This is a genomic window from Bergeyella cardium, assembly GCF_003614945.1.
Taxonomy (GTDB): Bacteria; Bacteroidota; Bacteroidia; order Flavobacteriales; family Weeksellaceae; genus Bergeyella_A; species Bergeyella_A cardium.
This window is the reverse complement of record NZ_QYCZ01000001.1, coordinates 137416-195086: the sequence shown is the minus strand read 5'-3', so window position 1 is coordinate 195086 and position 57671 is coordinate 137416. Positions and strand designations below refer to the sequence as shown.

Here is a 57671-nt window from a genome sequence, read left to right as displayed (position 1 = left end):
GACCTTTTAATAATCTATCGGAATACGCTGTGATGCGCATAGACCACTGCATCATTTTCTTTTGGAATACGGGATAGCCTCCTCGTTCGGACTTACCATCTTTCACCTCATCATTTGCGAGTACAGTACCGAGCGCAGGGCACCAATTAACAGTAGTCTCGGCACGATACGCCATACGATAATTGAGTAGGATTTCCTGCTTTGTGGTTTCGGTGTAGGCTTTCCACTGCTCGGCAGAGAAATCAAGTGCCTCAGATTGTGCTGCGAAAAGCCCCTCAGTACCGTGCTTCTCCAAGTGCTGAACGAGCGTGCTGATGCACTCCGCCCTATCATTCGCCTTATTGTACCAAGAGTGGAAGAGCTGAATAAATATCCATTGCGTCCATTGATAATACGAAGCATCTGATGTGCGAAGCTCCCTGCTCCAATCAAAGGAAAAGCCTATCTTACGGAGCTGCTGCTCGTATCGGTTGATATTCTCTTTAGTGGTAATGGCTGGGTGCTGCCCTGTCTGTATCGCATACTGCTCGGCAGGGAGACCAAAGCTGTCGTACCCCACAGGATGCAGCACATTATAGCCCTGATGCCTTTTAAACCTCGCATAAATATCACTCGCAATATACCCCAACGGATGCCCCACATGCAGCCCTGCACCCGACGGATAGGGGAACATATCCAGCACATAGTACTTGGGTTTCTCGCTGTTGGTGGGTTGGCTGGCATTAAAGGTCTGGTGCTCCTGCCAATACTTCTGCCATTTTTTCTCTATCTCTTGGTGATTGTAAAACATTTTTTGGTTATTTAAGATACAAATTTAATATTTTAGAATAATATTGAAAGCCATCATAAAAGCTGTACGGCCTTAATCTCCATTTTCCTTGACCCAACACCGTAGCCGGTGGGGCACTTATTCATTTTCATTGACCTAAGGTTCATTTTCCTTGACCTAGGGCTCACTTATATTAAGTACAAACTTACCGAAGTGCCCACCTTTGTCGAGCATTGGGAAGAGATCTACTTCTGGAGCTTTGCCTTGCATCACGCCTATTTGAACGATGGTTCCGTACATTGCCGCTACATCATAATTTCGCTGTACATAAGTCCCCGCTATCAAGTCGAGCACATAATCTACCCCTCTACCTTCGGTATGCTGTTTCACTACCTGCACAAAATCCTCTTCTCGGTAATTAATGGCTATATCGGCTCCTAATTCAATGCTACGGATTTGGTTTTCTTTATTCGATACAGTAGTAAAAATCTGACTAGCACCAAAAGCCTTTGCAAGCATCGTAGCCGTAGTACCAATCCCCGATGCACCCCCGTGGATAAGGATAGATTTACCCTCCGTAAAGCCCGCAAATTGAAAGAGGTGTGCCCAGACCGTCATAAAAGTTTCTAAGAAACCTCCAGCTTCCGTGAGAGACAAGCCCGTAGGAATGGGAACCGTATTTTCTGCTTTGGCAACGGCATATTCGGCATAGCCTCCGCCTTGTATAAGGGCGCAAACCTCCTGCCCTACAGCAAAAGTCCCAGCACTATCGGACTGCACCACCGTACCCGAAACCTCAAGCCCTGGGATTTCGGTTACCCCCTTCGGAGGGGCATAAAGCCCTTTTCTTTGCATTACATCTGGACCATTAATCCCCGCCGTATGCACCTTGATAAGGAGCTCATCGTGCTGAGGAGTAGGTATAGGTACCTCTACAAGCGCTATAACCTCTGCACCACCTGCTCCATTAAAGTGTATTGCTTTCATTGTTTCAACTTATTAAAACAGGTGCAAATATAGAGCATCATAGCTGGTGAGACAATTATCCTGTGGCTACTGGCTTTTGGCTCATACCCGATAGTTCTAATAATGGACAGTAACTTTTAGGCATATACATATCCTTTTTGAAGGAGGATATTCTACTCATTGAAGGAGGTTTATTACTTTTTTTCTCATCGGAGGCATTGATTAGAGGCATTGCCTCTTTTATTATTTCATCGGAGGAAGAATACAGCATTTCTAGCTTCATCCAACCCACTGCGTGGGGAATACTTACACCGTAGCCGGTGGGGCAATTAAAAACAATTGCCTCACCTGCAAGATGTGATCCCCACACAGTGGGCTAGTGGCAGGTGGGTTGGGTATGGGGGGAGGCATTAGGCTGGTGGATGTGTAGCACTTCGGATTTTGGGGAAAGGTAGGGAATGCCAAGCTGCAAGCCCCGAAGGATGAATAACGCTCCCATAATGAGCATTAGGATAGGGATGAGCTTGAGGATTTTAATCCTCAATGCTTGTGTCATTAGATTGCCGAGGAACACGATGACAAACATAAAAGGTAAGGTGCCAAGACCAAAGAGCGCCATAAAGACGGCACCCTCCTTCACTCCGCCGTAGGCAAGCGATGCGGTAAGCGCCATATAGACCATTCCGCAGGGCAGGAGACCGTTGAGCACCCCTGTGAGGTATCGAGAGGAGTAGCCCGAGCGATGCATCATTTTACCTAAATTGATTTTAATCCTTAGAAGAAGGCGATGCAGAAGCGGTATTTTGGCTGAGAAATCGGCACTGCCGAAGGAGAAAATCGCCATAAGGATAAGCGCTACGCCAGCAAAGAGGCTGAGGTACTGCTGAAGCCCTACGATGCTGAGCCCCTCGCCGAGGATACCGAAGACCGCTCCGAGTAGGGCATAGGTCGTGATACGCCCAAGCTGATAACTGAGGTTTTGCAGGTAGAAACCGAGCGCTCGCCTACCCGTAAGACCAAGCGAAAGCGCTATGGGACCACACATACCAATGCAGTGAAAGCCCGACGCAAAGCCGAGCCCTAATGCTGATATGATAAGCCCTATTTCCATTGTATATCGTAATCTACTTGATAGCTTTCTCCGTCTTTATTCCAGCTGAGCTTTAAGGTATAGCTCCCTCTCTTCAATACAGCAGAGGGTATGGTGTAGCGATGGGCATTGAGCTTAAAATGCTGCTGTACATCGAGGTTTTTGTCATCGGTTCTGTACAGATAGAAGCTAAAATGGGCGTTATCATTATTAATATCCTCTGGAAAGGAGATTTCTATACCACTGCTCTGGAGCTGTACGGAAGGAATCTCTTCCAATGCTGCTGCACGGTTTTTAGCATCGATTACTTGCTGGTACATTAGCTCTTCCTGATAGTAGTTATCCGTGATAAGTTCTGAATTTTGCATCGTTTGGGTGAAATAGACCACAAGCCCCACGATGAAGATGATGAACGAAGTCAATGCTACCAATATGCCGTGCCCCCAATTGAATTTCATACTTATAATTTCTATTAATGATTTTGTTTTGTACTCTATGGGCAGCTAGAACTGCATCTTAAATGGCCCTTCGTAATAGGTTTCGTAAGAATCTATCATCTCGCCATTAGCATCAAATACCCCAATTAGAATGCTTTGCTTGGCGAGGCTAATCTCTTTCTCTGGGAACTGAATATTGATAGTTCCTTTTAATATGGCGTCTCGTTTTACGGTGATTTTATCGCTACCGCTGTAGAGCACAGTACCATTAGCTGGCGAGAGCACCTTGAATGATACGGTAATATCTCGGTTGGATTTATTCAGCAAGGTATAATCATAAGTATTATTTACCTTACCGTCTCTGATGACATAGGTGCTGCCCGCAGGTTTGATGAACTTCGCCTCCATAATGCCTCTGTCATAAAGAAGATAGCCGAGGAAAGCGATAAGCCCCACAAGGACGAGGGCATAGAGTTTCATCCTAAGGGTAAAATGGAATTTGGTTTCGGATTCTATCTCTGCCTCTGTAGCATAACGGATGAGCCCTTTGGGGAAGCCGACTTTCTCCATCACCTCATCGCAGGCGTCGATACAAGCAGTGCAATTCACACACTCGAGCTGCTGACCATTGCGAATGTCTATCCCCGTAGGGCATACCACTACACACTGGTTGCAGTCTATACAGTCTCCTTTACCGAGTGCTTGGCGGTCTTCATTCTTTTTCCACTTAGCGCGCCCAGCGGTACCTTCTCCTCTCTTGAAGTCGTAATATACATTGATGGTTTCTTTATCAATGAGCACTCCCTGCAATCTTCCGTAAGGGCAAACGAGGGTGCACGCCTGCTCTCTGAACCACGCAAAAACGAAGTAGAAAGTAGCAGTGAATAGAACCATTACCACAAAGTTGGTCGTGCGTACGAAAGGACCTTCTTTCATTATTCGGAAGACTTCCGCGTAGCCCACTACATACATAAACATAAAGTGGGTGATGATAAGAGAGATGGTGATATAGATGCTCCATTTAAGCCCTCGCTTACGGATTTTCTCCCAGTCCCACTTCTGTTTATCGAGCTTTATTTGCTTGTTTCTGTCGCCCTCTATCCAGTATTCTATCTTGCGGAATACCATTTCCATAAATATGGTTTGAGGACAAATCCAGCCACAGAATATCCTTCCGTACGCTACCGTAAATAAGATAATGAATACCAGAGAAGCGATAGCTCCTAATGCTAAGATGAAAAAGTCCTGCGGATAGAAAGGCTGACCGAAGATGTAAAACTGCCTGTCGAGTATGTTAATCATCAGGAAAGGGTTGCCGCTAATCCGAATAAATGGAGTAACGAAAAACACCGTAAGCAATCCTATTGCGACTATGGTTCTGTAATCGGTATACTTCCCTTTCGGTTTCCTTGGGTATACCCATTTCCTCTTTCCAGATTGCTCCATAGTACCTACGGAATCTCTGAAAGTTTCGGGGTTGAGTACTTGCCCTTGTCCGCCTTTTATTTCTGATTCTTCCATTGTTAATCTTGTTAATCATTAGCCTGAAACATCTGTTTGAGGCTAAGAAATTAGATTTGATTTATTGTGAAAGCAAACGGGCTTAATGCGCTACGCTTTAAGCCCATTGCATAAGTTATGCGCTCTGCTGAGAGCGGCAGTACGCGGATGAGCTACTACTGCCAGTGAGCTTCCTTACCTTGTGGTGCAGCACCGCCTTTATCCTGAGTAACGGGAGGCTGCTCTTGGTTGATGTGATAGACATAGGCTGCTACATTCTGAATGTCTTTACCCGTGAGCACGCCATTCTTACCAAAAGCCTGCATAGAAGGGTTGTTGGGCGAGCCATTCTCTACCACATTAAAGATATTCTTAAAGAGGGTTTTCTCTGGTTGGTTTATCCAGTAGTTATCGGTAAGGTTAGGTCCTATACCTCCCTTGCCTCCTTCCAAGTGGCAGGATACACAGTTGGCTTTAAAAAGCTCTTCACCAGCGCTAATGTTGTCCTGAGAATAGGTAGCATTATCTATGGTAATGATGTTTTTAGGGTCTGCTTCATACGCAGCGATACTTGCAAGCTGATGTTTATATTCTTGCTCATATTCTTTATCTGCATTGGCAAAATCTCCTACACCTCCAAAGTAGAATATAATATAGACTACGCAGTATACTACTCCTATCCAGAATAGCCCGAGCCACCATTTCGGGAGCTGATTATCGAGTTCCATAATACCGTCAAAGCCGTGGTCTATAAGGATATCTTTTTCCTCCGCAGCAGATTGCTGTTTAAATGCACTTCTGTACATTCTTACGAAGTAAGGAATCTTTTTCTCTGCGAGGTAAGCCTGCTTTTCTGCATCGGAGAGTCTGCTTAGCCTCTCTTTTTCCATTTTATTGCCAATAGAGTGGCTGATAAGCGCCATCAAGATACCGAATACCGCAGTACCGATAAAGTAAGGCGAGAGTAGAAACGATAAGTTCTGAATAATCATATAGAACAACATAAATAGCAATGAAAGCACTACTAAAATATTGATGATAAGGGGTGTTCTTTGTTTCATTTTCGTTATAATTTAGTTAAACCAATATCTGTATTCTCTTCCTGTTTTTCGTCTTCCAAAGGGATATTCTGCTCCTCTTGGTAGTATTTCTTCGGTCGGCTGATAACATACCACACCAGCGCCATAAACACAAGGATGAAAAGTATCATTGCCAAAGTCTGAAACAGACCTGAATACTCACCACCAGCGACAATATCTTTAAAACTTTGAGGAATCATTGTATATATTGGTTAAGTGAAAGGGAAGAGCTGAGGAAAGTACTGCCACAGCCCTTTGCCTTATAATTAGTTATTACTTGCTGTTTTTATTTCAGTTGTTTTAATATCTGTACCAAGCCTTTGGAGGTAAGCGATAAGAGCGGTGATTTCTCTTTCCTCTAATGGGATAAAGTCTGCACCTTTTTTAGCCTTTTCTTTTTCTATTGCTTCCTTGATATCTGGCGCTTCTTTGTAAATATCTCTTACAATACCTGCTGCTTGATTATTAGCCCAAGTGTTTGCAGAGTCTATCTCGGCTTGAGTATAAGGTATATCATAAACATCTTTCATAAACTGGATTTTATCTTGGGTAAGCGACCTGTCCAGCTTGTGAGCTATCAGCCAAGGGTATCTCGGCATAATAGAACGAGGAGATGTTAATCTTGGGTTATACATATGCTTGAAGTGCCAAGAACTTGGGTTCTTACCTCCTTGTCTGTGTAAGTCTGGCCCTGTTCTTTTAGAGCCCCAAAGGAATGGTCGGTCATAGACGAATTCACCTGCTTTGGAATATTGTCCGTTTTTACCATTAAATCTTACCACTTCATCACGGAATGGACGAATCATCTGAGAGTGGCAAGAATTACAACCCTCACGGATGTAGAGGTCTCTGCCTTCCAGCTCGAGAGGAGTATAAGGCTTCACCGCTGTGATGGTAGGCACATTTTCCTTTACGAGCAAAGTAGGAACAATCTCTAAGAAACCACCAATAGCCAATGCAACAAATGAAAGAATACTGAAAAGAAAAGGCGTTCTCTCTAACCAAAGGTGATAGCCTTCGCTTTGTTTTCTGTTTTTACTGATTCGAGCCAATGCAGGAGCTTCCGCAGGAACTTCTTTCTGGAAAGAGCCCGCTCTTACAGTAGCAATGACATTAACTACCATTAGAATAGACCCTGAGAGATAAAGTACTCCACCTAAGAATCTCATCTTATAATAAGGGAGAATTGCAGAGACTGTATCTAACCAGTTTTTCCATACAAGGGTACCATCGTCATTAAACTCTTTCCACATCAAGCCCTGAGTAAATCCAGCGATATAAAGCGGAATAGCATAGAATATAATCCCCAATGTACCTAACCAGAAATGCCAGTTTGCCAGTTTAGTAGACCAGAGTTTGGTTCTCCACATAATAGGAATGAGGTAGTAAATCATACCGAATGCTATAAAGCCATTCCAGCCGAGTGCACCAAGATGCACATGCCCGATAACCCAGTCCGTATAGTGCCCAATCTTATTTAAAGTTTTAGTTGCCAGAATAGGTCCTTCAAATGTAGCCATACCATAGCAGGTAATCGCCACTACAAAGAATTTAAGAATAGGATTATCCCTCACCTTATCCCAAGCGCCTCTCAGGGTAAGGAGACCATTAAGCATACCTCCCCAAGAAGGAGCGATAAGCATTACTGAAAAACCTGTTCCCAATGCTTGAGCCCAGCCTGGTAAAGCCGTATACTGAAGGTGGTGAGGCCCTGCCCAGATATATACGAATATTAATGACCAGAAGTGGATGATAGATAATTTATAAGAGAATACAGGTCTATTGGCTGCCTTTGGAACAAAGTAGTACATCAGCCCCAAGATAGGCGTAGTAAGGAAGAATGCCACAGCATTATGCCCATACCACCATTGTACCAAGGCATCTTTTACCCCTGCGTATGCAGAATAGGATTTCCAGCCAGTAAAGGATAATGGAACTTCCAAATTATTAAAAATATGAAGCATTGCTACAGCAATCCAAGTACCTATGTAGAACCAGATAGCAACATACAAGTGGCGAACCCTCCTCTTGGCAATGGTTCCAAACATATTGATACCGAAAAGAACCCAGGATATAGTGATGAGAATATCGATAGGCCATTCGTGCTCAGCATATTCCTTAGAGGTATTAATCCCCATTAAGAAAGTAATCACCACAGCAACAATCATAATTTGCCAGCTCCAGAAATGTACCCAAGAAAGCGTATCACTAAACATTCTTGTTTTGAGCAGCCTCTGCATTGAGTAATAAGCCCCTGCAAAAATGCAGTTCCCAACGAATGCAAAAATCACTGCCGAAGTATGCAGCATTCGAATTCTTCCAAAGCCAAATGCACCGTGAGTGTCAATTAATCCTTGAAGCCCTCCTGAGCCGATTTCCCTTAAACTCTTAATCGTAGGGTCATCAGTACCAAAAATAAACTCTGGTAATTCAGGATAGAAAAGCATAAGTGCAGCCGTGAGTCCTAACAAGAAGCCTACAACCCCAAAAATGATTGTAGCATAGAGGAAAGCTCGCACAATGCTGTTGTCGTAACTAAACTTTTGTACTTCCATATAAATCTATTTTATTTTTTCTCGTTGTTTAATTCTTGGTTTTCATTTTGTTTTGATTCATCATCAAATAAAATTCTCACAGCAGGAGATTCATCATCTTCAAACTGCCCTTTTTTCACATTTATAATAAATACGATAAGGAAGATTAAAGCTAATGACACGCTACACAATATCATTAAGTATAGAATATCCATCTGTTTCAGAGTATTTCGTGGCAAAATTAATGAAAGAATTGATTTTATTAAAGGTAATAAAACCTTGATTAATTGATATAAACTATAACGAAAATAGGGATAATCTATATGAATTATTAATTATTTTTAGTCTATTTTATGATTAATGAAATCGATAAATTTAAAATAATGATATACTGCTAATTATATTATAATAAAGGAAAAATCGAATGAAAATACAGCTTCATAAAAAAAGCATATCACTTCTCTCTTAGAGGGAAGTGATATGCTAAATATCATCATTTTTTATTATGCTATACTCTACATAAATAAAAGATATTTAAGTCTTTATATCTTTATTTTACAGGTTCAGGATTACCTAATGAAAGCATTAAGGCCTTGTCTATTTTCTTCTGTGAAGCATATTGAGCACCGCATACCAAACTTGTGAATAAATAGCTCCCTTTTTCTACTACTATAGAGTTTTCTTTTTTAGTAGGGACAGGAAGGCTGTATTTCTTACCTCCAGCTCCTTCCATACGCACAATAATATTACAGTCGGAAGTGTTTTCTATCATAACAACCGCTTCTTTAGAAGATGGGTCATTATCAAATAGGGAGTTAAGTAGGTTCACAGATTTTTTCTTCTGCTCTGCAGGAGATATGGAGATAAGCTTATTAAACTCTGCTTCTTCTGGATTTACATAATTTGCTGTACCTGCTGCCATAGCTGCTGCTGAACCAGAGTTTCCGTGCTGATATTGCTTATAGATATTCTTAGCATCATCTTCGGTCATATTACTACTGTTAATGAGGTCTTCTTTTATCTTGGCAACTTGTCTTTCACGGATTTTTGCACTGAATTCCTGAAAAGTCATCTTGGTAGATGGATGCTTTTTTAGTGTAGCAAGCATATCCTGCATTTGTGAAACCCTTTGGTCAAAAGGAAAAGCATTCTGTATGTACTCCTCAAGGAGTTGCATGAGTCTTGGTTTTAATACAGCTCTCCTTTGGTCGTTAGGTGCTGCATCTCTTAAAAAGGCATCTAGTTCATAAATATTATAGCTCTTCATAATATTACGATAGTTTTTCTTTTGGCTCTGAGCACCCATAAACACAAAAGAGAATATACCTAAAATTAATAATAACTGTCTCATATCATTTGTTTTTTAATTACTTTCTTTAAAAACTCTATAATAATATTTTTATTTTACTTGAATACTCAATTCATCCAATTGTTCTTTATGTACAGGCGACGGAGCGTCTATCATCACATCTCTTCCTGAATTGTTTTTCGGGAAAGCGATATAATCACGAATCACCTCATTTCCATCTAAAATAGCAACCAATCTATCAAAACCAAAGGCCAAGCCACCGTGTGGAGGCGCTCCGTATTTAAAGGCATTCATCAGGAAGCCAAACTGAGCTTCAGCATCTTCTTTGGTAAAACCTAATAAATCAAACATTTTGGATTGAAGCTCTTGATTAAAGATTCTGATTGAGCCACCACCGATTTCATTTCCGTTGAGAACCAAATCATAAGCATTGGCTCTAACTTTCCCGGGCTCTGTTTCCAAAAGACGAATATCCTCCTCTTTTGGTGAGGTAAATGGATGGTGCATAGCGTGGTACCTTCCTGTTTCTTCATCCCATTCGAGAAGAGGGAAATCCACAACCCAAAGCGGAGCGAATTCATTGTCCTTTCTCAATCCCAATCTGTTCCCAAGCTCCATTCTAAGAGCCGAAAGCTGAGCACGAACCTTATTGGTTTCTCCACTCATTACGAGAATTAAATCTCCTTTTTTAGCATTAAACTTATCCGCTATACCCTTTAAATCCTCCTCGTTATAGAATTTATTCACAGAGGAAGTGAGGGTTCCATCTTCTTGATACTTAACCCAAACCATTCCGCTTGCGCCGATTTGTGGGCGCTTTACCCAGTCGATAAGCTCATCTATTTGCTTCCTTGTGTAGTCCGCTTTTCCTTCTACATTGATACCTACTACGAGTTCTGCTTCATCAAATATTTTGAAATCTTTACCTTTTACAACTTCATTGAGCTCAATGAATTCCATTCCAAAACGAATGTCTGGTTTGTCATTACCATATCTTTTCATTGCCTCATCAAAGGTCATTCTTGGAAAGTCACCAATGGTGTTGCCTGTAATTTCTTCTAAAAGTTTTTTAGCCAAACCTTCAAAGACTTTCATAATATCTTCCTGCTCCACAAATGCCATTTCGCAGTCTATCTGTGTAAATTCGGGCTGGCGATCGGCACGCAAATCCTCATCTCGGAAGCATTTCACAATCTGAAAATACTTATCCATCCCTCCTACCATAAGCAGCTGCTTAAAGGTCTGCGGAGACTGTGGCAAGGCGTAGAACTGCCCCTGATTCATCCTACTCGGTACGATAAAATCCCTTGCTCCTTCGGGAGTAGATTTAATTAATACGGGAGTTTCAACTTCTATGAAACCCTGCTCTGAAAGGTAATTTCTAACTTTTTGAGCGATTTGATGTCTGAAAATTAATTTATCCTTTACGGGATTTCTCCTGATGTCCAGATATCTGTATTTCATTCGGAGCTCCTCACCGCCATCGGTTTCGTCTTCTATGGTAAAAGGTGGAAGCTGAGATTCATTAAGAATATGTAGATTTTCAACTAATATTTCAATTTCCCCCGTTGGGATTTTAGGGTTTTTAGAAGTTCTTTCTATTACTTTACCTTCTACTTGAATAACAAACTCGCGCCCGAGTTTTTTTGCTTTTTCGAGTAAGTCTTTGGACGACCTTTCTTCATCTAAAACAAGCTGAGTGATGCCATATCGGTCTCTCAAATCTACCCAAATCATAAAGCCTTTGTCTCTGATGGTCTGCACCCAACCAGCAAGGCTAACGGTCTGATTTAGATTTTTTAGAGACAGCTCTCCATTAGTATGTGTTCGGAACATAATTGATTATTTTTTATCTCCCTCTTTTTAAGAAAGTAAATGCAAATATATTATAAAAATCCCTTTTTCAGCAAAGAAAAAGGGATTTCTAAAACTTGAGTTCTAAATACTCATCTATTTAACGATAATCTTTCTGGTTTGAGAGGCTCCACCGTAAGATACTTTTAAAATATAAGTCCCTGTGGATAGAGATTGGAGGTTGATTTCCTTTTTATAAAGCCCTGTTTGGTTAGAAAGAGTAGTTTCATATACTTTTTTACCACTGAAGTCGTAGAGTTCTGCTGTACCTTTATTGTTATCCTTTTCTTTTACATCAAAAAGTAGGGTAGCTTTTTTATCTACAGTAGGATTTGGATAGATACCAAAATCAGCTTTTTTATTTAAGTCTTGTACACCGAGCTCTTCAGTGATGTTTTTATATTTAAAGGATAGGTTACCCGTAACTGAACCACTCATTCTGGTAAAGTACATTCTATAGTAATTAGCACCTTTTTTTACATAATAGACATAGCGATCTTTTAATATGAATTGAAAAGAATTACTATCAAAATTTTTCCAGTCATGCCCGATTGTGGTAATCATATCAGAAAATTCAGATTCCTTAGGCTCATCAAATTTAACGGTTGCTTGAGTTTCATCTGTATGTTTGGCAACTCTAAGGTTAAGATTTTGCACAGCTCCTACAGCATATAATCCTATGTCATTCAAATGGTATCTTTCAAACATTAAGTCCCAAGTGGTATCATTAGGCTCTGCATTATTAATAATGAGGTCTCTTTCCCTAGTACTATGTTTATAAAACTGGTAATAATCAAACAATGCTTTTCCCTCTCCTTTCGGAATAGTAAATGTTCTTGTTGCTCCCCATTCATTTATCCCAGCACCAGTCCAAAAAGCATATTTAATAAGATAGTCTCCTTTTTCACTTCTCTCTTCAATCATAAACTTTCTGTATTCTGGGTATTGGCTGTAATTATGCTTAATGATGAAAATCTTATTTCCTTTTATTGTATTCTCCTTTTCTTCCCACCATTTTACTTGCTGTAGAGCTCCGTTATAGACTTTATCGGTTTCATTTGGGTTATATAGCGCCTCCTTTTCCTTACCAGCAACTATATCTTCTGCATTTCCTATTTTATCCCAATCGCTTATATCATTACTTACCAGATAGGCAGACATTCCATTCATATCATTAAGCCTTGTACCCACTTCCTTACCTCTATAGAAAGCAATATCCCAGTTTTTTGCTCTTCTATTTTCAATAGCTCCATTATCAAAATTAAAGTATGCTCTTTCATAGTAATTCTGTTTAAGAGAAAGATTTACAGTAGAGTAGCCATTCTCGTCTGTATTTTGTGCAAATGCGCTAATAGAAGTACTTGCTACAAGAGCAATAGAATAAAATAAGTTTAATTTCATTGTCTTTTAATTTTTTTTAATAATGGGTACAAATGTACATAATAATCTTACATTAGTCTAATTATTTGGACGTAATGGGTTATGAATGTATGAATACACGGTAATCAACGGGGTTGAGTGCATAGTAAATCAAAGACTATGATTTAAATCATAGTCCTTATTTTATATCATCTTTTAGATTTTTCTTTCCTTTTTTATCCTCTCTGCTAATGTTAGGATACTTTCTAAGCATATCTTCAAAGAGGTTATCATCCAGTTTTAATGCTTTTTCTAAAGATTGTTTACCCTCAGACTTATTATTCAAGTTGTAATAAGCATTGCTCAGCTGATAGTAAAGCTCCGCCCGCTGATGCAGGTTAAGCGCCATATTAATAACCGTTACTGCTTCTTCATATTCCTCTATAAGCATTAATACTTCTGCGTAGGCATACCAGTTATAGAAGCCTTCGGGTTCGGTTTCAGTGATTTTTTTAAGGCATTTCAAACTGTCTTCAAAGCGGTTAGAATCAATATAAAGAAATGCCAGCCTCTTGTAATACTCAATATTATTTTCATTGAGAGAGATCGCTTCTTCTGTATAATAAATCGCTTCTGCCACACTTCCTATTTGTTCATACAAAAACGAAAGCTCTACCATAGAAAGATAAAACTGAGGATCTTCTTTTAGGGATTCCTGAAAGGCATGTATGGCGTTGAGAGTGCTTTTCATCTCTTTATAGCAGAGCCCTATTCGGTAGAAGGTATACGCTTTTGTGTATTCTTGGAGTAGCATTTCCTGATAGGTTTCTATTGCTTTCTCCCAATCTTTCATCGCTTCGTAGCAAGCTGCTTTATTAGAGTAGATACCTACTGCTTCACTGTTGATGGCTAAAATATAATTAAACCCTTTGATCGCTTCTCTGTAATTCTTCCTGTTGAAGTAGAACTGCCCATACTCAAACCAAGCAGTCTCGGAATAAGGGTATTTATCGAGATAGGAATTTAAAAATTCTATTGCCTCTTTGGGTCTTTTCAGTTTTGCATAGCAAGACATTATGTTTTCGAGTGGGTAGGCATCATTTGGGTCTGCTTCCAAAGCGTTTTTATAGTAGTTTAATGCAAGAAAAGGTTCATCTAAATTTATATACTCATCAGCGATGAAGTTGTAGAGGAAATTTTCTTCCTCACCATATTCCAATGCTTTTTTGCAATAATCTATCGAGCGTTTTGGGTTTCCAAGGCTGGAATAATATTTTGCACAGCAAACCAAGAAATCCATACTGTCCATAGAGATTTCCTGCAATTCGTTGATTAATTTTTTTGCCTCAGAATATTGCTCCAATTCCAGCAGTACTTCCAGGCGTTTTGTTTTGATTTCAATAGAGTTTGGGTGTAGCCTGGTGGCATACCGCACAGCAAGCTCAGCATAGTTTATATCTCCTATTTCAAGGTAATAGATGATAATATCTTCCAGCTCATCCGTATCAAAATAATACTCGTCATTATTCCCCAGCATTTCCTCAAAACGTTGAACGAGCCCATTTTCTAAAAATTCTTCTTCCAAATTATTTGTTTTAAATCAATGATAAGAGATGTAAAATTTCTTTATCAATGCTGCAAATGTAAGCAGATTAAAATTAATACTCTCTTAAATGAATATTTAAAAATTAATTGAGCTATCCCTAAACAGTGATAGCTCAATTAATATATTAAGAAAAATCTCGCGATGCCTACGCTATGATAAGTTTGATTTCATTAATAAAGCGATCCGCCAGCTCATCGGCTTCTTTTTGGGTTTTCGCTTCGGTGTAGATGCGGATAATCGGCTCTGTGTTGGACTTTCTAAGATGCACCCAACCGTCAGCAAAGTCTATCTTCACGCCGTCTATTGTGGAGATTTCCTCATTGCTGTACTTTGTTTTCAGTCTTTCTAATACCTTATCTACATTGATTTCTGGGGTCAGTTCTATTTTCTTCTTGCCCATAAAATAAGCGGGATAAGTCGCCCTAAGCGCCGATACTGTTTTGTTCTCCTTTGCCAAGTGGGTGAGGAATAATGCCACCCCTACGAGCGAATCCCTTCCATAATGCAAGTCAGGATAGATAATCCCACCATTGCCTTCACCACCGATAACGGCGTTTTTCTCTTTCATTAGGTGGACTACATTTACCTCGCCAACGGCACTGGCAAAATAGCCAGACCCAAGACCGCTCGCCACATCTCTCAGCGCTCGGCTCGAGGAGAGATTAGATACCGCCACACCTTTTTTATGCCTCAATAGATAATCGGCTACGGCTACCAGCGTATATTCCTCACCGAACATCTCGCCCGTCTCGTCTATAAGTGCTAATCTATCCACATCGGGGTCTACCACGATGCCGAGGTCTGCTTTCTCCTTCTTCACCCGTTCGCAGATGTCTGTCAGGTGCTCTTTTAGCGGCTCTGGATTGTGTGGGAAGTCTCCATTGGGCTCGCAGTAGAGTTTCACAACTTCGCAGCCGAGCTTTTCAAGCAGCGGAGGGAGCGCCAGCCCACCAGTGGAATTAACGGCATCAAGGACTACCTTGAATGTCTTTTGCTTCACAGCCACTGCATCTACCATCGGCAGGGCAAGGATTTTCTGAATATGAATATCAAAGCCATCTTCTCTATTTTCGTACTTACCAAGAGCATCTACTTCGGCATAATTAAAATCTTCGCTTTCGGCGAGGGCTAATACCTCAGCGCCGTTTTCAGCATTGATAAACTCACCTTTCTCGTTGAGGAGTTTCAGTGCATTCCATTGTTTTGGGTTATGGGAAGCGGTGAGGATAATCCCCCCATCGGCTTTTAGCTCTGGAACCATCACTTCTACCGTTGGTGTGGTGGATAGCCCAAGGTCAATCACATTAATCCCCAACCCTTGCAAAGTAGAGGAAACCAATGCAGAGACCATTTGCCCTGAGATTCTCGCATCTCGCCCAATAACGAGGCTCAGTGCTTTCTTTCCTTTTTTGTTTTGAAGCCAAGTACCAAACGCAGAGCTGAACTTCACCACATCGAGAGGGGTGAGGTTCTCATCTACTCTCCCGCCAATCGTACCTCGTATTCCTGAAATAGATTTTATTAAAGACATAAAAATATTGCTTTTAAAATGTATGCAAAAGTACTTAAAAAACTCCACACCTTGCAGGTGTCGTACCCACTGCGTAGGGAGCACTTAGGAATAATCGCCCCACCGGCTACGGTGTAAGTGCTCCCCACGCAGTGGGGGATTGCTGCAGTGTCCAGAGGCGATGGTAGATGCCCTGCTGGGCAAGGAGTTCTTGGTGAGTGCCTCGTTCGGCAATACTTCCTTCTTCAAGTACGAGTATTTGTTGGGCTTTACTGATGGTAGATAGCTTATGTGCGATGACTACTACGGTCTTTTCCTTTACGAGTTCTTCTATTGCCTGCTGTATATAGACTTCATTTTCTGGGTCAAGGCTTGCGGTAGCTTCATCTAAGAGTACGATAGGAGCATCTTTTAGGAGTGCTCTTGCGATGCTGATGCGTTGTTTTTGTCCGCCTGACAGCTTACTTCCTCCTTCGCCTACGGGGGTATGTAGCCCCTGTGGTAGCTCCTCTGCAAAGGAGAGGACTTGTGCTCGCTCAGCGGCTGAGTGTATTTCAGCTTCGGTAGCAGTGGGTTTGCCGACCTTAATATTATTATAAATAGTATCATCAAAGAGATAGACCTCTTGGAATACTTCGCTGATAAGCCCATAGAACTTCTCTTGGCGTATGTTTCGCACATCAATGCCTCCAATGCGTATCGTTCCGCTATTCACATCCCAGAAGCGAGCAATAAGAGAAGCGATGGTCGTCTTTCCCGAACCTGAATGCCCTACAAGTGCCGTCATTGAGTGCTCAGGTACGCTAAAATTAAGCCCTTTCACCGTTAGTTTATCATCTAAATAGCCAAAATCTACATCCTCAAAACTAATATCATAGCCTGTTGGGAAATCATCTTTAGCAGCTTGCATCGTTGGTTCGTTCAGTACGCTAATCACCCGTGTCATACTCTCGTTCATATAGCGAATCATTAGGTAATCTACCAGCAGTACTTTGATTGGGCTATAAAGCGTATAGCCTAAGATAAGGAAAGTGAGCAGTACAGGCACCGTAATCTGATGATGGGTAAGATAATAGATTCCGAGTACAATCATCACCAAAAAAGCAAATTCCAATAGGATAAACGAGAGGGTAACGCTCGGTCCTGGTATGGTTTCCAATCGAATGCTCTTACGCTTAAGGTCGGCATACATCGCTATAAGATGTTTATAATTCTCTCCTGTGTATCCATAAGATTTCAGGTGGCGTATGCCCTGTACATACTCTAAAAATTGTGCGGCAGATTTATTTCGTGCCTGCACTTGCCCTTTACTCAGCTGTAGCTTATCTACGATATAAGCACCACCTTTGATGAATGGGTAGAGCAGCGGTAGGGCTGCCAGTAGGCAGAGCGTCAGTTGCCAATTGCAAAAGAAAAGGAAGACCGAGAGCATTACAGTACCGAAGATGGCTGCACAGAGATTCCCAAAACTATGGCTAAAGATATGCTCAAAAGTAGCTACATCTTGTAAAATAACGGCTCCAATCTCACCTGGGTCTCGTTTCTTGAAAAATCCGAGTGAAAAGCCTTGTAACTTATTCCCCAGAAGTATGCGTACCGTTTTACCTATGCCATATACCCAAAGGTTAGAGCTTATCATAGCACGAGCGGCTACGAAAAGCTGCGCGATAAGCAAAACGAGCATTGAGAGGAGTACAGAATACATCACCCACATTCGGGGTTGAGGAGAAAAGAGCTCCCAGAGTACTACGAGTAAAAATCCTGAAGGCGCTGCCACAAACCAGCTGTGGATAATCTGTAAAAGTATCGTTTTGCGCGTACCCTTAGGGTCTAACGAAGTAATATATTTAATGTTTTTATACATAATTTTCTTTTTTCTTTGAGTGATTTCTATTGTCCCATTTGCCAGCTCGATGCCCTTTGATGTGCCTCCCACATTCTGCGGTACAGCGCTGAATTTTCTAAAAGCTCGGTGTGCGTACCTGTGCTGTTTATTTCCCCTTTATCAAAAACGATAATCTGATCTGCATCTGTAATCGTACTGAGGCGATGCGCAATAATCATTACCGTCTTATGATGAATCAGCTTTCTAATGACCTGCCGTATCTTGTGCTCATTCTCTGGGTCGGCAAAGGCAGTGGCTTCATCCAAGATAAGAATAGGAGCATCTTTGAGCATAGCTCGTGCAAGCTGGAAGCGTTGCTGCTCACCTCCGCTCAGGTGCACTCCATCTGCCCCGAAAGGCGTATCATAGCCCTGAGGGAGGCTGAGTATCAGGTCGTGAATTTGTGCCGAGCGGGCAGCATTCTCTATCTCTTCGCGGCTTTTATCCATTCCCATACGGATGTTCTCATACATTGTCTGCTGAAACATAAAGCTGTCCTGAAAAACAAAAGAAACCTGCTGCATCAGTTGTTCGGGAGGAAGCGAGCGTATATCCACTCCTCCAATACAAATCCTTCCCTCTTGTATGTCCCAAAACCGTAGCAGGAGCTGTGCTACTGTGCTCTTCCCTGCACCTGATGGGCCTACCAAAGCGGTAAGCGTACCTTCTTTGCACTCAAAACTGAGGTTGTGGAGTACTTTATGCTCACCATCGTAGGCAAAACTTACATTCTCAAAACGGATATTATGCCCCTCTGCAGGCGGATGACCCTCATTAGAATAGCTGAGCTCTGGCTCATTAAGAATACCATCGATCTGCTGTACTCCCCGCTTGATGAGCTCCAGCTGCATCACCATATTGCTCATCACCAGCACAGGGCGGATATAGCCCGTACCCAAGATAAGGAAGAGCATCAGGGTCGCGAGGCTAAGCCCATTGTGGAAGTAGAGGTAGAGCCCCACCGCTAATACAGGAAGTATGGCATTGCTTGCAAAGCTCATAAAGACAGCGAAAGGTGTGGAGCTCGTGCGAATCCATTCGCTGACGAAATAGTGGAAATTCTTCACCTTTATGCCGTATTTCTCAAAACTTTCGGCAGACTGCTGGAAGATCTTCATCACGGGGATAGCGCGTACATACTCCACGATGCCCGCATTCATCTCCTCGAGCGAGGCGTTGTATTGATCCACGAGCTGTCGCTCTTTCTTGGAAGCGAAGAGCGGTAGCAGTATCCCCAGCAGGACTAAGGGGAAGAGGCTTGCGAGCGCCAACCGCCAGTCCTCACTAAAAAGATAAGCAATCGTTACAAGTGGCAGTACAATAGCCTTTACAAAATCAGGAATTTGATGAGCGATGAAGGTCTCGATGCGCTCTACATCATCGGAAAGGATTTTCTTAAACACGCCCGAGTTGCGGTGGGTCAAGTATCCCATCGGCAATTTGCCCACTTTTTCAGTGATTCGTTTTCGCAAACCGAAGAGGATATTAAATGCTGCAATATGCGAGAGCACACCCGAGAACAGAAAGGCAAGCATACTGATGAGCACTGCAAATGCTGCCCACCATAGGTAATGGTTTATTGTGCTAAAGTCTGGACTGCCGTGGGTAATCTCGCGCAAAATATAGAGCACTAATATATAAGGAACCAAGCTGAGGAGGACGAATACTCCCGCTAAAATACAGGAGCCGATGAGGAGCCCTTTGCGCTCGCCTGCTATTTCTAAGAGCCGTTTCATTATTTATTGATTAATAGTAGGTGTTGTTCGTAGTTTTTGGGTTGCCTGAGAAAAAAAACTCCCTTTTTTATGGTAAACAGGGAGGCTGAGTTTCATTTGTTCGCAATCCCCTTAGGGTTTTGGGTCTTTCTTTTTGCTGGGGATTACCTCTCGTTTAAAGTGGGCTATCTCGGTGTTTAGGTAGTCGATAAAGTCCTCGTAAGGGGCAATTCCTTCTATCAGGGCAAGGGCATTGACCATTTTTACGAGTTCTCGGTAGGCGTTGTCAGAGTTTTTTCTGGCTTGTTTCAGTGCGCCTACTGCTTGGGTTGAGCGTTCGTCGGTTCGTTTGCTGGTCAGCCTGCGGACTTTCTCGTTTGCTATTTTCAGTTCGGCCACGAATGCTGTAAGCGAGAGGGTAGTGATTTGCGGGGCGTATTTCGTCTCCAAATCATCGATAAAGTTGAGGAGCATTCCTGTCTCTTTATCCAACTGGTCTTGAGGGTTTATGGAGTAGTCCTTAATGTGCTGCCACAGTTCCTTTGCAGCGACTTCTATGGAGGCTACGGGGAGTTTTCTATAGCCATCCACCACTTTTTTATAGCCCGAGTAGATGCTATCTCTCAGCTCATCAGCGGCGGCGATATCGTCTGTAGTGAGGGATTTCTGAGAGAGGAGCATTGCCTCGTCTTCTTTGTTCAGGGCATCGTTCAGGTTAGTTGCCAGCGCGCCCAATTTTGTTTTGAGGGTGTTATTGCTTTGCACCCTATCATTCACATTCTTAATAAACATGAAATGCGCTCCGTTGTTTAGTCTTACTAAACTGATGTCATTGATGTCATTCATAATAGTATCATTTAAAAAAAGTTAGATATGAAAATTTTCTTTGAGTATTTCCATTAACTCACAGTACAAAGGTATAAAAACTTTTGATATTTATAAGCTATATAAATAAAACAACCTGTTTTCAAGTGAATATTGATTATCGGAAACTTAAAAGTAACAAGATTCACGCGAATTTTCCTCCGATGAGAAAAATATTGACAAGATTCACGCGAATTTTCTTCCGATGAGAAAAATATTAACAAGATTCACGCGAATTTTCCTTCAATGAAAAAAATATTGACAAGATTCACGCGAATTTTCCTTCAATAAAAAAAATATTGACAAGATTCACGCGAATTTTCTTCCGATGAGAAAAATATTGGCAAGATTCACGCGAATTTTCCTCCAATGAAAAAAATATTGACAAGATTCACGCGAATTTTCTTCCGATGAGAAAAATATTAACAAGATTCACGCGAATTTTCTTCCGATGAGAAAAATATTGACAAGATTCACGCGAATTTTCTTCCGATGAGAAAAATATTGACAAGATTCACGCGAATTTTCCTCCAATGAGAAAAATATTGACAAGATTCACGCGAATTTTCCTCCGCACCGTAGCCGGTGAGGCAGCTACAGCGTGGCAGGCACTTAGCCACGGTGTGGCAAGCGATTATTTCTAAGTATGCTCTATGCAGTGGGTGGATGGGGCGATTATTTTTAAGTGCGCCCCACGCCAGTGGGTGGGAGAGGGTTTAGGGGTGAGAGTTTAGGGCAAAGTTTTATGAGCATCCACAGCCTTTGTCGCAACCTTTATTATTTTTTGAGGAAAAAGTGTTTTTAATCTTCCTGTAAATGGAGTAGCACGCGAAAATAACGACCAATGCGAGCAATATGTACTGAAAAACTAATGAAATTTCCATCTTGTTTAGGGTTTTTTGTTATTTAAAAATCTGATAGACGAAGAGAGAGGCGATGTAGGCAATCCCCGTCATCCCGACCAGCTGAAGGAGGGTGAGCTTTATGCTCTTCGTTTCCTTATAGACGATGGCAATGGTAGAAATACACTGCATTGCAAAGGCATAAAACATCAGGATGGAGAGCCCTGTAGCGAAACTGAAGACCTTTGTACCATCGGGTTTGAGGTCGGCTTGCATTTTTTCTATAATCTTACCTTCGGGGGCGTCTTCATCTAAGCTGTAGAGGGTGGAGATCGTTGCCACGAAAGTTTCCCTTGCTGCAAAGCTGGTCAAGATACCGATACCCATCTTCCAATCGTAGCCGAGAGGTTCTATTGCGGGCTGTATCACGGCTCCGACCTGTGAGAGGTAAGAGTCTTTAAGTTCTACATCGGTAGCGACCCATTCATCTTGGTTTTTACTCTCCCCGAAATAGCTCAGCACCCATAGGATAACGCTTACGGTGAAGATAACCTTACCCGCCCCAGTGATAAATGCCCAGACTTTGCTCAGTGTGAGCTTTAAATCCTCCCACCAGAGGGGCATTTTATAGGTTGGCAAATCCATCACGAGGAAAGAGGGTTGGTTAGGCTTAATGACTTTCTTTAGCACGAATGCAGAGATGAGCGCCATTGCAAACCCAAGGAAATACATCAGCAGGAGCATTAATGCCTTGTAACTAATACCGAGAAAACTTTCATCTGGGATAATAAGGCTGATGATGATGCTATAAATCGGGAGACGAGCAGAGCACGCCATAAAAGGCGTTACTAAAATCGTGATGAGCCTTTCTTTTACATTCTCGATATTCCTTGCTGCCATAATCGCAGGCACGGCACAGGCAGTTCCAGAGACAAGGGGCACAATACTCTTGCCATTGAGCCCAAAGGGACGGAGGAGTCTATCCATCAAGAAGACAACCCTTGCCATATAGCCCGAATCTTCGAGCACATAGAGGAGATAAAGGAGGATGAAAATCTGGGGTGCAAAGACCACAATAGCACCTATACCTGGTATGATGCCGCTGGTGATAAGGCTATTGATAGGACCTTCGGGGAGGAGACTTTCTGTAAGCTCCTGTATAGCTCCAAAGCCATCTTCAATCCATTCCATAGGATATTGAGCAATTGTAAATACCAGCTGAAAGATGGGCAAAAGGAGCATAGTAAAGATGATATAACCCCAGAACTTATGCACGAGAACTTTGTCGAGCTTCTCGGTGAGGAGCTCCTTAAAGCCAGCTTTTTTGGTGATTATCCCCGTGAGGATTTCATCTATATTCTGATAGCGCCTTACGGTCTCCTGTACCTGAAGCCTTTTGATATTAACACCCTTATCTTTTGATAGCGAGGAGGCATAATCTACCCACGCACGGTATTCATTCGAAGTGTCTAATACAGATTCTGAGATAAATCTCTTTTGCTCCAAAGGAATGTGGAAAGATGGAGCATCGGCAGATGTATATTCTGCATTGAAGAGGGATTCTCTGAGCTCATCTACTCCGATATTATCTTTGGCATTGGTGGTAATGACCTTTACACCGAGCTTTTGCTCCAGCATATCGATATTTATGTCTATACCTCGTTTTTTCGCTTGGTCTATTTGGTTAATGACGAGGATAAGGGGAATGCCCAAGTCCTGAATCTGGCGAAAGAGGAGCAAACCTCGCTTGATGCTGAGTGCTTCGAGGAGGTAGATAACGCCATTGTATTCGTTTTGGGAAGAGAGGAGCTTCTCGCTAAAAACCGCTTCATCTTTAGAAGTCGGATAGACACTGTACGAACCTGGGAGATCTGTAATGATGACTTTCTCTCCCTTATAAATATAGTCCCCCGTAAGGCTGGATACGGTAACCCCCGCATAGTTCCCTGTTTTTTGTTTTCGGTTGCAGAGGGCATTAAAGAGGGTAGATTTACCCACATTTGGATTACCTACGAGGAGAAATTTTTTGGTATTTGAGGTGGTATTTGGTTGCATTATCTTTTATTTATCGTCGTTTTGGAAGGCTTATCGTTTTTCTTGAACGATGATGAACTCGGCTTCGGTTTTTCTAAGAGCGATTCGGCTCTTTTCCTGCCCAAACTCTATATACAGCGGTCCGCCAAAAGGTGCCTGATAGAGAATCCGAAATGCGGTATTGGGCAAGAGCCCCATTTCTATAATTTTTGAGGGCATTTGCAGGGAGTCATTATCATACCCAGTGATAATACCGTCTTGGTTAAGGGGAAATGTGCTCATTTTAGTGTCTGTATTCTTTTCCAAAACTGATGATTTAATGAACTGCAAATATAATCTATTCTAAATATTATCTAGGGGGCTGAGGGGTCAGAGACCCTTTTATTACTTTTCTTAGTGCTAAACCTCTATTTCTATTTTCTCTTTGCTCATTTCTCTTTTGGATACTAGATTATCTCAAAAATTCATCCGTATTTTCCCTTATTTTATTAAATAAAATTCAGCTTTGAGAAGGGCTATTCATTATCAAAACTGAAAAAAGTTTTTGCTTACATTTGCGTACTATTTTCAATAGATGAAGTACCTATTTTTTATACTTATCATACTGGGAGCTACAGCAAAAGCACAAGAAGAAAGAAGCCTACCAACAGGAAAGGACTCAATAGTGATAGACAACGGTGGGAAGGACTCAATAACGATATTCCGACCGACGATTGAGGACTATAAATTCAGAACCGAAACGGCGGATTTCCAAAGTATAGATACTGCATTTACAGTGAATAAAAGCTATGCCTGCCCTCAATATAACAGCAGAGATAATTTCGGAAAAATGCAGTTTAATAACATCGGGTCGGGCTTTAATGACCTCATATTTAGACTGCGCAAAGAGCAAAACCTCAGCCTGCTACCGACGAATAAAAGCTACGCAATACAAGGCATCGACGATATAAAATACTACGATGTAAAGACCCCTACAACGGCATTTATCTACCATAATTCAATGAAAAATGGAGGAGCATTGCAAACGCTTTACACTCAAAACTTCGGGAAAAGGCTGAACCTCGCAATAGAATATACAGGGCTGAGGTCTCAGGGATTTTATACCAACAGCCTGGCATCTAATAACAATATCACCTTATCTGGAAGGTACTTGTCCAAAGACGAAAAGTATCAGCTTTATGGTCATTTTATACATCAGAATGTGGATAATGAGGAAAACGGCGGAATGAAAAACCCCGAACTCCTCAGCGATGATAACTATACCAACCGGCAGACAATCCCTGTAAAACTGACGGACTCTCACTCCCAATTCTCGTACAGGAGGTACTACCTTAGCCATAGCTTTTCACCTTTTGACAGGGAGAAACTGCCCTTTAAACTGTCGCACAAGCTGTACTACCAAATCAACAAGTACTATTTCAACATAGGAAGTACAGATACAGCTGTCTTTAACGACTATAACACCACCAAAAACGGAAATACGAAGAAATACTACAACCAGCTAAGCAATACTTTTAGTCTTGTGTTTGACAGACCTGCATTTTATTTGGATGCAGGGTTGAGGCACCAGAATATTATTTTGGGAGCGGAGAGCTATACAGCAGATACGCCTTACAATGAAGAGAAAAAAGAAAACAGGCTGGGGATTATAGGAAACCTAAAAATCAATCTCTGGGATAAAGTAGGACTGCATTCTTCTTTGGAATACTCCAATGGAAAATCTTTTGGAAACTTCCTAAGAACCGATAACCAACTGAAATTTGAACCTGTAAAAGATTTCTTTGTAGATGGGAAACTGCTATTCCAAAGTTCAGCACCGAGTTTTAATTATTTGGTAAATCTCTCACCAGTGAATGGTTTTAACTATGGTTTTAGAGATTTTAAGAATGAAAATATATTAGAAATAGGCGGTAGAGCTGGGATTAAATGGTTTGATGCAGAATTTTTTGCTCGATATTTTAGGATAGAGAATTTTGCGTATTTCACCTCCGAGGGGCAGTCTGCCCAGAGCAGTTCCCCTCTCAACATTTCCCAAATAGGAGGCGAAGCTACACTAAGCTATAATAAATTTCACCTGAATATGCGGTTGCACTTCCAGCATAACCTATCGGAGAACGCATTATTCCCCAGCCCAAAATTCATCGGTAGGGCAAATCTGTACTACAAAACCCCAGCATTTAAAAAGGCAGCAGAGATTATGGGAGGCATAAAACTGTACTACTTTACAAAGTTTGCCTCAAGGGAATACGCACCGATATTAAACGAATTTATCCTACCCGCTAATGGATATAATATCGGTGGACAGCCCATAGTAGAAGCCTACTTTAATATGAAAGTAAAACGAATGCAAATCTACCTGGAAGGGCAGAATATCAGTACTACTTTTGCAAAAAACAAGGCTTTTACAGCACCGTATTATCCGCTCTATGATTTTAGATTAAATATCGGGATTATTTGGTATCTCTTCCACTAGTCTACTCATTAAACCTACAAACTATGCAAGCTCAATCCATAGAAATTCCCTTTCAAGATATAGATAGCATCCCCCTCTTAATTAAAGATTTTCTTAATCATAAGCTATCCGACTTCAGCAACTATACCTTCAGCTTAGAGAATATAAAAGAGAGAATAAAAGAGAAAAAGGAGGCATTTAGCACAGAAAAAAGACAGATACTTAGTCAGGTCTTAGCCGAGCAATACCAAGATTTTGAACTGACCCAAGCCCAAACGCAGAACTTAGAAGCACTAAAAGAAGCGGATACTTTTAGCATTACTACGGGACATCAGCTGAATTTATTTACAGGTCCGAGTTTCTTTATTTACAAGATTCTCCAAACTATAAAAACAGCGGAATACCTCAACCAAAAGCTCGGAGAAAAGGTTGTACCTGTATTCTGGATGGCAAGCGAAGACCACGATTTCGAGGAAATCAACCATTTCAAAACACCTTCTCATTATTATGAATTTAAAGCCCCTTCTGGTGGAGCTGTGGGGAGGATAAAAGTGGAAGACCAGTCCTTTATCTCCGAATTTGAAAAGGAGTTTAAAGACTCCATCTTCGGTACGGAGCTCATCCTCTGGATGAAGGAAGCCTATGCCAAAGGCAATACCCTGAGCAAGGCAACAAGAAGCATTGCCCAGCGGCTTTTTGCCAGCTACGGACTGCTCTGTATAGACGGCGACCATCCGCAACTGAAGCAGCAAATGACCGGTATATTCCGAGACGAGCTCCTCCATCAATCCTTAAAGAGAGAGAGCCAAAGACTGGTAGATTTCCTCTCCCAAGATTACAAAAAAGTACAGGTAAATCCTCGCGACATCAACCTCTTCTACCTTACCAATACACGAAACAGAATTGAGCCACAGAATGAAAATTTTAAGGTTGTAGATACAGAATTGAGCTTTACAAAAAAAGAAATGCTGGCAGAGCTGAGCCATCCAGAACGCATCAGCCCCAATGCTCTAATGCGCCCGATATACCAGGAGACGGTACTGCCCAACCTCGCCTATATCGGGGGGAATGCAGAGATAATGTACTGGCTCGAGCTCAAAGACTATTTCCAGTACCTAAACCTGCCCTACCCTATCCTCATCCCCCGCAACTCAATGCTTTTCCTCACAGAAAAAACCCTAAAAAAAATCCATAAACTCGGGCTTAGTATTAATGATTTTTTCCGAAACTTTGCACAAGTCATCAGCGAACAGCTCCTGAAAAACCAACCCTTAGAAGCCCTCTTAAAGGAAAAAGAAAATACACTAAAAAACCTCTTTGGTGAGCTAAAAACAAAGGCATCTCTCACCGATATCAGCTTTAGAAACCTATTAGAGGCGGAGGAAAAAAGGCAAACAAAGTCCTTTCTCCGAATGCAAAAACGACTTCTAAAAGCCGAAAAAATAAAACAAAGCGAGCGCTTAGAACAGCTGGAGCGCCTCTTCTTGGAAGTCCACCCAATGCAAAACTGGCAAGAGAGGGTTATCAACTTCAGCTCCTTCTACGCAGATGAAGGGCAACAATGGCTAAAGACCTGCTACGAAAAAATGAATGTAGAGAAAGCAGCGGTTTGTGCTATAAGCAGCAATTGACTTCTGGCGAGTGGCAAATAGCAACTAGCTTCGCGCTATACGCTTCAGGCAGTAGGCGATGGGCAGTGCGTGATTAGTTTGTGAATAATCACCTGCCACGCTATTAGCTAAGTGCTCCCCACGCCAGTGGGTGGGGGTGGAGGATTTCTTTAAAAATCTTATCTTCGCCTGTGTAAAAAAGTGGGAGATTAGACAAAATAATAGATGACGAAAGAAAGGGAGTTTTCAGATTTAATAAAGGATAATCAAGGTTTGATTATTAAAATCTCCCGTATGTATACCCACTCTCAGGAGGATGAGAAGGACCTCTTTCAGGAGATTGTCCTCCAGCTGTGGAGGAGCTATGGTAGCTTTAAGGGAAACTCCAAAATCACCACTTGGATGTACAGAATAGCCCTCAACACGGCAATAACCCTCTTCCGAAAAAAATCCAGAACCATAAAAACCGATGAGCTACAAGACTTCCACTACAAAAAGGAAACGGAGGAAGACGATAGCGAGCAGGCACAGCAGATTTCCACACTGTACAGCGTCATCAAAATGCTACCAGATACCGAGAGAGCCATCGTAATGATGTATCTGGACGACCTACCTTACAAGGAAATCGCAGCAAACCTCGGGATAACCGAAGGAAATGCCAGAGTGAAAATGAACCGACTAAAGAAAACCCTAAAAGAACTAATGGAAAAGTATGGCTGATTTTGATATTGACAACCTAAAAAAACAATGGCAACAGCAGAATGCCACCTCCCAATACGCATCGGAGGACATCCGCTCTATGCTCAACCGAAAATCCAGAAACTACATTAAATACATCCTCTACATCAGTATTGTAGAGTCCATCTTGGTTTTCCTCCTCAATGCCTACGATATCATCTATGATAACGGGAACGATAATATCATCCAAATCGTTAATACCATCAATATAGCACATAATGAAACCTTAGACCTCTACTTCAATAGCTTTTACTGGCTGATGAAAATCGGTATGGTGATTACAACCTTCTACTTCATTTTCAAGTTTTACAAGAGCTACAAGAGGATTAATATAGAAGAAAACCTCAAAAATTTCATCTTACAAATCATCAGCTTTAAACGGACGGTCAATACCTTCATTATCTTTAACATCGCGTGGTTTGTCCTCGTCATTATTCTCATCTTCTTTTTCGTGCTGAGTATCGTCTTGCAGAGCGGATCACAAGGGCACCGCACCGAGATACTCGCCATAGGGCTATTTTTCCTCGCTATGCTCTGCATCGGGACATTTATCGCGTGGCTCTACTACAAAATCGTCTATGGATTCATCATCGGCAGGCTCAAAAGAAACCTCGAACAGCTGAAAGAAATAGATGCCGACCCAACCCCCTGAAAAAACCGAGCGCAACGGCATTTTTTCATTTAAAATAAATACTCTACTTTTGTCCCCTATTTAGAGCCGAAACTCTTTATTATCGGCGATTTTCAAAAATTAAATTTAGAGAATATGGCATTCGAATGGTTTAAACGAAAGAATAAAAACATCACCACTTCCACTACCGAGAAGAAGGATGTACCAAAAGGTTTATGGCACCAGACCCCTACGGGAAAGATTATAGAATATGATGAACTCAAAGCCAATAACTATGTATCTCCAGAGGATGGTTTCCATGTAAGAATCGGGAGTAATGAGTACTTCTCCCTCTTATTTGATGACGAAAAATATACAGAGCTCGATGCCAAAGTACAGAGTATCGACTTCCTGAAATTTAAAGACACAAAAGCCTATTCCGACAGGCTAAAAGAGGTAAAAGCCAAAACCAAACTAAACGATTCCGTGCGCTGTGCAGTGGGTAAAGTCGGAGGTACAGAAATGGTGATTTCGTGTATGGACTTCGCCTTTATCGGCGGGTCTCTCGGCTCCGTAATGGGCGAGAAAATCGCCAGAGCTATAGACCACGCGATACAAAACCGCCTCCCGTTTATGATTATCAGCCAGTCAGGCGGTGCAAGAATGCAAGAAGCCGCCTTCTCACTAATGCAAATGGCAAAAGTACAGGCAAAACTCGCACAGCTCTCCTGTGCAGGGCTCCCATACATCTCCTACCTTAGCGACCCTACCTTTGGTGGGATTACCGCATCATTTGCGATGACGGCAGACATCATAATGGCAGAGCCTGGTGCGCTGATAGGCTTTGCGGGGCCAAGAGTTATCCGCGAAACCATCGGTAAAGACCTTCCAGAAGGCTTCCAAACCTCCGAATTTTTACTCGAAAAAGGTTTCGTAGATTTCATCGTAAGGCGAACCGAAATTAAAGCCGTGGTCTCTAAAACCGTCAACCTACTCTACGAGAATAAATAAACTTTAAATGGTATATTTTCCAAACCTCTCTCTCTGTACGGAGAGGTTTTTTTATATTATATTTAAATCCCATTTCATCTATAAAATAAAAAAGGAGCCAAGTTAGCTCCTTTTATCAGTTTATTAACCTTTTATCACCATAATGCCCTATACAAAGGCATTATTACAGTGCTCTATTTCATCTACAACTTGGCTAATAGGGTTCGGAAATTCACTTTTTCATCGATGATTCTTCTGAGGTCTTCTACTTTTACGCGCTCCTGAGCCATAGAATCTCTCTCGCGGAGGGTAACGGTATTGTCTGCCAGCGAATCGTGATCCACTGTGATGCAGAACGGCGTACCGATGGCATCCTGCCTTCTGTATCGCTTACCAATGCTGTCTTTCTCCTCAGAAATCACATTAAAATCAAACTTCAAGTCATTAAAAATCTTCTCAGCAAAGTCTGGAAGTCCGTCCTTTTTCACAAGCGGAAGGATGGCAGCCTTCACCGGTGCCAATGCCGGTGGGAGGGAGAGTACGGTACGCTCGGAGCCGTCCTCAAGCACCTCATCTTTAAGGCAATGGGAGAAGAGCGCGAGGAACATTCGGTCTAAACCGATGGAAGTTTCTACAACATACGGCACATAGCTTTCGTTTCTCTCTGGATCGAAGAACTGGAGCTTTCTTCCCGAGTGCTTTTCGTGAGCAGAGAGGTCAAAATTCGTTCTTGAATGTATGCCTTCGAGCTCCTTAAACCCGAAAGGAAACTTAAACTCGATATCAGTAGCAGCATTGGCGTAGTGCGCGAGCTTTTCGTGGTCGTGAAACTTATAATTCTCCTCACCAAGACCAAGGGCAAGGTGCCAGTTCATCCGTTTTTCCTTCCACTGTTTGTAGAAATCCAGCTCCGTACCTGGTGGCACGAAGAACTGCATCTCCATTTGCTCAAACTCTCGCATACGGAAGATGAACTGCCTTGCGACAATCTCATTTCTGAATGCTTTTCCGATTTGTGCAATCCCAAACGGGAGTTTATGCCTTGAGGTTTTTTGTACATTGAGGAAATTCACGAAAATCCCTTGTGCAGTTTCTGGTCTTAGGTAGATTTCCATTGCATTTTCGGCAGATGCACCGAGTTTTGTACCGAACATCAGGTTAAACTGGCGTACATCCGTCCAATTTTTAGAACCTGTATCAGGGTCTGCTATACCGAGCTCTTCTATTAGGGATTTTACATCGGCGAGGTTGTTATCATCAAGAGATTTTGCCATTCTGGAAAGGATTTTCTGCTGCTTTTCCCTGTATTCGATAACCCTTGGATTGGTTGCCTCAAACTGGGCTTTATCAAACGCTTCACCGAATCTTTTCGCGGCTTTTTCTATCTCTTTTTGTGCTTTATCTTCGAGTTTTGCACAGTAATCTTCTATTAAAACATCTGCTCTGAACCTTTTTTTTGAGTCTTTATTATCAATCAAAGGGTCATTAAAAGCATCCACATGCCCTGATGCTTTCCAGACGGTGGGGTGCATCAGAATTGCGGAGTCTATGCCCACAATATTCTCATTAAGCTGCACCATAGCCTTCCACCAGTATTGTTTTATGTTATTTTTAAGCTCGGCGCCGTTCTGCCCATAATCATAGACCGCCGAAAGCCCGTCATACACTTCACTTGACGGGAAAATAAAACCATATTCTTTAGCGTGGGAAACCACTTTTTTGAAAACATCTTCCTGTTTTGCCATCGTTTTTAAATTTCCCGCAAAAGTAATGAATTTTGAGTACTGTATGCTCTATTCACTCATTATTAAAAATTTGTATATATAAATTATTATTGGTAGATTTGCACTATACAATCCCCCTTAGTTGGAAAATACTAAGGCCCGCCCATTACTATAATGGGCTTATTTTTTTAGCCAATGGAAAAGCAAAAGGTTATTATCTATATTGATGGGTTTAATTTCTACTATGGTCTTAGGAGGAAAGGCTGGAAAAGGTATTATTGGCTAAATATTGTAAAACTATTTGAGCAATTTATTAGAGATAATCAAGAATTGGTTTGTATAAAATATTTTTCTGCAAGATCTACAGATAGCAAACAAGGACTTCGTCAAAATGCATTTTTTCAAGCGAATAAAGAAAATCCTAAATTTCAACTAATACTTGGAAAATATATAAAGAAAGAAATACGCTGCTTTAATTGTAATGATAAGCGATATACTTATGAAGAAAAGGAGACTGATGTAAGAATTGCTACTCAAATTGTTGCTGACTCTTATAAAAAGAAATGTGATATTGCTATTATAGTCTCGGCTGATAGTGATATGATTCCAGCAATAGAATTAGCCCAAGAAAACGGCACAAAGGTATTTGTATATTTCCCACCGGATCAGTGGTCTAATAGTCTTGATTTAATCTCTAATGGTAAATCTATTGATTTAACAAAATATGAGTCCAGATTTAAAAAATCTCTATTTGAAGATATCGTTATTCTAAAAAGAGAAAATAAATTTCCCCTCAATATACCAAAAGAGTGGAAAGAACATCAAGAGAAATCTCATTAATTATATCTAATTCTTTCTCTTCACTAAGAAATAAAGTACTAAAAGTAAAGGAGGTTTTCAAAATTTATATAATAAAAAAACAACCTATTAAAACCTCATTATATCAGTTCAATAGATTGCTTATTTCTTTTAATGCCTTTTTAGGGGCTTGTGGTAGCCTATAGGGGAATCGAACCCCTGTTGCAAGAATGAAAATCTTGAGTCCTAACCACTAGACGAATAGGCCAGCTTTATTTTGCGAGTGCAAAAATAAATCTTTTTTTTATTCCTGCAATAGACAGCTATATTATTTATATACTTTTTGAATCACTACATCTTTTATACCCTTATTTTCTAACTCTTTAATAGCAGTGACAACTTCTTCCAAAGAGGAAAATTTACCATAGGTATAATAGAATGTCCCGCTCTCCTTTTTTCGTTGTACTTCTTTACCAAGGATTTGAAGGAGAGGCGAATTAGAGCTCAGCTTTTCCTTAGTTACAGCAAGTTCAATAGTATAATAGCCCGTAGCCATCTTCTGCCCAGGGATAAAACCTACAGCAATTGCATTTCGGAAGCCAGCATCTTTAGCGGTTTTCAAGTTGCTATCCCTCACAGAGGCTAGATTGGTAGTAGCATAATAATACTTGTATATATTCCCTTCTTTTATTGTGAGGATATAGTTGAGCCCTTTCAATGCAGGGTCATTGCTCTGATAACGATAAGGAGAGGTCATCAATAAAATCCTGAAATCATTCTTTAATGGAACTTCTGCTGGCTTTTCTGGTTGCTTATCTTGCTGTGCTATGTTTCCTTTCCTGTCAATAATTTTTTTATAGCTGATAATTGCATTATAAATGCTCTCTGCTATTTCTTTCTGCCCCTTTTCGGAAGTCATATACGCTGCATCCTCATAATTGCTGAGGAAACCCATCTCTATAAGGATAGATGGCATTGCATTCCTGCGAAGGACATGGAGGTTATGCTGTTTTACCCCACGAGAGTAGCGATTATCTTTCTTTACGAAGTTCTCTTCTACCAAACCTCCTAAGATTAAACTCTTTTCCAAGTATTTACTCTGCTGTATCCTCAGAGCGATGAGAGATTCTGGGGAGTTGGGGTCATAGGAAGCAAAGGTCTGCCTGTCCTGCTCATCCAGGAAGATTACATCATTCTCTGCTTTTGCTACTTCGAGATTTTCTTTATTTTGATTAGGACCTTGCACAAAGATTTCCGTACCATTAGCAGTACTCCCTTTGGAAGCGTTCACATGTATGGATACAAACAAATCTGCATTGCTCTTATTGGCGAGGTTGGTACGCTCGGTAAGAGATGGATAAGTATCTATCTTTCGGGTATAGATTACCTTAAAATCTTTACTCTTCTCGAGCATTCTCCCTACTTTCAAGGTTACGGCAAGGGTGATCTCTTTCTCCATCACCATTCCTAAGTCTGAATAACTTCTCTTAGCACCTGTGTCTGTACCACCGTGACCAGCATCTAAGACTAAAACAAATTTTTTCTGGGCTCCTGCCAGCAAAAAGACTAATAATAAAACAACTGAAAAATATTTTTTAAAAGAATTTGTTTTAATATCCATTATCAGAATTTAAAAATATATTATTTTTGACGCCGTTAATCTTTAACTCATTCAAGCCAAAAATAGTGTCCAAAAATAGATTACATATTTTAATATTCCTAATTTTTAACAGTTTTTTAGTAATTTGCTTTGCACAAGAGACTACTAAAAATGAGGTTATTAATGACACTATTCCAAAGACTGACAGCCTACCTAAAAAGAAAGAAGCATTAGAGGCTATCGTAAGATATTCTGCAGACAATATCCGCTCAGATATCCCTAAGAGAATGAGTTACCTGAATCATAATGCAAAAATCAACTATCAGGATATGACCATAGAGGCAGATTATATCTCTGTGGATTGGGATACAGGAAATATCTTCGCACGAGGGAAACTGGATGAAAACGGCAAACTCACAGAAACTGTAAAGACTACCCAAGGCGGTAAAACCTACGAAACCGATAGCTTTAATTTTAACTTTAAAGATAAAAAAGCAATAGCCTATAACACCCGTACAGAGGAATCTGGCGGAGTAATCGTAGCTGATAAAACAAAGAAAGTAAGCGACACGGTTTTCTACTTTCGGAGGGGGAGATATACCACAGACGAATACTTCATCCAGAAAAAAGATACTATTGCCGACTATTACCTTTTGGCTCCTCATATCAAACTACTAAAAGGGAAGAAAAACTCCTCAATCATCACAGGACCTATACAGATGTATATTGAGAAAGTACCTACACCTTTTGTACTACCATTTGCCATACTTCCCTTTTCGGATAAGCGCTCTGCGGGAATCTTGGTTCCAAGTTTTGGGGAGAGGGAAGCCGTAGGTTTCTATCTCAATGGGCTAGGCTATTACCAACCTCTTGGGGAGCATTTTGATTTAAAGATTCTCACCGATATCTATACCAAGGGGAGCTGGAACTTCCGACCAGAGGTAAATTACAAAAAAAACTACCGATATTCTGGGACTTTCAGTGCTGATATAGGTACCGTAGTGCAGGGGATAAAAGGATTAAGCGACTACTCCAAGACCAATAACTACCGTATATCGTGGAGGCACACTCAGGATTCCAAAGCAAATCCGTACTTTAACTTCTCTGCATCTGTAGATATGGTGAGCAGCTCTACATTCTATAACCAGTCGCTCAACAACAATTATATCTTTAATAAAAATGTACTAAACACACAGCAAAACTCCAGTATCAGCTTTACAAAAAGATTTCTGAAACTCCCCTTTACCATAACGGGCTCTGCATCCTATTCTCAAAATCTGAATACAGGACTGGTCAATCTCCGATTGCCTCAGCTCAATGTAGCTATCAATCAATTCTATCTCCTCAAACCAAAAAATGGTGGCATACGCGAAGGATTATTAGAAAATATCAATGTAAATACAGGGCTCAACTTCTCTAATTATGTAAATACAAAACAGGGAGAGCTCTTCCAAAAGGAGATGTGGGACAATATGCAAACAGGTATGCAAATCCCTCTATCGCTCTCCACAAACACTAATGTGATGAAGTACTTCACATTTACCCTATCCGCTACAGCAAATAATGTACTCACCAACAAAACCGTAAGCAAAAGCTACAACCCTACCACCAATAGAGTAGAAACTACCCGTCACAATACTATTGCTGGATTCTCCACTTTTAGCACGAGTGCCAGCTTGCAGACGACCCTCTATGGAGATAAAAACTTCGGTGATAAATTCCTCATTAAAGCTATCAGGCATATAATGATGCCCAGCCTCAGCTTTACCTACTCACCAGACTTCGGAGACCCAAAGTGGGGATACTATAAAAACTATACAGACGCTACTGGAGCTATGACACCCTACTCCATCTTTGAGGGGAGTACCTACGGCATACCTTCCTCTGGGCTTACACAAGCTCTGGGGATAAGTATTAATAACAATATACAGATGAAAGTTCGCTCGAAGTCTGACTCTACTGGCGTAAAAAAAGTCAAAATCTTCGAGAGCTTAAATATCTCTGGAAATTACAACTTCGCAGCAGAGAACTTCAAACTCTCCATCATCAATATCTCTGGGCAAACCAGCTTCTTCAACGATAAAGTAAGCCTCAACACCAGCCTTACCCTCGACCCCTACAAAGTAACCTTTGACCACCAAGGCATAGGTACAAGGCACGAGAAAATCGGAGGCTTCGGCATACAAGGCTTCAATGTACAAATGAGCATCCCGCTAAGCAACGAGCTCTTTACAAAAAAAGATGAGAAAAAAGACGAGAAGAAATACCACATCAAAGGCGATATAATGAATGAAAACTATTACTTTGATGATGACCACTACTCACATTTTGAACAACCCTGGACGCTCAACCTCAATGCCAACTATGCCTACACACGAAATACCCTCAGCCGTTTCGGTACCAAAGTAGCCTCCCTCGGCATCAGTGGAAACATAAAACTCACCCCTTTCTGGAATATACAAGGTTCTACCAATTACGATATCGTCAATAAACAACTCGCCTACACCACTCTCGGCTTCTCCCGAGACCAGCGGAGCTTTATCATAAACTTTAACTGGGTACCCTTCGGAGCCTATAAAACCTACGATTTCTATATCGGGATAAAAGCAAACATCCTCCAAGACGCCATAAAATACAAAGACCGAAGCTTCAACACCGGCAGAACCCAAAAATTCTGACCGTAGCTGGTCGGGCACTTAGCCACAGCATGACAGGTATACCTTGCAGGTGGCGCACTTAGCACAAACTAACGGCTACCAGCTAAAAGCCAATAGCCAGTCGCTAATTAAGCTTGCTGCCTACAGCTTTCCAACCAGTCACTGAAAATATTTTATCTTTACCACTTAAAATTATGGATATGGCAGATAGAGAAAAATTTATACAGGAGCTTAATGCTAAATACAGCCCTAAGGGGGAGTTCATCACATTAGGAAAGGGAATGCTCAATGGTGAGGTAGTTAGGGAAGTAGATGTAAATATCCCTTTGAAGACGATTAATAGGCACGGGCTTATTGCGGGGGCTACAGGTACAGGAAAAACAAAAACCCTTCAAGTATTTGTAGAGCAGCTCTCACATGCAGGAGTTCCTTCATTGGTATTAGATATAAAGGGCGACTTCTCAGGTATTGCAATGGCAGGAAGCCGAAATACGATAATAGATGAGAGATACTCCAAAACAGGGCTGACGTATGACCCTCAGGGCTTCCCAGTAGAGCTAATGAGCATCTCGGGAGAAGCAGGCGTAAAACTTAGAGCTACGGTAACGGAGTTTGGGCCTGTATTGCTAAGCAAAATATTGGAACTAAACGATACCCAAAGCAGTATAATGTCTATTATCTTCAAATATTGTGATGATAAAGGCTTACCACTGATAGACCTCGAAGACCTGAAAAAAGTACTGCAATATGTAACCAGCGATAAAAACGGTAAAGAGGAACTCCTCAATGGTTATGGCTCAATAGCTTCCTCATCTCTCGGAGCTATTCTTCGGGCTATTGTAGCATTAGAACAACAGGGAGGGGCGAACTTCTTCGGAGAGCCCAGCTTTGATGTAGAAGATTTGCTAAAAACAAGAAATGGCAAAGGTGTCATCAATATTCTAAGGGTTGCTAATATACAAACAAAACCACAGCTATTCTCCACATTTATGCTTTCTCTCTTTGCAGAAATCTACCTTACCTTTCCAGAAGAAGGAGATTCTGGAAAACCAAAACTTGCATTGTTTATAGACGAAGCTCACCTTATCTTTAATGAAGCCTCCAAGGCACTACTCTCTCAGATAGAGACAATGGTAAAACTCATTCGCTCCAAAGGTGTGGGCATATACTTCATTACTCAAATCCCTGGTGATGTACCAGAAAATGTACTGGCACAATTAGGGCTGAAAATACAGCACGCACTAAGAGGCTTTACTGCAAAAGACAGAAAGGAAATCTCCAAAGCAGTAGAAAACTATCCTATAACCGAGTTTTATAATGCATCTAACCTTATACAGAACCTTGGAATTGGCGAGGCATTCACAACGGCATTAGATGAAAAGGGAATACCTACACCATTGGTACATACCTACCTCATCTCCCCAGAATCTCGAATGGACGTACTCACAGAAACCGAAGTATTACAGCTTACGCAAAGTTCCTCTCTGGTGAAAAAATATGAAGTAGCGATAAATAAAGAATCTGCCTACGAGCTCCTTTCAAAAAGGATGGAAAACCAGACAGCCTCTCCTGCCGAAAAGACAAAGACAAATTCTCCTAAAACAAAAGAAGAACCAAGCATCTTTGAGCAAATAATGAAGAGCAGTGCCGGGAAGACCTTTACCAACACTCTAATGAGGGAGGGGGCAAAAGTAATTTTCGGTATGCTGGGATTAAAGAAAAAGAGATAGATATTATACCCCTAAATACTCTTACCTATTAAAAAATTATCTTATAATAAAATGAATACAGAAGAGCTAAGAGATTATTGTCTGTCTCTAAAAAGGAAACAGAAGAAACTCTCCTCTTACAAAAAAAGAATAGCCCTATAATCTCCCAAGAAAATAAAGCCACTGCAAAAATTTTGTAGTGGCTTTTGAATTTATGAAGTAATAAGTAATTACAACTGAGGACCTGCTGGTACAAGTCTCTTACCTTCTTCGTTGTCGGTATATTTCTCGAAGTTAGCAATGTATTTCGCAGCAAGGTCTTTTGCTTTAGCCTCCCATTCAGAAGCAGAAGCATAAGTATTTCTTGGGTCAAGGATACCTTCGGAAACATTTGGCAATGCCGTAGGAATTTCAAGATTGAGCACCGGGATAGTCTGCTTAGGTGCAGATTCTATTGAGCCATCTATAATTGCATCAATAATCGCGCGGGTGTCTTTCAGGGAGATTCTCTTACCTGTACCGTTCCATCCTGTATTTACGAGGTATGCTTTTGCACCGTGCTCTTTCATTTTCCCGATAAGGGTTTTGGAGTAAGCCGTTGGATGCAGGGTAAGGAATGCCTCACCAAAAGCTGGAGAGAATGACGGCTGAGGCTCGGTGATGCCCCTCTCGGTACCTGCTAATTTAGAAGTATAACCACTGAGGAAGTAGTACTGAGCCTGGTCTTCATTGAGTACAGAAACAGGAGGCAATACTCCGAAAGCATCAGCAGAGAGGTAGATAACTTTCTTAGCGTGCCCTGCTTTTGAAGGGAGAACGATTTTATTGATGTGATAGATTGGGTAGGAAACCCTTGTATTTTCGGTAATGGACTTATCGGTGAAATCTGGCTCTCCATCTTTATTTACAACTACATTTTCAAGCAGTGCATCTCTTCTGATAGCACCGTAGATGTCTGGCTCTTTCTCTGCGGAGAGGTCTATTACTTTCGCATAGCATCCTCCCTCAAAGTTGAAGACTCCGCTATCGTCCCAGCCGTGCTCATCATCACCGATGAGGTATCGTTTAGGGTCGGCAGAAAGGGTAGTTTTCCCCGTTCCAGAAAGTCCGAAGAAAAGAGCTACATCTCCTTTCTCACCTACATTGGCAGAGCAGTGCATAGATGCCATACCTTTGAGTGGAAGGTAGTAGTTCATTATGGAGAACATTCCTTTCTTCATCTCACCGCCATACCAAGTACCCCCGATGATTTGTACTCTATCGGTAAGGTTAAACATCACAAAGTTTTCGGAGTTTAAGCCTTGCTCTTTCCAATTAGGGTTGGTTGTCTTGGAGCCATTCATAATAATGAAATCTGGCTCTCCGAAGTTTTCTAACTCATAGCTGGAAGGGCGGATAAACATATTCGTAACGAAGTGTGCCTGCCAAGCTACCTCCATTATAAACCTTACTTTAAGTCTGGTATCTGGGTTGGTACCGCAGTAGGCATCTACCACATAGAGTTTATTAGATGTAGAGAGCTGTTTTAGTACAAGGTCTTTACAGTGGTTGAACACCTCAGGAGAAGTAGGCAGGTTTACTTTGCCCCAGTGGATAGTATCTTTGGTAGTATCATCTAAAACAATGAACCTGTCCTTAGGAGAGCGCCCTGTAAAGATTCCTGTTTTTACAGACACAGCACCGAGGTTGGTTTCCTCTCCTACCTCGTAACCTTTATTCTCCGGAGAAACCTCTGCCTGATAAAGCTCCTCAAAGCTCGGATTATACACTACCTCTGGATTACCTTTAATCCCTAACTTCTGCAATGCTTGAATAATGTTCGGATTTTTCATAACAATGATATAATTAATTTTTTTGTTTAAGTCCTACAAAGCTACGATAAATAGAGGTTTTACCCCTTGATGAGACTATGATATAAATCATAATTTAGCTGCTAGCAACTGGCTATTGGCTTTTAGCCCACAAACTAATCTCCACTACCTACTACATCCTCCTCTATGGGGTCAACTTTACATCCTGTTGGGTCAATTTTAGAGGCATCGCCCCTTTTTTAGGGATTCATCTCTTTCATTATCCCTAATTGAAGGGGGCACTGCCCCTTTTTTAGGAATTAGTCTCCTTAATTTATTGGCTTCTGGCTATTAGCCCACTAGCGTGAGGAGGTACTTAAAAATAATCGCCTCACCGTAGCCGGTGAGGCTAAGTGCGTCACCTGCAAGGTGGGGTTAGTGAGAGAGCATTTTTTTGGCTTTTTTCACTCCTTCGGCAAGGGTGTCTATTTCTTCAAAGGTGTTATAGATTGCAAAGCTGGCTCTTACGGTACCTGCAATATTAAAGAAGTTCATAATCGGCTGGGTGCAGTGGTGCCCTGTGCGTACGGCAATCCCGAGCTTATCGAGAATCATCCCTACATCAGAGGAAATCCCTGCGCCTTCAAGGTTGAAAGAGATAGCGCCTGCACGCGGTGCTTTAAGGGCGTAGATTGTAAGCCCATCTATCTCCAATAGCTTTTTCTGAGCGTATTCCAGTAGCTGATGTTCATAGGTCTGCAAGGCTTCCTGCCCGATATTCTCCATAAAATCTACTGCTGCACCAAGAGCGATATTCCCCCCTACATTGGGCGTGCCTGCCTCAAACTTAAAGGGCAAGTCGGCATAAGTGGTCTTATCGAAAGAGCAAGTGGCAATCATCTCTCCACCTCCGTGAAACGGCTGAATAGCCCTAAGCGCTTCCTCCTTTCCATAGAGGATACCTGTACCCATAGGAGCGTACATTTTATGCCCAGAAAACACAAAGAAATCACAGTCCATCGCCTGTACATCAATCTTAAAATGCGGTGCCGATTGTGCTCCGTCAATAATAATATACGCATTCGTATTCTTTCTGACTTTGGAGATGATTTCTTGAATAGGGTTGATAACGCCTAAGGCATTAGAAACCTGATTTACGGAAACTATTTTGGTCTTTTCACTCAGATTTTTATCCAAAAAATCCAGCTGAAGGATACCGTTTTCATCAATGGGAATGACTTTCAGTACCGCTCCTGTACGCTCGCAGAGTAGCTGCCAAGGGACGATATTAGAATGATGCTCAAGGTGAGAAATAATAATCTCATCCCCCTTCTGAATCTGCTGAGTGAGGGAATACGCCAATAAATTCAGCCCCTCAGTAGTTCCCTTTGTGAAAATCACCTCATAATCGTGCTTTGCATTAATAAACTTCTGGATTTTCTTTCTTGCAAGCTCCATTTCCTCAGTAGCCATCTGGCTTAGGGTATGTATTCCACGGTGGACATTAGCATTATACTCGGTATAGTATCTCTGTAAAGTTTCAAGCACAGAGGCGGGCTTCTGAGACGATGCTGCATTATCCAAATAAATCAAGGGCTTGGAATTTACCTTTTGGCTAAGTATAGGAAACTGAGCTCGTATATCATTTATATTAAGCATATCTTATCATTTATGAATTGAAGCCCAAATGTACAGCTTTTTTGAAAGACTAATAAAGTTCGTAATGCGCTGGCATAAAAAACCTCACTCCGAATAAGAGTGAGGATATTGAGATCTAATAAATTATTACCTATACAATTTTTTCTACTTGCATAAAACTTAGCTCCATAGGGGTTTTTCTACCAAAAATAAGAACTGAAACTTCCACTTTCTTCTTGTCTTCAAGGATTTTTTCTATTGTACCTGTAAATCCATTGAATGGTCCGTCTATTACTTTTACATTCTCCCCTACTATGAATGGAATCTCTACATCGGTAGCAAATTCTGCAAGCTCATCCATTTTCCCGAGCATTCTATTGACCTCTGATTTTCTCATTGGTACTGGATCTCCTCCTTTTGTAAGACTCAGAAATGAAATTACACCTGGAATATTCTTTATAATATGAGGAACTTCTCCTACCAGATTAGCTTCTACCATTAGATAGCCTGGATAATAAGGTCTCTCCTTTGGAACTTTCTTACCATTTTTCATCTGGATAACTTTTTCCATAGGAATAATTACTTGAGTAACGAAAGCGTCAAGATTTAATCTTTTAATTTCATTCTCAATATAATTTTTGACTTTATTTTCCTGCCCGCTGATGGCTTTCAGCACATACCACTTCAGTTCGCTCATTGATTAATTAATACTATTAGTTGAAAAGGTTAATCAGCCCAGTAAGAATATTAGATATAGCTTTGCTAAAAAGAGAATCTACACCAAAAGTAAATAAAGCTAAAACAACAGTACCCACAGTAACCACAATAGTGGAAGATTGCAGGTCTGCCCATTTAGGCCATTCTACTTTATTTCTAAATTCACTGTAAGAGCCTTTTATAAATTCTACTAATGAACTCATAAATTTTAATTTGCACGGGCACTAGGATTCGAACCCAGATCAACGGTTTTGGAGACCGGTATCCTACCATTGGACGATGCCCGTAAATTAAAAAGTTTCCGTAATTTCCTTACGGAAACTTTTATTATTATACTAAATAATTAGTCTAAGATTTCAGTTACCTGACCAGCACCTACTGTTCTACCACCTTCTCTAATCGCAAATCTAAGACCTACATTAAGAGCGATTGGTTGAAGCAATTCTACTGTAATAGTCAAGTTATCACCAGGCATTACCATCTCTACACCATCTGGTAAGAAGATTTCACCTGTTACATCAGTAGTTCTTACATAGAACTGAGGACGATATTTGTTGTGGAATGGGGTGTGACGACCACCTTCTTCTTTAGAAAGGATATATACCTCTGCTTTGAATTTTTTGTGTGGAGTTACAGAACCTTGTTTAGCGATAACCATACCTCTTCTGATATCGGTTTTCTCAATACCTCTAAGAAGTAGACCTACATTATCACCAGCCTCACCTCTGTCAAGGATTTTTCTAAACATCTCTACCCCAGTTACAGTTGAAGTAAGTTTCTCTTCACCCATACCTACGATATCTACTGGATCACCAGTATTGATAACACCAGACTCGATTCTACCAGTTGCTACAGTACCTCTACCTGTAATAGAGAATACATCTTCGATCGGCATCAAGAATGGTTTATCTTGATCTCTTACTGGTTGCTCGATCCAGTTATCTACTGCTTCCATTAATTTTTCTACAGTCTCTACCCATTTTGGTTCACCATTAAGTGCACCAAGAGCAGAACCTTGAATCACTGGAGAGTTATCACCATCATACTCATAAGAAGAAAGGAGATCTCTAAGCTCAAGCTCAACAAGCTCAAGAAGCTCAGCATCATCTACCATATCTACTTTATTCATAAACACCACAATTCTTGGCACATTTACCTGACGGCAAAGAAGGATGTGCTCTCTTGTTTGAGGCATCGGACCATCAGTTGCAGCACATACTAAGATAGCTCCATCCATTTGAGCAGCACCAGTTACCATGTTTTTTACATAGTCGGCGTGACCTGGACAGTCTACGTGAGCATAGTGTCTATTTTCAGTTTCATATTCAATGTGAGCAGTATTAATAGTAATACCTCTTTCTTTCTCCTCTGGAGCAGAGTCAATAGCAGAGAAGTCTTTTTTCTCAGCAAGACCTTTATCAGATAATACTTTACTGATCGCTGCAGTTAAAGTAGTTTTACCATGGTCTACGTGACCAATAGTACCAATGTTCAAGTGCGGTTTGTTACGATTAAACGTTTCCTTTGCCATGATTTCTAAGTTATTTTAAATTATTTATTTCTATTTTCGGTCTGCAAATATAATATTTTTTTGAATACCAAAACTATTTTATTAAAAAAAGTTTAATATTCTGATTTGAGGATCTACCTGGCAAATCCGACTTTTCATCATCATACCAAGCAAACACCAGTTTCCTATTACTAAAAAATCCCGAGAGAACTTCGGGAATTTGCTTTGAGCCATTATCGGGACTTGAACCCGAGACCTCTTCCTTACCAAGGAAGCGCTCTACCGCTGAGCTATAACGGCAATCTCTAAAAAAAGCCACACCAACCAGTGTGACTTTAGAGCGGAAGACGGGGTTCGAACCCGCGACATTCAGCTTGGAAGGCTGACGCTCTACCAACTGAGCTACTTCCGCATTTTTTATTATCCTTAGAAAGGATAGCTGGTATAATTGGCTGCAAAATTAATAAAACTTTTTAATACCGCAAGCCTTTTAGTAAAAAAAGTGGGGAGAGCAGGATTCGAACCTACGAAGCCGAAGCAACTGAGTTACAGTCAGTCCCATTTAGCCACTCTGGAATCTCCCCAAACTTTTTAAAGAGCCTCCAGAGGGATTCGAACCCACGACCCCGAGATTACAAATCACGTGCTCTGGCCAACTGAGCTATGGAGGCATTAGATTTCAAAAAGAACTCTTATCTCAAAAACGGAACTCTTTTCCGTTTTGCGGTTGCAAATATATGGAGTTTTTTCTGAAATCTACAAATATTTCTATTAAAATTTTATTTCTTATCAATTATAATTTCTCTTTCCTTTTGATTAGTAATTTTTTAGCAGCTTCTGAACATAAATCCAAACTTTCTTCAAAACTTGTGGAAGTCTTCTTTACTACAATATCATCACCAGGGACAACTACTCTAACTTCTGCGGTTTTATTTTCTTTATCGTGGCTGTTTTCTAATCTTAAAGTTACTTTACATTCTATAATCTTATCATAGAATGTGTCTAATTTGCTTAATTTTTTATCAATAAACTCTTCTAATGGCTGATGAGGTGTAAGACCTATTGCCTGAACGGAAATTTTCATACGACAACTTTTTTATATTAAACATTAATTTTTCTTCTTTGCCCTTGGATGAGAGGTATTAAAAATCCTTTTCATTTGCTCAATATCTGCATTGGTATACACTTGAGTACTCGCAAGACTCGAATGCCCCAATATCGCTTTCACCTTTGATATCTCTGCTCCATTATTTAAGATATGTGTAGCAAATGTATGCCTCAATATATGAGGGCTTTTTTTCTCCTTACAAGTAACGGCACTAAGATATGAGTTTACAGTTACATAGACAAAGTTTTCAGTAATTTTTTTACCTTTTGTGCTTACAAAAAAATACTTTTCGCAGGCTTCAAGGGGGTTACGCTCTTTTTCTGTATAATCTCTCATTAACCGAGACAGGTCTTCCGCAATGGGAACCACCCTTGTTTTATTTCCTTTCCCCGATATTTTGATTTCATTTTTAGACAAATCTACATTTTGCAACTCCATATTACAAAGCTCAAACCTCCGCATTCCTGTTTGGTAAAGCGTTTCAATAATCAGTATCTCTAAAAGAGAATGCTCTCCCTGAAATTCTAATTTTGAAAGTCTTTCCATTTCTTCTACCGATAATGGAATTTGTTTCTTAGGGTTGAATTTTAAAGACTTAATACTCTCTAAAGGAGAAACTTTAATCTCTCCAATCTTTAATAAAAAATTATAATACCCCCTCAGGGTGGTTAGCTTTCTATTGATGCTGTTTTCTGCGAGTTTATGTTTATTGAGGTGCACCATAAAATTGCGGATAATCCTCTTATCCACACTCAAAGTATCATCGGTGCTTTCTGTTTCGTTTAGAAAAGAAATGAAATCTTTCAAATCTCTTTTATAACTAACGATGGTATTGTCTGAGTAGCGTTTTTCAACTTTTATGTAATCTAAAAATCGATCTATCATAGACCAAATATATAAAAAAATCACTTCCTAAATTGATATTCAGAAAGTGATCACTATAAAAAATTAATTATTACAACTTAAATATTAAGCCTGTTCTTCTTTGCTTAATGCTCTTTGCTTATGAGCTGCTCTTAGTTTTCCTTGTCTTAAAATTACAGACGGCTTAATGAATTGCTGTCTTGCTCTAAGTTTCTTAACAACACCTGTTTTGTCAAATTTTCTTTTGTACTTTTTAAGAGCTCTATCAATAGACTCTCCGTCTTTTACTGGAATTATTAGCATAGTTTACATCTCATTTTCGGGTGCAAATATATAGGTTTATTTTTAACACGCAAAACACTACCCATTATTTTAGTAGATATTTCAAAAAAATATATAAATTGTGCCTCTAATTTTCTTCTTATGATTTTTCATCCTTATACCGCGATTAATGCCTCTGCTGGCTCCGGGAAGACTTATGCACTGGTTCAGAAGATACTCATCATTTGCCTTAGCCATCCCAAAAGGTACGACACTATAAAAAACATATTAGCACTTACTTTTACGAATAAAGCAGCTAATGAAATGAAAAAACGCCTCATAGACTGGCTAAAAGGCTTTACAGATGAAGATTATGCACAGAACAAAGACCTTCAAGGAATAAAAGAAAAATTAGAAAAACTCGGAATAAAAGTAAGTATAGAGGAACTGCATCACAGAGCGAAAGAGGTGCTGGATTATATCCTCCACCATTATTCTACACTTAATATCAGCACAATTGATAAGTTTAATTCCAAGCTGGTGCGTTCCTTTTCATACGAGCTGGGGCTACCCCATCAGTTTAATCTTGAAATACAAAACGAGCCTTATTTAATAGAAGCCGTTGACAGGCTATTGGATGAAATCGGCAGTGATGAGCAAATTTCATCTGCATTTATGGATTTGATAGATTACAATTTTGAGAATGACGAAAGGGTTAATATCAACAAAACACTATACAACAAAGCAAAAACTTATATAAACGATGTACACTACTCTGAGTTGAAAAAAAATAAAAACTTCGATTGGGAAGCCTATAAAAATACAAAGGAAAACATCAGGAAGAGAATAGCTATCAGTAAAGAGAAGATGGAAGAAATAGCAAAATCTGCCTTAAAACTCATTGCAGATAAGGATTTAGATGAAAAAGACTTCCAAGGAGGGAGTAGTAGAGGAATTGCTGTTTTCTTCAAAAAAATCCTGAATTTCTGTGATGGACAAAGAGACTTCCCTTTCCCAGATGATGAAGACAAAGCCCTTGAGAACTTTAGAAAAGGAAGTGCTTCCAAGAACGAACTCATAAAATCTACCGTACTCAGCATTATAGAAGAGCTCATCAGCAAGCGTGAGCAAATCATACACCTGTATATATATAGGATAAAAAATGAAAAAATCCTCAAGGAGCTCCTCCCTTTTAAGTTCAACAAAGAAATACAAGACCAGCTGAATATTATAGAAACTGAAAACGACCTGGTACTGCTCTCCAAATTTAATATCATTATAAATGAAAACCTTAAAAACGAGCCTTCCAACTTTCTCTATGAAAAAATCGGTACCAAATTCCATCATTTTTTTATTGATGAATTTCAAGATACCTCCCTTATGCAATGGGAAAACCTGCTGCCATTAAGGGATAATAATATCTCCGAAAGTGGTAATTCTTTCACTATCGTGGGAGACCCTAAGCAGAGCATCTACCGTTTCCGTGGTGGAGAGAGTGAAATAATGCTCAATATCCTCAACCAAAAAGAATACACAAACACCCCTGTAAGCATTGAAAATCTGGAGAATAACTGGCGCTCGGCAAAGAATATCGTACAGTTTAATAATGACTTATATGAATTCATCGGTAATGAATTGAGAGAAGAGCACCAGAAGCTCTTTGCCATAGATGGCAAGCAAAATGCCATAAAAGACTTCCCAGGCAGGGTAAAAGCAAGCCTGACCGACTACGAGAAACGCTCTGAAGTCTTCTTTGAAAACTCGGCTCTGCAGATGAAAAATGATATACAAAACTGCATAGATTTAGGATTTAAACTCTCAGACATCACCATTATTTGCCGTACAGGTAAAGAAATCAGGGAATACTCTTCGCTTTTAGGACAGCAGAAAATCTCCTACAACGGAGCAGAGCAAAACATAAAAACCATTTCCGAAAAAGGGCTTACTCTGGGGATTTCCTATACTCTAAAGGCTCTTGCCGATTTCCTCAACTGGAAACTAGAGCCAGAAAACAGGCAGTACCTGGTAAAAATGCTGTATTATCTGAACAAACTGAACAGAATTAAAATTGATGATTTCACATTAGAAATGTCTCAAATCCTCAGCTTGCCACCCCACAACATAGAAAATGAGCTACAGAAAAGATATCACCTCAATTTGCAAATAGAGCTTAACCTCAACCTGTATAACTATATAGAGTACTTCGCACAAGAGTTTTCAGTAGTGGGAAAGGAAACGGAATTTATCCTCAACTTCCTCGAAAATCTCTATGCTTTTAGCCAAAATTCAGGGGCAACCTTAAAAGACTTCATCAAGTATTGGAACGAAGAAGCACAGAACATCTCCATACAGGCGAGCGATAATACCGATGCCATCAAGCTGATGACTATACACGCAGCAAAGGGTTTGGAGTTTCCCGTAGTGCTCCTCCCAATGCAGAGTAGCAATAAAGATAACGACTTCCAGCAGTGGTTCAGCTTAGGAGATGAGCAGGAGCTAAAGTCCATCAACCTAAATAATTTTGATAAAAAACTCAACTCATACGACAAAGAAATCCGAGATTTTAATGAAGAAAATGCCTACAAAAACAGAATCGACAGGCTTTGCGTACTCTATGTAGCTACTACCCGAGCCGTAGAGCATCTTTATCTCTATCTTCAAAAACCTTCAAAAACAGGAGAACCTACAGAAATCTTGCGCTTCATAGAGTCTCATTTCCCAATAGAACCTAATGAAGACAGCATAGACCTCTACCCTACCGATAGCTACCTCATCCGAAAAACAGGTAAAGAGAAAGAAAACACCCACCTCTCTCTCCAAATAAAAGACCTGAGCCACAAGGAGAAAAAAGCAGAGAGCATAAAAATAGCCACCCCTTCTAAAAACTATCAGCAGACGAAAGCCAAAGTAAGAGAAGGTATACTTACGCACGAAATATTATCAAAAATCAATTCAAAGGCGGATATCTCCAAAGTTCTCCAAAGCTACCTCCTGAGTGGGAGCATTACAAAAACTGAGAAAAACCAGATTGAAAATAAGATAAATGCTATTGTATCCGATAGCAGATACAGCAAATATTTTGCTGAAGGGCTCAACACTCTTTCCGAAAGAGACCTCATCTATAGAGGTAATGGAAAAGCAGAAACCTACCGCCCCGATAGGTTGGTAAAGCTAAGCGATGGCTGGGCGATACTCGATTTCAAAACAGGTGCTCCTAAAAAGGAACACCTGAGCCAGATAAAACATTACGAGCATCTGCTAAAATCTATGGGTAGAAAGGTTTCCACAGTGGAAATCATCTACCTGAATGATTAGCCCAATGCCTTATTTCCCTTTGCCGTGTATCGGGATTACGAGCACTGGGAGTGGGCAGTTTTTGGTGAGTTCCTTAGTAAGACTACCCACAAAAACATCATAAATACCACTTCTTCCGTGGGAGCCCATCACAATATAAGAAGCGTTTTTCTCTTCAGCATAGTCCAGAATAAGGTCTTTAGCCACTCCCTGTCTCAGCTCAGTTTCACAGGCTATCCCTTCCTGACTGATAGTTTCCTCAATTCTTTGGAGTAGTCTCTGGCTCTCTTGGGTCTCGGATTTCTCTACCTCTGGATAGTACTGCACGCCTATATCACTCATCGCGAAGCCTAAATCTGCCGGTGCAATATGGATAACGCACAACTGCCCACCCACTTCCTTTGCAAATTTCACGGCTCCTGCCACTAATTTGTCGGTTGCCTCAGAAAAATCTACTGGCAAAATAATACTAATCATATCTGTAATTTTTTATTGATTTATCGGTAGTAAAGTTACAAATATCTACCCAAGTAGCCAAGCGCATACTCCTGAAATATTCTTTCACGCGTGATAATTCCTATTTTCATCTGTATGAAATCTCTATTTCGTGCTGTCATAATTTTTTTTCATCACTACGAAATTATATTTTCATCACTACAAAATTTCTTTTTTATCAGTATGAAATTATATTTTCATCTGTACGAAATAAGAATTTCCTGTTTTTATATTTCTTAAAACAATAAGACACTTTATATCATACTATAATACAGTTTATTATATTTTAATAAGGATTAATTTTTATCACCCTGATATTCTTATTAAAAGATGACTTTTAGAGAATTTTTAACAAATGTTAAATTTTTCTTAAATATCGGTATGATTTTTGAAAAGCATCAGCTTGTTTTAAATAAAAAATTATTATCATTATGAACAAAAACATTATCGTAATTGCCATTGCCTCCATAGGTTTTGTGAGTGGGCTGGCAGTGCTCGGAAGTGCTGTAAAGAACAGAAACAAGGCTGAAAACACTATCTCTGTAACAGGGCTGGGCTCAAAGAAATTTACCTCTGACCTGATTACCTGGTCAGGCAACTTTAGCCGAAACAGCTACGAACTAAAAGAAGCCTATGACGCACTGGTAAATGACAGAAAAGTTATAGAAAAATACCTGACTTCGCAGGGAATAAAAAAGGAAGAGCTTGTGTTCTCCGCTGTGAATATGGAGCGGCTTTATAACTACAATACAGATGCGAGCGGATATAGCAGGCAGACATTTGCAGGCTATCAACTCTCTCAATCAGTATCTATTAAAAGTAAAGATGTAAGCAAGGTGGAGAAACTTTCCAGAAACATTACCGAAATCATCAACCTCGGTATAGAATTTACCTCCTCAGCGCCGAGCTATTTCTACACAAAACTCGCCGATGTAAAGCAGGAAATGATAGCAGATGCTACCAAAGATGCAAAGCAAAGAGCCGAAAAAATTGCTGAAAATGCAGGCAGTAGCCTCGGAAATTTGAAAAAAGCAAATATGGGCGTAATCCAGATTACCGCTCCTTATTCTGATGAAGAATACTCTTATGGTGGTACTTTCAACACTTCTTCTAAGGAGAAAGAAGCGACCATCACCATAAAACTCGAGTATGAAGTAGATTAAACCCCGTGGGGTTTAATCCTTTTTATATTCCCATTTTTCCACTGCTTCAAGGGTTTTGCTGACTTCCTCTCCCTTTACCGCATCGGAGATAAACCAAGTCTCAAAGCCACTTGGGGGCAGGTAAATTCCCCTTTCTAAGAGGTAATGAAAGAAATGATTGAATGCCGTGTGGTCTGCCCTCGCGGCATCATCAAAGTTGGAAACCTTGTTTATCCCAAAGAAAATGGACATCATAGAGCCTTTTCTGTTGATCGTATGCTCTATGCCTTTGGCTGTTAATAGTTTGGAAACTTCTATATCCAGAGTCTCAGTTGTTTGATTTATTCTGTTATAGAACGAATCATCCCCTCTAATAAGCTGAAGCGTAGTAAGCCCGGCACGCATTGCCAGAGGGTTCCCACTGAGGGTTCCCGCCTGATACACCGCACCTTTTGGAGCGAGGCAGTTCATAATTTCCTGTCGCCCAGCAAAGGCTCCTACGGGCATTCCTCCGCCAATAACTTTACCATAGGTAACCAAATCTGCCTCTATCCCTAATGCCTCCTGAGCTCCACCGAATGAAAGTCTGAAACCTGTCATTACCTCATCGAAGATGAGTAGAGATGAATACTCATCACAAACCTTTCTAAGTTCTTTAAGGAAGTCGTTCTCTGGAAGCACACACCCCATATTCCCAGCTATGGGCTCTACAATTACGGCAGCAATCTCAGCTCCGAACTTGCTAAAAATATCCTTTACTTGCGCTATATCATTATATCTGGCGAGCAAAGTATCTTTGGCTGTCCCTTGCGTTACTCCTGGTGAGTTTGGGTTTCCAAAGGTAGCCGCACCACTCCCCGCTTTTATAAGAAATGCATCTGAATGCCCGTGATAGCAACCTTCAAACTTGATAATTTTATCTCTCCCTGTAAAGCCTCGTGCAAGGCGTACTGCACTCATACACGCTTCTGTACCTGAAGATACCATTCTTATCTGGTCGATATTCGGGACATTCTCTATAATGAGTTTGGCAATTTCGGTTTCCAGCTCGGTAGGCGTCCCAAAGGAAAACCCTTTTTCTGCCTGTTTTTGTACTGCTTCCAGCACTGTAGGGTGGGTATGCCCTACAATGGCTGGCCCCCAAGAATTGATATAATCAATATATTGCCTGCCATCCGCATCGGTGAGGTAAGCCCCTTTTGCCTCTTTCATAAATAGCGGAACGCCACCTACGGACTTAAAAGCACGAACAGGGGAATTGACTCCCCCTGGTATATATTGCTGAGCTTCGCTAAACAAAGCACTACTTCTTTGGTATAACATAATGATGAATTTAAAAATCTATAAGTTTATTTCAGTTTGATAATCTGACCGTATTTGGGCTGAGAACCGTACTCCATATCATTCTTTCTGTAAAGTTTTTTCAGTTTAATGGCAAACTTCTGCGCTATCTGATGCATTGTTTCCCCCTTGGATTTATAGGTTTTAATATTCCCCGAGCCTGCTTTACTCTCAAGGAAGATAATATCATTCTTTCTAAGGAGGTCTGTGCCGAGTTCATTATATTTAATAAGCCTTGCTTTTCTTAGTCCAAACTTCTCAGAGATAAAATCCAGCGTTGTATCTTCAGGGATGATGATGTATTTCCTGTCACCATTAGGATGATTCTTTACTGAAATTGTAGCAAGAAGATCCCTGTCTGCGGTTTTCTCTTTCTTTATAGATGGCTGAGAAGCTGCAATGGGTGAAGAATTAAAAGGATTGATTTCCTTCTTCGGTGGTGTATTGGTTTTTGGCGTAGCCTCTGCAATAGCTTCTTCCTTATAATCAACATTTGGATAAAGCTTTTGAAGGGTATATTTCACTTCTTTTGCAGCGATATTATCAAACTCGTAGAGCTTATGCTTTTCAATTTTACTGATGAGGATGTAGGCATATCTCGGGTTGGTAGCATAGCCTGCTCTTTTCAGACCGTGAGCCCAAGCTTTATAGTCTTTTGGGTCGAGCTTAAAGAGATTCTGATAATGCTTCCTAAATGCGAGAAATTTCGAGTGGTCTTCGTATGAATCCCGCGGGCTATCATAGACTCTGAAGCATTCATTAGGTGCATCATCTGTATGTTTCATACTTCTGCCCGTCCATTCAGCTTTGCATTTTATCCCAAAGTGATTGTTCCCTTCTCTTGCCAGCCGGCTCTGCCCTCCGCCTGTTTCCAGCAACCCTTGAGCGAGGGTAATAGATGCGGGGATTTTGTACTTCTCCATTTCCTCCACGGCATATTTGGCAAACTGCTGTATGTACTGCTCTTCGGTAGTCCAAGTCTGCCCAAAGGTTTTAGATAAAACAAAAAATGATACTAAAAGAAAGAGTCTTTTCATAATTTATATTTTTATAATAATGGGTTTTCCTTTTTGGGCTCGTTGCTCATTCATCCCATCTATTCCTTGCAAGCCACCAGTATGAAATGCCAATATCTTCGCCCCTTCGGGGAAGAAGCCCTCATCTATCTTCTCGGTGAGCATCTTCATCATTTTGCCTGTATAGCAAGGGTCAAGCTGTACGCCAAACCTCTGCGAAAAATCATTAATGAAAGAGATAAGCTCATCAGTAACCTTTCCATATCCTCTGCCTGAGGCATCAAATACTTGAAAATTATTCCTGCCCGACCAGTTTGCAATACGGGGCTCGGTATCATCGTTCACAGCTTTAAAGCCTAATGCCGTCTGATGTGCCTCTGCAAATTTGGAAAGTCCTGCGAGCGTGCCCCCTGTTCCCACAGCCGTGCAAAGATAATCAAATTCTTTTGTGCGCTCATCGAGCATAAACTGCACTCCCTCTACGGCAAGGCTGCTAGAGCCCCCTTCAGGGATGATGAGGGCATCGGGGAACTTCTTCTGGAAGACTTCCGAGAGCTTCTGCTTGTCTCGGTACGCCTCTCGGGTTACGAACTCAAAGCGCATCCCATCCTCAAAGGCTTTGGCAAGGGTGGGGTTCGTCTGCCATTTATTTATAAGCTCATCGCCACGAATAATCCCCAAAGTCTTCATACCCATCTCTCGCCCCACAGCCGCCGTAGCCGCAATATGATTGGAAAAAGCCCCACCAAAGGTTACGAGCAAAGGCTCTGCAACCTGCCTCTCCCTATACTTTCGGATATTATAAAAAAGTTTCCAGTATTTATTACCCGAAATCTCTGGGTGCGTAAGGTCCTCTCGCTTGATATAAAGCTCTACCCTGCTAGAATAAGGGATTCTTAGAATCGGAATTTTAAAACTCAGGTGCTGCATAGAAAAATAGTTGAGCAAAGATAATCATTTAGCCGTAAGCTTTAGGCAGTAGGCAGTAGGCGGCAATTAGCTTCTGGCTATTGGCTTTTAGCTACTAGCTATGGGTGGTTAGTTTGTGGTAAGTGCCCGACTGGCTACGGGCTAAGTGCTCCCCACGCAGTGGGTGCCACCTACAAGGTGATAAGAATGTAGGATTAATTCTTTTACAAGGTCTTGGGAGAGGCTTTCTATAAGAAGGGTATTCCAGTGTTTTTTATTCATATGGTAGCCTGGCGTTATTTCAGGGTAGGTTTCTCGGAGCTCAAGAGCTCTTTGAGGGTCGCATTTGAGATTTACTTTTGTAGGTGCCCCTGCAAGCGAGACCAGTGCAAAGATTTTCTTGTGTATGCGGAAGGTAAGAACCCCATCTCCAAAAGGCATATCTTCGGTTGCGAGGGGTAGAGAAAGACAGAAATCTCGGAATTCTTCTATATTCATTTCTATGGTTTTTGAAGCTAATAACAAACTGTTTCAGCTTATCTTTCTCTCTAAAGATGCTGAAACAGTTTGTTTGGTTTATGATACTCTTGTTTTAGTTTGGCATTTTAAAGCCTTTGGTGTAGATACGCCCGTAGTCATCTACGAACTTCACCTGTACATTACCCGTATGCTTATCGAGGATTTTCTCTACATCTTTCTGAGAACTTACGGGCTTGCCATTAATCTCTATAATGATATAGTCATCTACCACACCTATCTTTGCCATCTCTCCACCTTGGGTTACATTCTTGGCAACTACTCCTGAGTTGAGCCCATACGCAGTTTTGAATCTCTCGCTAAGGGGCTCAAACTCGGCACCAATTTTCTCAGTTACGCTGAGGTCTGCCTTTCTCCTTGTGGAAGTCCCTCCTTTCTGGTCTTTCAGAGTTACGGTTACGGTAGTTTCCTTACCATTTCTTACAAAAGTTACTTGAACTTTATCACCTGGTCTCTTGCTACCAACAGCTCCAGAAAGGTCTGAGTAGCCAAGGATATTGGAATTATCAATCTTTTTGATGACATCGCCAATTTTTAAGCCTGCATCTTCTGCTCCACTCTTAGAGGAAACGCTTCGTATATACACACCAGAACCTGATTTTATATTGGTCTTCTCCTGTCTGTTATATGCAGCGATTTGCTGCTCATCAGAAAGGTCTATAACACCAACGCCGAGAAAGCCTCTCTGAACAATTCCAAACTTCTTGATATCTTCCACAATCTTCCTTGCAAGGTTAGAAGGCACTGCAAAGCCATAACCTTGATAGTATCCGTTGGTTGAAGAAATCGCTGAATTAATCCCGATAAGGTCACCATTGGCATTTACCAGCGCACCTCCCGAGTTGCCTGGGTTAATAGCAGCATCGGTCTGCAGGAAGTTTTCAATAGGATTGGACGCCTCTCCGTTAGAACCTAAGAGACCAATACCTCTACCCTTTGCAGAGATAATCCCCGCGGTAACGGTAGAGTTTAGCCCTAGTGGATTACCCACAGCAAGCACCCACTGCCCAACTTCCACAGCATCTGAATTGGCAAAATTCAGGTAGGGAAGACCTTTCTCTTCAATCTTCAAGAGGGAGATGTCTGTATTTGGGTCTGTGCCCACAAGGGTTGCGATATAGGATTTCTTATTGCTAAGGACTACTTCCAGTTTATTAGCTCCTGCTACCACATGGTTATTTGAGATGATGTATCCATCAGGAGAGATAATAACCCCAGAGCCCATACCCGAAGGCATATTGTCTGGTGCTTGCTGCTGCTGTCTCTGCCTACTGTTATTATTCCCAAACGGGTCTCCAAAGAAGAAATCAAACAAATCCTGATTCTGTACTCTGCCAGAAACTCTGCTCTTATAATTCTTAATGGTTACAACTGCTGGTACGGTAGTTTTGGCTGCCTTTACAAAGTCATCTGCCACTGCAGCACTATTCATACCCACAAACTGTGCTCCGCTATTATCCTTCGGTGCGAAGTAAGAGTAATCATTATCTGAATTCCCATTATCAAAAGCCTTAATAGCTCCAAAAGTAGTAGCTCCTGAAACTACTCCTACCACTGCGTAGGATAGAATTGATTTTACTGTTTTATTCATATTCATCTGTTTTTAATATTATACTTTAATCTACTTTATTCATTTAATTACCCCACAAATTTAATGCTAAATAAGTAAAGCATCATTGAAAAATGTTACCACTTTAACCAAAGTTTAACAAGGCTAATGGCATATTTAAGACTTTATTCGCAATTGAGATGACAGATAATGACAGATTGACCATTATCCCACACAAAAAGAGGCTTTCTACAAAAAATTATTACCTTTGTCCTATGCCAGCCAAAACACTTTTTAATTCAGTAGTAAACTGGTTTATCAAAAAGAGAATAGACCAGATTGAGCAGTTTATCAAAGAGCCCGTACAGACTCAGGAAGCTGTATTATTCCTGCAATTACTAAAAGCCAAAGACACAGTTTATGGCAGGGAATTCGGGTTTAAGGATATTAATTCCATCAGCGACTTCCAGAAGCAAGTGCCCATCGTAAGCTACGAAGACTTTGAGCCCTATATAGAGCGGGCAAGGCAGGGAGAGAAAGATGTTATCTGGCAAGGAGGCATTCGCTGGTTTGCAAAATCATCTGGCACTACAAACGCTAAGAGTAAATTCATCCCCATTACGGAAGAAAGCCTTAACGACTGCCACTATAAAGCGGGGAAAGACCTCGTATCTATCTACGCTAATAACCACCCAGAGAATCAATTATTCTCCAACAAAAACCTGAGACTTGGCGGCAGCTCCGAGATGTATGAAAACTTTGACACCAAGTACGGAGACCTCTCTGCCATCCTGATAGACAACCTCCCATTTTGGGTAGAAATCACCACTGTACCGAGCAAGAAAGTCTCCCTAATGTCCGAATGGGAAACCAAGATGAAAGCCATAGTCTCCGAAGTACTCACCGCTGATGTAGGTAGTCTCTCTGGCGTACCGAGCTGGATGATGGTTCTCCTGCAAAGGGTATTAGAGGAATCTGGCAAAGAAAATATCGGGGAGTTATGGCAAAACCTTGAAGTATTCTTCCACGGAGGGATTAGCTTCAAGCCCTACCGAGAACAATATAAGCAGATTATCGGGAGAGAGATTAACTACTACGAGATATACAATGCCTCCGAAGGCTTCTTTGGGATACAGGACAGGCACGGCTCAGATGAGCTCCTCCTTATGCTAGACTATGGAATCTTCTATGAATTTATAAAAATGGAAGACTTCGGGAAAGCAAACCCAAGAACCTATACCATAGGAGAAGTAGAAAAA

Annotated in this window: 47 protein-coding genes and 6 tRNA genes (2 of these 53 only partly in view); 11 read left to right on the top strand and 42 right to left on the bottom strand. The window is 40.9% G+C overall.

Going from position 1 to position 57671, the window contains the following annotated elements:
- The 20 genes from D8991_RS00935 to D8991_RS00840 all read right to left on the bottom strand — a co-directional run.
- Positions 1–790 carry the start of a leucine--tRNA ligase gene (locus D8991_RS00935; RefSeq protein ID WP_120488326.1) on the bottom strand. It extends 2261 nt beyond the left edge of the window, so 790 of the gene's 3051 nt are visible here — the first part of the coding sequence; the start codon lies at positions 788–790; the stop codon falls past the left edge of the window.
- A gap of 156 nt (positions 791–946) precedes the next feature.
- The gene (locus D8991_RS00930) at positions 947–1756 is read right to left on the bottom strand and encodes an NAD(P)H-quinone oxidoreductase (RefSeq protein WP_120488325.1); all 810 of its coding nucleotides are present in this window, start codon (positions 1754–1756) and stop codon (positions 947–949) included.
- Between the two features lie 55 nt (positions 1757–1811).
- Positions 1812–2018 carry a hypothetical protein gene (locus D8991_RS00925; RefSeq protein WP_221407561.1) on the bottom strand — a complete coding sequence of 69 codons (207 nt, stop codon included), beginning with the start codon at positions 2016–2018 and terminating at the stop codon, positions 1812–1814.
- Positions 2019–2111: 93 nt separating this feature from the next.
- The gene (locus D8991_RS00920) at positions 2112–2846 is read right to left on the bottom strand and encodes a sulfite exporter TauE/SafE family protein (protein ID WP_120488323.1); all 735 of its coding nucleotides are present in this window, start codon (positions 2844–2846) and stop codon (positions 2112–2114) included.
- Positions 2837–3283: a FixH family protein gene (locus D8991_RS00915; RefSeq protein ID WP_120488322.1), complete on the bottom strand. Its 447-nt coding sequence runs from the start codon at positions 3281–3283 to the stop codon at positions 2837–2839. The genes D8991_RS00920 and D8991_RS00915 overlap by 10 nt, the downstream gene beginning before the upstream one ends.
- A 45-nt stretch (positions 3284–3328) precedes the next feature.
- Complete coding sequence (gene ccoG / locus D8991_RS00910; RefSeq protein WP_120488321.1) at positions 3329–4783, bottom strand: cytochrome c oxidase accessory protein CcoG; 1455 nt, start codon at positions 4781–4783, stop codon at positions 3329–3331.
- A 155-nt stretch (positions 4784–4938) separates the two neighbouring features.
- Complete coding sequence (locus tag D8991_RS00905) at positions 4939–5823, bottom strand: c-type cytochrome (RefSeq protein WP_120488320.1); 885 nt, start codon at positions 5821–5823, stop codon at positions 4939–4941.
- Between the two features lie 5 nt (positions 5824–5828).
- Positions 5829–6041: a cbb3-type cytochrome oxidase subunit 3 gene (locus D8991_RS00900; RefSeq protein WP_120488319.1), complete on the bottom strand. Its 213-nt coding sequence runs from the start codon at positions 6039–6041 to the stop codon at positions 5829–5831.
- Positions 6042–6107: 66 nt separating this feature from the next.
- Positions 6108–8396 (bottom strand): cytochrome-c oxidase, cbb3-type subunit I, encoded by a 2289-nt coding sequence (gene ccoN, locus D8991_RS00895; RefSeq protein ID WP_120488318.1) that lies wholly within the window; start codon positions 8394–8396, stop codon positions 6108–6110.
- A gap of 11 nt (positions 8397–8407) precedes the next feature.
- A complete protein-coding gene (gene ccoS, locus D8991_RS00890) occupies positions 8408–8590 on the bottom strand; it encodes a cbb3-type cytochrome oxidase assembly protein CcoS (RefSeq protein WP_120488317.1) in 183 nt (60 codons plus the stop codon).
- A gap of 335 nt (positions 8591–8925) precedes the next feature.
- Positions 8926–9726: a DUF6759 domain-containing protein gene (locus tag D8991_RS00885; protein WP_120488316.1), complete on the bottom strand. Its 801-nt coding sequence runs from the start codon at positions 9724–9726 to the stop codon at positions 8926–8928.
- A 48-nt stretch (positions 9727–9774) separates the two neighbouring features.
- Positions 9775–11520, bottom strand: coding sequence for an aspartate--tRNA ligase (gene aspS / locus D8991_RS00880; protein WP_120488315.1), 1746 nt, complete (start codon positions 11518–11520; stop codon positions 9775–9777).
- 114 nt (positions 11521–11634) lie between these two features.
- Positions 11635–12939 carry a T9SS type A sorting domain-containing protein gene (locus D8991_RS00875; protein WP_120488314.1) on the bottom strand — a complete coding sequence of 435 codons (1305 nt, stop codon included), beginning with the start codon at positions 12937–12939 and terminating at the stop codon, positions 11635–11637.
- 157 nt (positions 12940–13096) lie between these two features.
- Positions 13097–14434, bottom strand: coding sequence for a tetratricopeptide repeat protein (locus D8991_RS00870; RefSeq protein ID WP_120489658.1), 1338 nt, complete (start codon positions 14432–14434; stop codon positions 13097–13099).
- 214 nt (positions 14435–14648) lie between these two features.
- The gene (glmM, locus tag D8991_RS00865; protein WP_120488313.1) at positions 14649–16034 is read right to left on the bottom strand and encodes a phosphoglucosamine mutase; all 1386 of its coding nucleotides are present in this window, start codon (positions 16032–16034) and stop codon (positions 14649–14651) included.
- A 106-nt stretch (positions 16035–16140) separates the two neighbouring features.
- Positions 16141–17877 (bottom strand): ABC transporter ATP-binding protein, encoded by a 1737-nt coding sequence (locus D8991_RS00860; protein WP_120489657.1) that lies wholly within the window; start codon positions 17875–17877, stop codon positions 16141–16143.
- A 26-nt stretch (positions 17878–17903) separates the two neighbouring features.
- Positions 17904–19634, bottom strand: a complete 1731-nt coding sequence (locus D8991_RS00855) for an ABC transporter ATP-binding protein (protein WP_120488312.1) — start codon at positions 19632–19634, stop codon at positions 17904–17906.
- Between the two features lie 111 nt (positions 19635–19745).
- Positions 19746–20459, bottom strand: a complete 714-nt coding sequence (locus tag D8991_RS00850) for a DUF6261 family protein (RefSeq protein WP_162926716.1) — start codon at positions 20457–20459, stop codon at positions 19746–19748.
- A gap of 920 nt (positions 20460–21379) precedes the next feature.
- Complete coding sequence (gene feoB, locus D8991_RS00845; protein WP_120488310.1) at positions 21380–23374, bottom strand: ferrous iron transport protein B; 1995 nt, start codon at positions 23372–23374, stop codon at positions 21380–21382.
- Positions 23375–23404: 30 nt separating this feature from the next.
- The gene (locus D8991_RS00840) at positions 23405–23635 is read right to left on the bottom strand and encodes a FeoA family protein (protein ID WP_120489656.1); all 231 of its coding nucleotides are present in this window, start codon (positions 23633–23635) and stop codon (positions 23405–23407) included.
- 292 nt (positions 23636–23927) lie between these two features.
- On the opposite strand from D8991_RS00840, the gene D8991_RS00835 reads away from it, so the two are divergent.
- The 5 genes from D8991_RS00835 (at position 23928) to accD (ending at position 29774) form a co-directional block, all read left to right on the top strand.
- Positions 23928–25826 (top strand): putative porin, encoded by a 1899-nt coding sequence (locus tag D8991_RS00835; protein ID WP_120488309.1) that lies wholly within the window; start codon positions 23928–23930, stop codon positions 25824–25826.
- 23 nt (positions 25827–25849) lie between these two features.
- On the top strand, positions 25850–27436 hold the full coding sequence (bshC, locus tag D8991_RS00830) for a bacillithiol biosynthesis cysteine-adding enzyme BshC (RefSeq protein ID WP_120488308.1): 1587 nt from the start codon (positions 25850–25852) through the stop codon (positions 27434–27436).
- Between the two features lie 204 nt (positions 27437–27640).
- Entirely contained in the window at positions 27641–28135 is a 495-nt protein-coding gene (locus D8991_RS00825) for an RNA polymerase sigma factor (RefSeq protein ID WP_120488307.1), read from the top strand.
- Positions 28128–28805, top strand: a complete 678-nt coding sequence (locus D8991_RS00820) for a hypothetical protein (protein ID WP_120488306.1) — start codon at positions 28128–28130, stop codon at positions 28803–28805. Before D8991_RS00825 ends, D8991_RS00820 begins: the two co-directional genes overlap by 8 nt.
- A 114-nt stretch (positions 28806–28919) precedes the next feature.
- Positions 28920–29774 carry an acetyl-CoA carboxylase, carboxyltransferase subunit beta gene (accD, locus tag D8991_RS00815; protein WP_120488305.1) on the top strand — a complete coding sequence of 285 codons (855 nt, stop codon included), beginning with the start codon at positions 28920–28922 and terminating at the stop codon, positions 29772–29774.
- A 182-nt stretch (positions 29775–29956) separates the two neighbouring features.
- Here accD and D8991_RS00810 read toward each other — a convergent pair whose 3' ends face one another.
- Complete coding sequence (locus D8991_RS00810) at positions 29957–31498, bottom strand: glycine--tRNA ligase (RefSeq protein ID WP_120488304.1); 1542 nt, start codon at positions 31496–31498, stop codon at positions 29957–29959.
- A 174-nt stretch (positions 31499–31672) separates the two neighbouring features.
- Between D8991_RS00810 and D8991_RS00805 the strand changes: the two genes are divergently transcribed.
- On the top strand, positions 31673–32317 hold the full coding sequence (locus D8991_RS00805) for an NYN domain-containing protein (RefSeq protein WP_120488303.1): 645 nt from the start codon (positions 31673–31675) through the stop codon (positions 32315–32317).
- Between the two features lie 151 nt (positions 32318–32468).
- Here D8991_RS00805 and D8991_RS00800 read toward each other — a convergent pair.
- Positions 32469–32543, bottom strand: a tRNA-Glu gene (locus D8991_RS00800).
- A gap of 60 nt (positions 32544–32603) precedes the next feature.
- Positions 32604–33896: an N-acetylmuramoyl-L-alanine amidase family protein gene (locus D8991_RS00795; protein WP_120488302.1), complete on the bottom strand. Its 1293-nt coding sequence runs from the start codon at positions 33894–33896 to the stop codon at positions 32604–32606.
- 266 nt (positions 33897–34162) lie between these two features.
- On the opposite strand from D8991_RS00795, the gene D8991_RS00790 reads away from it, so the two are divergent.
- Positions 34163–36553, top strand: coding sequence for a putative LPS assembly protein LptD (locus tag D8991_RS00790; RefSeq protein ID WP_245957158.1), 2391 nt, complete (start codon positions 34163–34165; stop codon positions 36551–36553).
- 179 nt (positions 36554–36732) lie between these two features.
- The gene (locus D8991_RS00785) at positions 36733–38262 is read left to right on the top strand and encodes a helicase HerA-like domain-containing protein (RefSeq protein ID WP_120489655.1); all 1530 of its coding nucleotides are present in this window, start codon (positions 36733–36735) and stop codon (positions 38260–38262) included.
- A 209-nt stretch (positions 38263–38471) separates the two neighbouring features.
- On the opposite strand, the gene pckA is transcribed toward D8991_RS00785, so the two are convergent.
- The 13 genes from pckA to rpsU form a co-directional block, all read right to left on the bottom strand.
- On the bottom strand, positions 38472–40073 hold the full coding sequence (pckA, locus tag D8991_RS00780; RefSeq protein ID WP_120488300.1) for a phosphoenolpyruvate carboxykinase (ATP): 1602 nt from the start codon (positions 40071–40073) through the stop codon (positions 38472–38474).
- A gap of 393 nt (positions 40074–40466) precedes the next feature.
- Positions 40467–41690, bottom strand: a complete 1224-nt coding sequence (locus tag D8991_RS00775; protein WP_120488299.1) for an aminotransferase class V-fold PLP-dependent enzyme — start codon at positions 41688–41690, stop codon at positions 40467–40469.
- 130 nt (positions 41691–41820) lie between these two features.
- On the bottom strand, positions 41821–42366 hold the full coding sequence (nusG, locus tag D8991_RS00770; RefSeq protein WP_120488298.1) for a transcription termination/antitermination protein NusG: 546 nt from the start codon (positions 42364–42366) through the stop codon (positions 41821–41823).
- Between the two features lie 16 nt (positions 42367–42382).
- The gene (gene secE / locus D8991_RS00765) at positions 42383–42589 is read right to left on the bottom strand and encodes a preprotein translocase subunit SecE (RefSeq protein WP_120488297.1); all 207 of its coding nucleotides are present in this window, start codon (positions 42587–42589) and stop codon (positions 42383–42385) included.
- Between the two features lie 13 nt (positions 42590–42602).
- A tRNA-Trp gene (locus D8991_RS00760) sits at positions 42603–42673 on the bottom strand.
- Between the two features lie 56 nt (positions 42674–42729).
- Positions 42730–43917 carry an elongation factor Tu gene (tuf, locus tag D8991_RS00755; protein WP_120488296.1) on the bottom strand — a complete coding sequence of 396 codons (1188 nt, stop codon included), beginning with the start codon at positions 43915–43917 and terminating at the stop codon, positions 42730–42732.
- Positions 43918–44124: 207 nt separating this feature from the next.
- Positions 44125–44196, bottom strand: a tRNA-Thr gene (locus tag D8991_RS00750).
- Positions 44197–44235: 39 nt separating this feature from the next.
- Positions 44236–44308 (bottom strand) — tRNA-Gly (locus D8991_RS00745).
- A gap of 91 nt (positions 44309–44399) precedes the next feature.
- Positions 44400–44480 (bottom strand) — tRNA-Tyr (locus D8991_RS00740).
- Between the two features lie 13 nt (positions 44481–44493).
- Positions 44494–44567: transfer RNA gene (locus tag D8991_RS00735), tRNA-Thr, on the bottom strand.
- A gap of 122 nt (positions 44568–44689) precedes the next feature.
- Positions 44690–44980, bottom strand: a complete 291-nt coding sequence (locus D8991_RS00730) for an HPF/RaiA family ribosome-associated protein (protein WP_120488295.1) — start codon at positions 44978–44980, stop codon at positions 44690–44692.
- Positions 44981–45004: 24 nt separating this feature from the next.
- Positions 45005–45889: a tyrosine-type recombinase/integrase gene (locus D8991_RS00725; protein ID WP_120488294.1), complete on the bottom strand. Its 885-nt coding sequence runs from the start codon at positions 45887–45889 to the stop codon at positions 45005–45007.
- Between the two features lie 84 nt (positions 45890–45973).
- Positions 45974–46171, bottom strand: a complete 198-nt coding sequence (rpsU, locus tag D8991_RS00720; RefSeq protein WP_120488293.1) for a 30S ribosomal protein S21 — start codon at positions 46169–46171, stop codon at positions 45974–45976.
- 120 nt (positions 46172–46291) lie between these two features.
- On the opposite strand from rpsU, the gene D8991_RS00715 reads away from it, so the two are divergent.
- Positions 46292–49444, top strand: coding sequence for a UvrD-helicase domain-containing protein (locus D8991_RS00715; RefSeq protein ID WP_120488292.1), 3153 nt, complete (start codon positions 46292–46294; stop codon positions 49442–49444).
- A gap of 9 nt (positions 49445–49453) precedes the next feature.
- Here the strand turns inward: D8991_RS00715 and D8991_RS00710 are convergent, their stop codons facing one another.
- Complete coding sequence (locus D8991_RS00710; protein ID WP_120488291.1) at positions 49454–49900, bottom strand: universal stress protein; 447 nt, start codon at positions 49898–49900, stop codon at positions 49454–49456.
- A gap of 449 nt (positions 49901–50349) precedes the next feature.
- On the opposite strand from D8991_RS00710, the gene D8991_RS00705 reads away from it, so the two are divergent.
- On the top strand, positions 50350–51081 hold the full coding sequence (locus D8991_RS00705) for an SIMPL domain-containing protein (protein WP_120488290.1): 732 nt from the start codon (positions 50350–50352) through the stop codon (positions 51079–51081).
- A gap of 12 nt (positions 51082–51093) precedes the next feature.
- Here D8991_RS00705 and hemL read toward each other — a convergent pair whose 3' ends face one another.
- The 5 genes from hemL to D8991_RS00680 form a co-directional block, all read right to left on the bottom strand.
- Positions 51094–52383 carry a glutamate-1-semialdehyde 2,1-aminomutase gene (gene hemL, locus D8991_RS00700; protein ID WP_120488289.1) on the bottom strand — a complete coding sequence of 430 codons (1290 nt, stop codon included), beginning with the start codon at positions 52381–52383 and terminating at the stop codon, positions 51094–51096.
- A gap of 26 nt (positions 52384–52409) precedes the next feature.
- A complete protein-coding gene (locus D8991_RS00695) occupies positions 52410–53438 on the bottom strand; it encodes a glucosaminidase domain-containing protein (protein WP_120488288.1) in 1029 nt (342 codons plus the stop codon).
- Between the two features lie 3 nt (positions 53439–53441).
- Entirely contained in the window at positions 53442–54347 is a 906-nt protein-coding gene (locus tag D8991_RS00690) for a 1-aminocyclopropane-1-carboxylate deaminase/D-cysteine desulfhydrase (protein ID WP_120488287.1), read from the bottom strand.
- 141 nt (positions 54348–54488) lie between these two features.
- Positions 54489–54824: an MmcQ/YjbR family DNA-binding protein gene (locus D8991_RS00685; RefSeq protein ID WP_120488286.1), complete on the bottom strand. Its 336-nt coding sequence runs from the start codon at positions 54822–54824 to the stop codon at positions 54489–54491.
- 94 nt (positions 54825–54918) lie between these two features.
- Positions 54919–56454, bottom strand: a complete 1536-nt coding sequence (locus tag D8991_RS00680; protein ID WP_120489654.1) for a trypsin-like peptidase domain-containing protein — start codon at positions 56452–56454, stop codon at positions 54919–54921.
- 233 nt (positions 56455–56687) lie between these two features.
- Between D8991_RS00680 and D8991_RS00675 the strand changes: the two genes are divergently transcribed.
- Positions 56688–57671 carry the 5' portion of a GH3 auxin-responsive promoter family protein gene (locus D8991_RS00675; RefSeq protein ID WP_120489653.1) on the top strand. 531 nt of this gene lie beyond the right edge of the window, so only the first 984 of its 1515 coding nucleotides appear in the window; it begins with the start codon at positions 56688–56690; its stop codon lies off the right edge, out of view.

Excerpts from the sequence above, each read along its gene's own strand:
- D8991_RS00930 (WP_120488325.1), bottom strand. The coding sequence starts at position 1,756 with ATGAAAGCAATACACTTTAATGGAGCAGGTGGTGCAGAGGTTATAGCG.
- D8991_RS00870 (WP_120489658.1), bottom strand. The coding sequence starts at position 14,434 with ATGCTGGGGAATAATGACGAGTATTATTTTGATACGGATGAGCTGGAA.
- D8991_RS00805 (WP_120488303.1), top strand. The coding sequence starts at position 31,673 with ATGGAAAAGCAAAAGGTTATTATCTATATTGATGGGTTTAATTTCTAC.
- D8991_RS00920 (WP_120488323.1), bottom strand. The coding sequence starts at position 2,846 with ATGGAAATAGGGCTTATCATATCAGCATTAGGGCTCGGCTTTGCGTCG.
- D8991_RS00905 (WP_120488320.1), bottom strand. The coding sequence starts at position 5,823 with ATGAAACAAAGAACACCCCTTATCATCAATATTTTAGTAGTGCTTTCA.
- D8991_RS00785 (WP_120489655.1), top strand. The coding sequence starts at position 36,733 with ATGGCAGATAGAGAAAAATTTATACAGGAGCTTAATGCTAAATACAGC.
- D8991_RS00680 (WP_120489654.1), bottom strand. The coding sequence starts at position 56,454 with ATGAATAAAACAGTAAAATCAATTCTATCCTACGCAGTGGTAGGAGTA.
- D8991_RS00875 (WP_120488314.1), bottom strand. The coding sequence starts at position 12,939 with ATGAAATTAAACTTATTTTATTCTATTGCTCTTGTAGCAAGTACTTCT.
- D8991_RS00855 (WP_120488312.1), bottom strand. The coding sequence starts at position 19,634 with ATGAAACGGCTCTTAGAAATAGCAGGCGAGCGCAAAGGGCTCCTCATC.
- tuf (WP_120488296.1), bottom strand. The coding sequence starts at position 43,917 with ATGGCAAAGGAAACGTTTAATCGTAACAAACCGCACTTGAACATTGGT.
- accD (WP_120488305.1), top strand. The coding sequence starts at position 28,920 with ATGGCATTCGAATGGTTTAAACGAAAGAATAAAAACATCACCACTTCC.
- D8991_RS00725 (WP_120488294.1), bottom strand. The coding sequence starts at position 45,889 with ATGATAGATCGATTTTTAGATTACATAAAAGTTGAAAAACGCTACTCA.
- D8991_RS00860 (WP_120489657.1), bottom strand. The coding sequence starts at position 17,877 with ATGTATAAAAACATTAAATATATTACTTCGTTAGACCCTAAGGGTACG.
- D8991_RS00710 (WP_120488291.1), bottom strand. The coding sequence starts at position 49,900 with ATGATTAGTATTATTTTGCCAGTAGATTTTTCTGAGGCAACCGACAAA.
- D8991_RS00705 (WP_120488290.1), top strand. The coding sequence starts at position 50,350 with ATGAACAAAAACATTATCGTAATTGCCATTGCCTCCATAGGTTTTGTG.
- D8991_RS00790 (WP_245957158.1), top strand. The coding sequence starts at position 34,163 with ATGAGTTACCTGAATCATAATGCAAAAATCAACTATCAGGATATGACC.
- ccoN (WP_120488318.1), bottom strand. The coding sequence starts at position 8,396 with ATGGAAGTACAAAAGTTTAGTTACGACAACAGCATTGTGCGAGCTTTC.
- pckA (WP_120488300.1), bottom strand. The coding sequence starts at position 40,073 with ATGAAAAATCCGAACATTATTCAAGCATTGCAGAAGTTAGGGATTAAA.
- D8991_RS00715 (WP_120488292.1), top strand. The coding sequence starts at position 46,292 with ATGATTTTTCATCCTTATACCGCGATTAATGCCTCTGCTGGCTCCGGG.
- D8991_RS00900 (WP_120488319.1), bottom strand. The coding sequence starts at position 6,041 with ATGATTCCTCAAAGTTTTAAAGATATTGTCGCTGGTGGTGAGTATTCA.
- D8991_RS00825 (WP_120488307.1), top strand. The coding sequence starts at position 27,641 with ATGACGAAAGAAAGGGAGTTTTCAGATTTAATAAAGGATAATCAAGGT.
- D8991_RS00835 (WP_120488309.1), top strand. The coding sequence starts at position 23,928 with ATGAAGTACCTATTTTTTATACTTATCATACTGGGAGCTACAGCAAAA.
- rpsU (WP_120488293.1), bottom strand. The coding sequence starts at position 46,171 with ATGCTAATAATTCCAGTAAAAGACGGAGAGTCTATTGATAGAGCTCTT.
- D8991_RS00850 (WP_162926716.1), bottom strand. The coding sequence starts at position 20,459 with ATGAATGACATCAATGACATCAGTTTAGTAAGACTAAACAACGGAGCG.
- D8991_RS00885 (WP_120488316.1), bottom strand. The coding sequence starts at position 9,726 with ATGAGACAGTTATTATTAATTTTAGGTATATTCTCTTTTGTGTTTATG.
- D8991_RS00840 (WP_120489656.1), bottom strand. The coding sequence starts at position 23,635 with ATGAGCACATTTCCCCTTAACCAAGACGGTATTATCACTGGGTATGAT.
- D8991_RS00915 (WP_120488322.1), bottom strand. The coding sequence starts at position 3,283 with ATGAAATTCAATTGGGGGCACGGCATATTGGTAGCATTGACTTCGTTC.
- D8991_RS00695 (WP_120488288.1), bottom strand. The coding sequence starts at position 53,438 with ATGAAAAGACTCTTTCTTTTAGTATCATTTTTTGTTTTATCTAAAACC.
- D8991_RS00730 (WP_120488295.1), bottom strand. The coding sequence starts at position 44,980 with ATGAAAATTTCCGTTCAGGCAATAGGTCTTACACCTCATCAGCCATTA.
- bshC (WP_120488308.1), top strand. The coding sequence starts at position 25,850 with ATGCAAGCTCAATCCATAGAAATTCCCTTTCAAGATATAGATAGCATC.
- D8991_RS00925 (WP_221407561.1), bottom strand. The coding sequence starts at position 2,018 with ATGAAGCTAGAAATGCTGTATTCTTCCTCCGATGAAATAATAAAAGAG.
- D8991_RS00820 (WP_120488306.1), top strand. The coding sequence starts at position 28,128 with ATGGCTGATTTTGATATTGACAACCTAAAAAAACAATGGCAACAGCAG.
- ccoS (WP_120488317.1), bottom strand. The coding sequence starts at position 8,590 with ATGGATATTCTATACTTAATGATATTGTGTAGCGTGTCATTAGCTTTA.
- D8991_RS00690 (WP_120488287.1), bottom strand. The coding sequence starts at position 54,347 with ATGCAGCACCTGAGTTTTAAAATTCCGATTCTAAGAATCCCTTATTCT.
- secE (WP_120488297.1), bottom strand. The coding sequence starts at position 42,589 with ATGAGTTCATTAGTAGAATTTATAAAAGGCTCTTACAGTGAATTTAGA.
- glmM (WP_120488313.1), bottom strand. The coding sequence starts at position 16,034 with ATGTCTTTAATAAAATCTATTTCAGGAATACGAGGTACGATTGGCGGG.
- aspS (WP_120488315.1), bottom strand. The coding sequence starts at position 11,520 with ATGTTCCGAACACATACTAATGGAGAGCTGTCTCTAAAAAATCTAAAT.
- D8991_RS00685 (WP_120488286.1), bottom strand. The coding sequence starts at position 54,824 with ATGAATATAGAAGAATTCCGAGATTTCTGTCTTTCTCTACCCCTCGCA.
- ccoG (WP_120488321.1), bottom strand. The coding sequence starts at position 4,783 with ATGGAAGAATCAGAAATAAAAGGCGGACAAGGGCAAGTACTCAACCCC.
- feoB (WP_120488310.1), bottom strand. The coding sequence starts at position 23,374 with ATGCAACCAAATACCACCTCAAATACCAAAAAATTTCTCCTCGTAGGT.
- D8991_RS00795 (WP_120488302.1), bottom strand. The coding sequence starts at position 33,896 with ATGGATATTAAAACAAATTCTTTTAAAAAATATTTTTCAGTTGTTTTA.
- nusG (WP_120488298.1), bottom strand. The coding sequence starts at position 42,366 with ATGAGCGAACTGAAGTGGTATGTGCTGAAAGCCATCAGCGGGCAGGAA.
- hemL (WP_120488289.1), bottom strand. The coding sequence starts at position 52,383 with ATGTTATACCAAAGAAGTAGTGCTTTGTTTAGCGAAGCTCAGCAATAT.
- D8991_RS00810 (WP_120488304.1), bottom strand. The coding sequence starts at position 31,498 with ATGGCAAAACAGGAAGATGTTTTCAAAAAAGTGGTTTCCCACGCTAAA.
- D8991_RS00775 (WP_120488299.1), bottom strand. The coding sequence starts at position 41,690 with ATGCTTAATATAAATGATATACGAGCTCAGTTTCCTATACTTAGCCAA.